38 protein-coding genes are annotated in these 45981 nt (G+C 58.1%); 24 read left to right on the top strand and 14 right to left on the bottom strand.

Annotation, left to right across the window (positions count from 1 at the left end; all coding sequences use genetic code 11):
• The 4 genes from BEN49_RS28850 to BEN49_RS11585 form a co-directional block, all read left to right on the top strand.
• Nucleotides 1-508, top strand: a 508-nt coding sequence (locus BEN49_RS28850; protein ID WP_204376095.1) for a hypothetical protein, incomplete at its 5' end; no start/stop codon positions are given.
• 91 nt (nucleotides 509-599) lie between these two features.
• The gene (gene hemB, locus BEN49_RS11595; protein ID WP_070743553.1) at nucleotides 600-1592 is read left to right on the top strand and encodes a porphobilinogen synthase; all 993 of its coding nucleotides are present in this window, start codon (nucleotides 600-602) and stop codon (nucleotides 1590-1592) included.
• Nucleotides 1593-1599: 7 nt separating this feature from the next.
• Nucleotides 1600-2109 carry a GNAT family N-acetyltransferase gene (locus BEN49_RS11590; RefSeq protein ID WP_239691913.1) on the top strand — a complete coding sequence of 170 codons (510 nt, stop codon included), beginning with the start codon at nucleotides 1600-1602 and terminating at the stop codon, nucleotides 2107-2109.
• 195 nt (nucleotides 2110-2304) lie between these two features.
• The gene (locus BEN49_RS11585) at nucleotides 2305-3027 is read left to right on the top strand and encodes a DUF92 domain-containing protein (protein WP_070743550.1); all 723 of its coding nucleotides are present in this window, start codon (nucleotides 2305-2307) and stop codon (nucleotides 3025-3027) included.
• Nucleotides 3028-3215: 188 nt separating this feature from the next.
• On the opposite strand, the gene BEN49_RS11580 is transcribed toward BEN49_RS11585, so the two are convergent.
• A complete protein-coding gene (locus BEN49_RS11580; protein WP_125916774.1) occupies nucleotides 3216-3791 on the bottom strand; it encodes a hypothetical protein in 576 nt (191 codons plus the stop codon).
• Nucleotides 3792-3829: 38 nt separating this feature from the next.
• Nucleotides 3830-5233, bottom strand: a complete 1404-nt coding sequence (locus BEN49_RS11575; protein ID WP_070743545.1) for an APC family permease — start codon at nucleotides 5231-5233, stop codon at nucleotides 3830-3832.
• Between the two features lie 171 nt (nucleotides 5234-5404).
• Between BEN49_RS11575 and BEN49_RS11570 the strand changes: the two genes are divergently transcribed.
• The 4 genes from BEN49_RS11570 to BEN49_RS11555 all read left to right on the top strand — a co-directional run bounded on the left by BEN49_RS11570 (nucleotide 5405) and on the right by BEN49_RS11555 (nucleotide 8764).
• Nucleotides 5405-6322 (top strand): cation diffusion facilitator family transporter, encoded by a 918-nt coding sequence (locus tag BEN49_RS11570; RefSeq protein WP_070743542.1) that lies wholly within the window; start codon nucleotides 5405-5407, stop codon nucleotides 6320-6322.
• Nucleotides 6323-6618: 296 nt separating this feature from the next.
• A complete protein-coding gene (locus tag BEN49_RS11565) occupies nucleotides 6619-7812 on the top strand; it encodes an amine oxidase (protein WP_070743539.1) in 1194 nt (397 codons plus the stop codon).
• Nucleotides 7813-7879: 67 nt separating this feature from the next.
• Nucleotides 7880-8380, top strand: coding sequence for a methylated-DNA--[protein]-cysteine S-methyltransferase (locus BEN49_RS11560; protein WP_070743536.1), 501 nt, complete (start codon nucleotides 7880-7882; stop codon nucleotides 8378-8380).
• A gap of 102 nt (nucleotides 8381-8482) precedes the next feature.
• Nucleotides 8483-8764: an adenine nucleotide alpha hydrolase family protein gene (locus BEN49_RS11555; RefSeq protein WP_070743533.1), complete on the top strand. Its 282-nt coding sequence runs from the start codon at nucleotides 8483-8485 to the stop codon at nucleotides 8762-8764.
• 95 nt (nucleotides 8765-8859) lie between these two features.
• Here the strand turns inward: BEN49_RS11555 and BEN49_RS11550 are convergent, their stop codons facing one another.
• Complete coding sequence (locus BEN49_RS11550) at nucleotides 8860-9726, bottom strand: alpha/beta hydrolase (protein ID WP_317040441.1); 867 nt, start codon at nucleotides 9724-9726, stop codon at nucleotides 8860-8862.
• A gap of 140 nt (nucleotides 9727-9866) precedes the next feature.
• Here BEN49_RS11550 and BEN49_RS11545 point away from each other — a divergent pair, with 140 nt between their 5' ends.
• Both BEN49_RS11545 and BEN49_RS11540 read left to right on the top strand, forming a co-directional pair.
• Nucleotides 9867-10610 carry a tetratricopeptide repeat protein gene (locus BEN49_RS11545; RefSeq protein WP_125916772.1) on the top strand — a complete coding sequence of 248 codons (744 nt, stop codon included), beginning with the start codon at nucleotides 9867-9869 and terminating at the stop codon, nucleotides 10608-10610.
• A gap of 104 nt (nucleotides 10611-10714) precedes the next feature.
• On the top strand, nucleotides 10715-11455 hold the full coding sequence (locus BEN49_RS11540; protein ID WP_070743528.1) for an outer membrane beta-barrel protein: 741 nt from the start codon (nucleotides 10715-10717) through the stop codon (nucleotides 11453-11455).
• Between the two features lie 131 nt (nucleotides 11456-11586).
• Here BEN49_RS11540 and BEN49_RS11535 read toward each other — a convergent pair whose 3' ends face one another.
• From BEN49_RS11535 to BEN49_RS11525, 4 genes are all read right to left on the bottom strand, one after another.
• Nucleotides 11587-12759, bottom strand: coding sequence for a glycosyltransferase (locus BEN49_RS11535; RefSeq protein ID WP_070743524.1), 1173 nt, complete (start codon nucleotides 12757-12759; stop codon nucleotides 11587-11589).
• Between the two features lie 625 nt (nucleotides 12760-13384).
• Complete coding sequence (locus BEN49_RS25630; protein WP_158022864.1) at nucleotides 13385-16723, bottom strand: T9SS type A sorting domain-containing protein; 3339 nt, start codon at nucleotides 16721-16723, stop codon at nucleotides 13385-13387.
• Nucleotides 16724-16919: 196 nt separating this feature from the next.
• Nucleotides 16920-17795 (bottom strand): IS3 family transposase, encoded by an 876-nt coding sequence (locus BEN49_RS11530; protein ID WP_158022862.1) that lies wholly within the window; start codon nucleotides 17793-17795, stop codon nucleotides 16920-16922.
• A gap of 161 nt (nucleotides 17796-17956) precedes the next feature.
• Nucleotides 17957-18265, bottom strand: coding sequence for a transposase (locus tag BEN49_RS11525; RefSeq protein ID WP_070743519.1), 309 nt, complete (start codon nucleotides 18263-18265; stop codon nucleotides 17957-17959).
• A 656-nt stretch (nucleotides 18266-18921) separates the two neighbouring features.
• Between BEN49_RS11525 and BEN49_RS25625 the strand changes: the two genes are divergently transcribed.
• From BEN49_RS25625 to BEN49_RS25620, 5 genes are all read left to right on the top strand, one after another.
• A complete protein-coding gene (locus BEN49_RS25625; protein WP_239691912.1) occupies nucleotides 18922-19617 on the top strand; it encodes a polysaccharide biosynthesis/export family protein in 696 nt (231 codons plus the stop codon).
• A gap of 4 nt (nucleotides 19618-19621) precedes the next feature.
• A complete protein-coding gene (locus BEN49_RS11520) occupies nucleotides 19622-21955 on the top strand; it encodes a GumC family protein (protein WP_083326008.1) in 2334 nt (777 codons plus the stop codon).
• Between the two features lie 237 nt (nucleotides 21956-22192).
• Nucleotides 22193-23572 carry a polysaccharide biosynthesis protein gene (locus BEN49_RS26830; RefSeq protein WP_125916770.1) on the top strand — a complete coding sequence of 460 codons (1380 nt, stop codon included), beginning with the start codon at nucleotides 22193-22195 and terminating at the stop codon, nucleotides 23570-23572.
• Nucleotides 23573-23658: 86 nt separating this feature from the next.
• Entirely contained in the window at nucleotides 23659-25320 is a 1662-nt protein-coding gene (locus BEN49_RS26825; RefSeq protein ID WP_125916768.1) for a hypothetical protein, read from the top strand.
• A gap of 123 nt (nucleotides 25321-25443) precedes the next feature.
• A complete protein-coding gene (locus BEN49_RS25620; protein ID WP_083326011.1) occupies nucleotides 25444-26484 on the top strand; it encodes a CgeB family protein in 1041 nt (346 codons plus the stop codon).
• 15 nt (nucleotides 26485-26499) lie between these two features.
• Here BEN49_RS25620 and BEN49_RS11515 read toward each other — a convergent pair whose 3' ends face one another.
• Complete coding sequence (locus BEN49_RS11515) at nucleotides 26500-27105, bottom strand: pentapeptide repeat-containing protein (protein WP_070743516.1); 606 nt, start codon at nucleotides 27103-27105, stop codon at nucleotides 26500-26502.
• 215 nt (nucleotides 27106-27320) lie between these two features.
• Between BEN49_RS11515 and BEN49_RS11510 the strand changes: the two genes are divergently transcribed.
• On the top strand, nucleotides 27321-27743 hold the full coding sequence (locus BEN49_RS11510) for a hypothetical protein (protein WP_070743513.1): 423 nt from the start codon (nucleotides 27321-27323) through the stop codon (nucleotides 27741-27743).
• 144 nt (nucleotides 27744-27887) lie between these two features.
• Here the strand turns inward: BEN49_RS11510 and BEN49_RS11505 are convergent, their stop codons facing one another.
• Entirely contained in the window at nucleotides 27888-28958 is a 1071-nt protein-coding gene (locus tag BEN49_RS11505) for an NADH:flavin oxidoreductase/NADH oxidase (protein ID WP_083326007.1), read from the bottom strand.
• A 243-nt stretch (nucleotides 28959-29201) separates the two neighbouring features.
• Between BEN49_RS11505 and BEN49_RS11500 the strand changes: the two genes are divergently transcribed.
• The 3 genes from BEN49_RS11500 to BEN49_RS11490 all read left to right on the top strand — a co-directional run bounded on the left by BEN49_RS11500 (nucleotide 29202) and on the right by BEN49_RS11490 (nucleotide 32468).
• Nucleotides 29202-30053 carry an endonuclease/exonuclease/phosphatase family protein gene (locus BEN49_RS11500; protein ID WP_070743507.1) on the top strand — a complete coding sequence of 284 codons (852 nt, stop codon included), beginning with the start codon at nucleotides 29202-29204 and terminating at the stop codon, nucleotides 30051-30053.
• A 107-nt stretch (nucleotides 30054-30160) separates the two neighbouring features.
• A complete protein-coding gene (locus BEN49_RS11495; protein ID WP_083326006.1) occupies nucleotides 30161-31522 on the top strand; it encodes a Gfo/Idh/MocA family protein in 1362 nt (453 codons plus the stop codon).
• An 82-nt stretch (nucleotides 31523-31604) separates the two neighbouring features.
• The gene (locus BEN49_RS11490; RefSeq protein WP_070743504.1) at nucleotides 31605-32468 is read left to right on the top strand and encodes a pirin family protein; all 864 of its coding nucleotides are present in this window, start codon (nucleotides 31605-31607) and stop codon (nucleotides 32466-32468) included.
• Nucleotides 32469-32587: 119 nt separating this feature from the next.
• On the opposite strand, the gene BEN49_RS11485 is transcribed toward BEN49_RS11490, so the two are convergent.
• A complete protein-coding gene (locus BEN49_RS11485) occupies nucleotides 32588-34552 on the bottom strand; it encodes an endo-1,4-beta-xylanase (RefSeq protein ID WP_083326005.1) in 1965 nt (654 codons plus the stop codon).
• Nucleotides 34553-34873: 321 nt separating this feature from the next.
• On the bottom strand, nucleotides 34874-36979 hold the full coding sequence (locus BEN49_RS11480) for a M13 family metallopeptidase (RefSeq protein WP_083326004.1): 2106 nt from the start codon (nucleotides 36977-36979) through the stop codon (nucleotides 34874-34876).
• 443 nt (nucleotides 36980-37422) lie between these two features.
• Between BEN49_RS11480 and BEN49_RS11475 the strand changes: the two genes are divergently transcribed.
• From BEN49_RS11475 to BEN49_RS11460, 4 genes are all read left to right on the top strand, one after another.
• The gene (locus BEN49_RS11475) at nucleotides 37423-38289 is read left to right on the top strand and encodes a prephenate dehydratase (RefSeq protein WP_070743498.1); all 867 of its coding nucleotides are present in this window, start codon (nucleotides 37423-37425) and stop codon (nucleotides 38287-38289) included.
• Between the two features lie 43 nt (nucleotides 38290-38332).
• Complete coding sequence (locus BEN49_RS11470) at nucleotides 38333-39535, top strand: pyridoxal phosphate-dependent aminotransferase (RefSeq protein WP_070743495.1); 1203 nt, start codon at nucleotides 38333-38335, stop codon at nucleotides 39533-39535.
• A 224-nt stretch (nucleotides 39536-39759) separates the two neighbouring features.
• Entirely contained in the window at nucleotides 39760-40605 is an 846-nt protein-coding gene (locus tag BEN49_RS11465) for a prephenate dehydrogenase (RefSeq protein WP_070743493.1), read from the top strand.
• Nucleotides 40606-40699: 94 nt separating this feature from the next.
• Nucleotides 40700-41770, top strand: coding sequence for a chorismate mutase (locus BEN49_RS11460; protein WP_070743491.1), 1071 nt, complete (start codon nucleotides 40700-40702; stop codon nucleotides 41768-41770).
• Between the two features lie 225 nt (nucleotides 41771-41995).
• On the opposite strand, the gene lysA is transcribed toward BEN49_RS11460, so the two are convergent.
• On the bottom strand, nucleotides 41996-43201 hold the full coding sequence (gene lysA, locus BEN49_RS11455; protein WP_070743489.1) for a diaminopimelate decarboxylase: 1206 nt from the start codon (nucleotides 43199-43201) through the stop codon (nucleotides 41996-41998).
• 108 nt (nucleotides 43202-43309) lie between these two features.
• On the opposite strand from lysA, the gene BEN49_RS11450 reads away from it, so the two are divergent.
• Nucleotides 43310-43831, top strand: coding sequence for a DinB family protein (locus BEN49_RS11450; protein ID WP_070743486.1), 522 nt, complete (start codon nucleotides 43310-43312; stop codon nucleotides 43829-43831).
• 5 nt (nucleotides 43832-43836) lie between these two features.
• Here BEN49_RS11450 and BEN49_RS11445 read toward each other — a convergent pair whose 3' ends face one another.
• Entirely contained in the window at nucleotides 43837-44403 is a 567-nt protein-coding gene (locus BEN49_RS11445) for a hypothetical protein (RefSeq protein ID WP_070743483.1), read from the bottom strand.
• Nucleotides 44404-44471: 68 nt separating this feature from the next.
• Nucleotides 44472-45981 (bottom strand): M56 family metallopeptidase (locus BEN49_RS11440; protein ID WP_158022860.1); only part of this gene is annotated, 1510 nt, incomplete at its 5' end.

The raw sequence follows: 45981 nt of genomic DNA, 5'->3' as shown, positions 1-45981 counted from the left end.
GGGGCCCTGGCGCGCCCCCCGCGCCCCGCGCCGGCCGCGCCCCACCGCAGCGCTGGCAACTACCGCAGCGCCAGCCACCACCGCCCCGGCCGCAGCGCCCGCCGTTGTCCCCGGGGCCCTGGCAGCCCCAACGGCAGTTGCAACAGGGGCCCCGGCTCGCCAGGGCTTTAGCCGGCCGGTGCGCGTACAGGCGCGGCAGCTGCTGGCCTTGAGTCCTTTAAATCGGATGGCGGCCGCGCCGGAGGTACCGGCGCAACTGCGGGCCCACCGCCGGGCCGCCGGGGCCCTGGCCCATACCCAGCGCACTGCGGAGAACGGGCTGGGGCGCGTGGCGCTGTTTTTTATCGGCGTGACGCTGGCCGTGCTGGCGGGCCTGGCAGCGCTGGTGAACTTCATTTTTGGGGTCGGGTTTTTCACCGCGCTGGGCTACACGGCGGCCGGTTTGGTGGTGCTGTACTTGCTGTACAAGCTGTTCAGCCCGAAAAAGCCAGCCAAGAAAAAGGCTTAATTCAGCGGCTTGCGCACGGCTTTGGGGCCCCGGGGGCGTAACCTCCGGGGCCCCGGCGTGGTTGTACTCCTTTGCTATTTTCTGAAGTTCTATGCCCCTTCTTCCCGTCGACCGTCCCCGCCGCAACCGTAAATCGCAGGTAATCCGCGACATGGTGCAGGAAACCCGCCTCACCGCCCACGATTTTATCTTTCCGCTCTTCCTCATCGAAGGCCACAGCCAGCGGCTGGAGGTGAAGTCCATGCCCGGCATCTACCGCTACTCGGCCGACACGGTGATTGAGGAAGTGGGGCGCTGCGTGGAGCTGGGCATTAAGTCGTTCGCACCGTTTCCGAGCATAAGTGACAGCCTAAAGGACCGGCTGGCGCGCGAATCGGCGAACATGGACGGGCTGTACTTGAAGGCGGTGGCCGACATCAAGCGGCAGTTTCCGGACGTGGTGCTGATGACCGACGTGGCGATGGACCCCTACAGCAGCGACGGCCACGACGGCGTGGTGGACGTGGACTCGGGCGAAATTCTCAACGACGCATCGCTGGAGGTGCTGGGCCAGATGGCTTTGGCCCAGGCCCGCGCCGGCGCCGACATCATCGGGCCCTCGGACATGATGGACGGCCGCGTGGCCTGGATCCGAGATGTGCTGGACAGCAACGCGTTCCAGCACGTGAGCATCATGAGCTACACGGCCAAGTACGCGTCGGCCTTCTACGGCCCCTTCCGCGACGCGCTGGATTCGGCGCCCAAAAAAGGCGACAAGAAAAGCTACCAGATGAACCCCGCCAACCGCCGCGAGGCCCTGCGCGAGCTGGCCCTCGACGAAACGGAAGGCGCGGACATGGTGATGATTAAGCCCGCCCTGAGCTACCTCGACATCATCCGGGAAGTGAAGGACCGCACTAACCTGCCCGTGACGGCCTACAACGTGAGCGGCGAGTACGCCATGATTAAAGCGGCCGCCCTGAACGGCTGGATGGACGGCGAGCGCACCATGCTGGAGGTGCTGCTAAGCATCAAGCGCGCCGGGGCCGACGCCATCCTCACCTACTTCGCCAAGGAAGCGGCCGAGGTGCTGCGCAAGGGCTAGCATGACCATGGACTTGACCATTCGCCGCGCCACGCTGGCCGACTTGCCGGCCGTGCTGGCGCTGGTGCAAGCCGTAGTGCCGCTGATGAACGCCGCTGGCAACCGGCAGTGGATCAGCGAGTACCCTAACGAAGCCGTGTTCCGGCGCGACATCGAGCGCCAGCACCTGTGGGTGGCCGAGCGCCTGGGGGCCCTAGACGGCATCGCCGCCCTCACCCAGGACCAGGACCCCGAGTACGCCGATGCTGACTGGGACGCCGCCGAGCCGGCCCTCGTTGTGCACCGCCTCGCCGTGGCCCCAGAAGCCCAGGGCCGCGGCGTGGCCGGAGCCCTGTTGGCCCAAGCCGAGCACGAGGCCCAAACCCTGGGCCTGCGCACGTTGCGCGTGGACACCAACTCGGAAAACGCCGCCACGCAGCGGCTGTTTCCCAAGCTGGGCTACCGCTTCGCGGGCGAAATCAAGCTGGCGTTTCGGCCGGGGCTGCGGTTCTTTTGCTACGAGAAGTGGTTGGGGTGAACGGCGTAACGGATAGTTCCCGAACGCCTAAAGGCTTTGTATGGAGGGTATAAGTCGGGGTGGTCCGGCGACTTTTTTTGTCGTCGCCACGCTGGCGATGCCCCGGGGCCCCTGTTTTTTAGCAAGCGTGGCCCAATGAAGCCCTTTGGGCAATTCGCCGGACCACCCCGCTTTAGACCACCGTATTTTGTTGCTATGACTGATTGGGTACGCTTGGGTATAGTGCTGCTACTGCTCGGCGCGGGGATGGGGTACAGTGCGCGGGCGGGCAAGCTGACCACGGCCGCCGTGTGGGCGGGCGGTGGGCTGGGGCTGCTCATCTACCTGGGCAGCGGCTTTACTGGGCTGGCGCTGCTGGCGCTATTCTTTGGCCTGGGCACCGCCGCGTCGGGGTGGCGTGTGGCCGACAAGCGCCGCCTCGGGCTGGCTGAGGAAAACCGGGGCCGCCGCACGGCCGGCCAGGTGGTAGCCAACGCCGGTGTGGCGGGCCTACTGGGCCTGCTGGCCTGGCAACTGCCGCCCCACGCGCCGCTGGCCCACCTGATGCTGGCTGGCAGCTTTGCCGCCGCCGCGGCCGACACGCTGGCCTCGGAACTGGGCAACGTGTACGGCCGCCGCTACTACAACATCCTCACCGGGCAGCCCGATGCGCGGGGCCGCAACGGCGTGGTGAGCCTGGAAGGCACGGCCCTGGGACTGGCGGGCAGCGCCGCGCTAGCGGCCGCGTACTGCCTGGGCTTCGGCTGGGGCCCCGCGTTTGGGTGGCTGCTGGTGGCGGGCACGGCCGGCAACCTAGCCGACTCGGTGCTGGGCGCCACCCTGGAGCGGCGCGGCTACCTCGGCAACAACGCCGTCAATTTCCTTAACACCCTGACGGGGGCCCTAGTGGCGGGCGGGTTAATGCAGTGGCTGGGATAGGGCCCCGGGACCTTGTTGGCATCTGCTACACACGAATTTGGGGCGCTGGGGCCCCCGTAGACGTTGGCTTAGGAAATACCGCTACGCAGCGGCTGTTTACCAGGCTGGGCCACCGCTTGGCGGGCTGAATAAACTGCGCTGGCGTTACAGGCGGGGTTGCGACTCTTTTACTACGATAAGCGGCTGGGCTAATCTGGTACGGCAAAGGTTGCTAACTCCGCCAGTTCGGCGGTCAATTGTTTCTCCCAGCCTGCTTGTTTGTCCAAGAACAGGCCATACTTGGTTTCGTCGGCGTATTGAATGTGTCTTTGGTTAGCGGCTTCCCAAGTAACCCGGAGCAAGTCGTTGACGTCTGGCTTTCCTATAAGAATGATGCGTTTGGCGTTAGCCCGCAATTGTTGCCGCAGCCGCCGAGCCGCAACCTCGTTAATGTCCCAAAGCGTCTGCATGTAGCGAACTTGGCACGCTGTGCTCATGCGGTCGGTCGAGTCGAGATAAGAGCCGGTTCGTTGAAACAGGTTTTGTACCGTGCGGTTAGCATTTTTACCAAATAGGTCCGCGATGCCCCTATTGATTTCAATACCCAGATTACCCACTCCTTGGTTTAAATTATTGTGCGAGCGTACCCTTAGTTGGAAGTCGCTGGCCTGTAAACGTCTGGTGGCACTCCACTGCAAATAACCTGGCGGCAGAGGCTTTTGCGATTGGGCAGAACAACAAAGTCCCGACACCAAAAGCAAACAAAATAATAAATAGCGAATCATCTTATAAACAGTTAGTTATCGCACCTACGCAACGTTAATCATTTATTCTCATACGGCCACTTGCCCTGCTGCTTGCTCCAGAGCAGGAACGCGCCCGTGCCCAGTGCCATCATGCCCACCGCGGCCACCTGGAAATACACCTTGAACGCCACGCCGCCCAGGCTGACCTCGACCGGGGCGATGCCGGCGAACACGAACAGCCACACGATGATGGCCAGGACAACAGGCAGCGGGTAGAGCGGCATTTTAAACGGCAGGGCCCCGGTGCCGCGCCGGCGGCGCAGCAGCACCAGCCCCACGGCCTGCCCCACAAATTGCACCAGAATTCGCATGGCCAGGATGGCCGAAATGACCTCGCCCAGCCGAAATAGCAGGCTGAACACGAAGCCCACCCCGCCCAACAGCAGCAGCGACACGTAGGGAAAGTGCTTGGTGGGGTGGAGCTTAGCAAACACAGGCAGGAACTCGCCGTCGGCCGCCGCCGCGTAGGGGATGCGCGAGTAGCCCAGCAGCACTGCAAACAGCGACGCAAACGCCACCAGCAGCACCATGCCCGTGGCCACGTTGGCCGCCGCGGGCCCATACAACCGCTCCATGAACACGCTGATGATGAACTGCGACTTGTCGGAGGTGCCCGCCTGCCAGCCCCGCACTTCCTCCCAGCCGATGACGGTGCCCACACTCCAGTTCAGCAGCAGGTACAGCGCCGCGATGCCCAGGATGCTCAGGAAAATGCTGCGCGGAATGACCTTCTCGGGGCCCTTGATTTCGGCGCCGAGGTGGCACACGTTGTAGTAGCCCAGGTACGAATAGATGGTTTTGACCGCCGCCTGGCCCATGGCAGCCGAAATGAGCAGGCCCGGCAGGGCCCCCACGCCGCCCGCGGGCAGGATGGCCACCGGGTGGTTGGCGTGGGTGAGGCCCCCGAAAATCAACCAAGCCATCAGGCTTAGCACGCCCACCCACAGGGCCACGCCCAGCTTGCCAATGTCCTCGATGCGGCGGTAAAGCAGCGCAATGAGCAGCAGCACCACCGTGCCGGCCACCAGCTTGGGCTGCCACCATTCGGTCATCGGTACGAGGTAGCCGAAGTATTGGGCGAAGCCGATGGCGCCCGAGGCCAGCACCAGCGGCGACTGAATGAGCGTCTGCCACACGTAGAGAAACGACATGTAGCGGCCCCACTTCTGCTCGCCGTAGGCCAGCTTGAGGAAGCGGTAGCTGCCGCCGGCCTCAGGGTAAGCCGCGCCCAGCTCGCTCCAGATTAGGCCGTCGACCGAGGCCAGGGCGGCGCCCACCAGCCAGGCCAGCAGGAAGTTGGGCCCCATGAAGCCCATCACCAGCGGCAACGTCACGAAGGGCCCGATGCCCACCATGTCAATCATGTTGAGGGCAGTGGCCTGCACAAGGCCCAGGCGGCGCTGCAAAGTAGGTTGGGACATAGGCCGCGAAAGTAGGGCCCCGGCCCTTGGCGGGCCCCGGGGCCCCGGCTGGCGGCGGGCCCGGGGCCCCAACGGTTCACCCGCATTTCACGTTCTTTGGGGCGGGGCCGGCGGTTGTTCGGGAGTTGTTCGCGAACGCAGACGTAGGGCCCCGGCTACTTTTTTCCTGGCATGTCGGCTTCCAATTCTTCCAAAATCGCCCTCTACGGGGGCATCGCCACTAACGTGGCCATCGCGCTGAGCAAGTTCGTAGCGGCGTATTTCACCGGCTCGTCGGCCATGCTCTCCGAAGGCATCCACTCATTGGTGGACACCGGCAACGGCGGGCTGCTGCTCTACGGCACGGCCCAGAGCCAGCTGCCGCCCAGCCCCGAGTACCCATTTGGCCGCAGCAAGGAGCTGTACTTCTGGTCGTTGATTGTGGCCATGCTGGTGTTTTCCGTCGGCGGCGGCATGTCGTTTTACGAAGGCATCAAGCACATCCTTCACCCCGAGCCGATGGAGGACGCGAAGTGGAACTACATCGTGCTGGGCTTCTCGGTCATATTCGAGGGCATCGCGGCGTACCTGTCCATCAAGGCCTTCATGGAAAACCATACCGACGGCTTATTCAAGGCCCTGCGCACGAGCAAAGACCCTTCGGCGTTTGCCCAGGTACTCGAAAACTCGGCCGCGCTGGTGGGCTTGATCTTCGCCGGGCTGGGCGTGTTTTTCGGGCATTGGCTGAATAACCCTTACCTCGACGGGGCGGCTTCCATCGCCATCGGGCTGCTGCTGATGGGCGTGGCCGTGTTCCTGGTGTACCGCACCAAGGGCCTGCTGGTGGGCCAGGGCGTGGACGCCGAGACGCTGGCCAGCCTTGAAGCCATTGCCCGCCGCCAGCCCCACGTCGAGACCATCCGCTCGCCCCTGACCATGTACCTGGGCCCCACCGACGTGGTGCTGGCCTTCGACGTGGACTTTGCCGATGCCCTGACGGCCGACGAAGTAGAGCAATCCATTGATGAGCTGCAAAAGCAAATCCGCGCCGAGCACCCCGAGATGAAACGCATTTTCGTGGAGGCCACGTCGCTGAAGTCTGGGGCGTAGGCTGGGTTGCCGGAACCTCACCCCCGTCCCCTCTCTGCGAGAGGGGTGCGTTTAATATGCCCGTTCAGTTTACAACGATTAGGTACTGGCACCCCTCTCCGCAGGAGAGGGGCCGGGGGTGAGGTGCCCGCTCAAGGGGCCCCAAACCAATCTATTGCCTTGTTTAGCAGCACTATAGCCAACACATCGGGGCCCTATTTTGAACCCCGGCACCGGTTTCTAGGTACAAGGAGGCCGCCCCTGCCCCGTTCGCGGTGGCTGGGGGCGGCCGTTTTCTTGTACCTACCCCTTTCGTGATGGATTTTACTACGCTTGGCGCCAGCCCGTTCCAGTCTTTTTGGTGGGGCGGCTTCGAATGCACCGACCAGCTCAACGCCTTCGGCAACCGCGTCGATTTCCTGCCCCTCACCGGCCACCTGCCGCTCATCGACGAAGATTACGCAGCCCTGGCTCCGTTCAACATTGGCACGGTGCGCGAGGGCATCCGCTGGGCCCACATTGAGAAAACGCCCTACCAGTACGATTTCAGCACGGTGCAGGCCATGCTCGACGCCGGGCAGCGCCACGGCATTCAGCAGGTGTGGGACTTGTGCCACTTCGGCTACCCCGACGACCTGACGCCGCTGCACCCCATGTTTGCGCGGCGGTTTGCGGCCCTGTGCCGGGCGTTTGTGGATTTCTACCGCCGCCAGCGGCCCACGGGCACGCTCATCGTCACGCCCATCAACGAGGTGAGCTTTATCTCGTGGCTCGGCGGCGACGCCCGCGGCACCTCGCCCTACTGCAACGGCAACGGCTGGCAGGTGAAGTACGAGCTGATGCGCGCCTACATTGAGGGGGCCAACGCCCTGCGCGAGGCCGACCCCAGCATCCGCATCCTCACCACCGAGCCGCTCATTGCCATTGCACCGCGGTTTGGGGCCTCGGCCCGCGAGGTCCGCGAGGCCCGCGAGGCGCACAACAACCAGTTCCAGGCCACCGACATCCTCTGCGGGCGCCTGTGCCCCGAGTTGGGCGGCCACCCGGCACTACTCGACATTGTGGGATTCAACTACTACTACGACAACCAGTGGCAGTTGAACCCGCACCAGATGATGGGCTGGAACGACGCCACGCCCGACCCGCGCCTGCGCCCCTTACGCCAGCTGCTGCGCGAAGCTTACCGCCGCTACGAGCGCCCCTTCGCCATCACCGAAACCAGCCACCCGGGCGTTGACCGCCCCCTCTGGCTGCGCATGATTGCCCAAGAATGCGCCGCCGTGCTCGCCGAGGGCCTGCCGCTGTGGGGCACCTGCCTCTACCCCGTGGTGGACCGCCCCGACTGGGACCACCTCGACCAATGGCACCGCTCGGGCCTATGGGACGCCGACCTGAGCCAACCGGGCCCCGCCCGCGTGCTGCACCAGCCCAGCGCCGAGTCCCTGCTCGATGCCCAGGCCTTGGTGGCCGCGGCCGCCCGGCCGCGCCGAGCCCCGGCGCTGGTTTCGTAGCCGGCCAGGGCCCTGGGCAATGCGCACCGTAGAATTTCGTTTCTTGCGGTAAATCTGCACCTTGCCTATGCCGACCGCGCCCGCTACTGCCCACCTCTACTCGCCCATCGGCCTGCTGGCCCTCACCGGCTCCGATGCGGGCCTGCACGCCGTACGCTTCCTGGAGGGTCCCGACGCGGCCGCGCCCACTGCGCTGGCCGATGTAGCCGAGTGCCTGCGCCCGGCCCACGCGCAGCTCGCCGCCTACTTTGGGGGCGAGCTACGCGCCTTCGACCTGACCTGCGCGCCCCTCGCCGGCACCGATTTCCAGCGGCAGGTGTGGGGGGCCCTGGCTGGCATCGGCCACGGCCGCACGCTCTCGTACCTCGACGTAGCCAAGCTGCTGGGTAACCCCGGGGCCGTGCGCGCCGTGGGCGCGGCCAACGGCCAGAACCCCATTTCCATCGTGTGCCCCTGCCACCGCGTCATCGGGGCCAACGGCAGCCTCACCGGCTACGCGGGCGGCCTAGTGCGCAAGCGCTGGCTCTTGGCGTTTGAGCGACCCCAGCAGGGCGGGCTGTTTGGGTAAGGGGATTTAAGAATTGAGGTTACTTAAAACGGTTAAATTGAGACGTTGATTCAGTAATGAGTAAAGTAATTTTGGGGTTCACCTTTATCCCTAGTTTCCATAATGGCTTACCAGATTCTACAAATTGCAGGTGGCGGCTCCCGCCTTATGAATATGGATAATATTGTTTCTCTCCATATTGAAGTTGTCGAATCTGTAGCCACTGGCGACCTCGAATATTTCGTTTGCTTTACTACCTCTTCACTCAAAGCTGATTGCAGAGTGAAATACGAGACTATGGAAGACGCGTTAGAATACTTGAAGGAAACGACGGGCATCGTTCAGGCTCCAGAGGTTCAGGTTTCTAGACCAGTTGTGACAGGTTTCAATACTAAGAGGCAATGAGAATGTTGACGTTTAGACATATATCTCTAAACTGGTTTCGCCCTCGCCTACGCCCCCTCACTACTCGCCCTGGGGCCCCTACGCCCCCACCAGTTTCAACAGCTCTTGGTAGATGATGTTGTGCTGCCAGTAGAGCTGCAACACCATGGGGATGTGGTGCTTGCCGGGCAGCACAGTGTAGCGCGGTGGGGCCCCACGGCCGTTAGCCGGTCGCGGAAGCGGGCCGAGCTGCTGCTGATGCTGGGGTAGGTTTTGCCCCCGATGAAGAACAGGAACGGTGGCAGGCCAGGCCGGATTTTGTAGATGGCCGAATTTTCGCGCCACACGGCGGGGTTAGTGGTAAAGGGCACGAGGTACTGCCGGTCGCCGGGGTACTCCAGCTTCTTCAGGTAGTCGCACATGTCCAGCCCGGCGGGGTCGTCGAGGATGGCACCGCGCACGGGGTTGGTGGGCAGGCCGTTGCGGGCCAGCAGGGCGTCGTCGGTGGCGAGCAGGGCAGCCAGGCCGCCGCCGGCCGAGTGGCCCATCACAAACACCCGGGCCGGGTCGCCGCCGTAGCTTTTGATGTTGGCCACCGTCCAGGCCAGGGCCCGGGCGCAGTCGGCGGCCTGCTCGGGCACGTGCACTTTCGGCGCGAGGCGGTAGCTGACGATGACGCCCACCACGCCCTGCTTGGCCAGCCGCCGCCCGATGAAGGAGTAGAAGTTCTTGTCGCCGCTGTTCCAGCTGCCGCCGTGGATGAACAGCACCACGGGGTAGCCGGCGGCGGGGCCCGCTTTTTTGGGCGCGTACACATCCAGCAGGTTGTACTTGGCGTCGAAGCCGGGCGTGGTGGCGGGCACGTAGGGCACGTCGGCGGTGCGGCGGCTGGGGCGGGCCATAGCGTATTCGGTGGCGCCCAGCACGGCGGCCAGCACCAGCAGAGCCCCCACGGGCGCCAGCAATAAACGGGAAATTCTCATGTTAGGGGTGGAAGTGAACGGCGGCGGGCACCGCCCAGCCGGCCGCGCTTACCTACGCCGGGCGGGGGTGCGCAGTTTGCCCCGGGCGGCGGCTACCTTTGCGCTTTCGGGCCCCGGCCGCATTTTATATTGGATTGGTTATGACGACAACTCGTGTGCTTACGACGGCTGGCCTCGCGCTGGTCCTGCTGGTGGGCAGCCCCCGCCTGGCCCTGGCCCAAAAGGTACGCCAGCCCACCGACGGCGGCCAGCCCGGCGCCGCCGCGGCCCCGCGCCCGGCCCGCTTGCAGCCCCTATTCGGAGGCCTGAGCCCGGCCCAGGCCACGGCCGCCTACGGGGCCCCCAAGCTGGAGGCCGTGGCCAAAAGCTTCGCCTCGAAGGAGGAAGCCAGCGCATTCTTCGCCACCAAGGGCTTCGAGTATCTATCGGAAAATCAGCCCGATACGGCCACCTCGCGCTTCAACCTGGCCTGGCTGCTCAACCCCCGCAACGCCGACCCCTACCGGGGCCTGGGCGTGGTGGCCAGCAGCCAGCCCACCCCCGATGCCTCCATTGCCCTGCTCCAGCAGGCCCTGGCCATTGCGCCTAACAATACCCTGGTGCTGAGCGACCTGGGCACGAGCCACCTCATCCGCTACGGCACCGGCAAGAAGAAAAAGGATCTCACCACCGGCATGGACCTGCTCCAGCGCGCCGTGGCCGCCGACGCCACCAACGCCAACGCCTGGCAGCAGCTGGCCCGCGGCTACTACTACCAGGAGAAGTACCCCCAGGCCTGGGAAGCCGTGCACAAGGGCCAGGCCCTGAGCACCGCCAGCCTCGACTTCAGCCTCGTGAGCGACCTGCTCGCCAAGCTGCCCGACCCGCAGGGCACGTTTAAGTAGCCCAAAAAAATTGGGCCGGGGCCCCACCGCCCGGCCGTTGCCGTCGTACGTACCGGCCGCCGCCGCTGGGCGGTCCCCGTTTTCATTTAACTTCTGCTCCCTTCATGGTTTTTTCGTTGCGCAATTGCCTGGCCGGTGGCCTCTTTGGGTTGGTTTTGCTGGCCGGGGCCCCGGCGGCCCGCGCCCAGAACGTGGCCCGCCGCCGGCACCACGACCACAACGGCCGCGCCTACTACCTGGGGCCCCTGCGGGTGAGCGCCGGTGTGGGCACGGCCTTATACAACGGCGACCTGGGCAGCAGCTTGGGCGACGATTTCCTGGGCCCCGCCCTCAACCTGGGCCTGCTCTACGGCCTGGGGCCCCACTGGCGCCTCGGCGGCGAGCTGGGCTACTTCGGCATGGGCGCCCGCGACTACCTGCCCAGCCGCGGCCTAGCCTTCTACAGCCACAACGGGCTGGGCACGGCCTTCGTGCGCTACGATTTGCTGGGCGACCCCTCGGTGTACGCCACCCCGGGCCCCACGCGGAAGGTGCAGCCCTTCGTGCAGGCCGGGCTAGGGCTACTGCTCTACAGCCCGCAGGCCTACCTCGGCACGGAGCGCCCCACCAGCAATACCGCCTACCTGCCCGCCGAGCGCAACGACTACCCCGCCCTGGCCGGCGTTGTGCCCATAGGCGCGGGCGTGGTAGTGCCCCTCACCGACCAGTTCAACCTAACGCTGGAGGGCAACTACTACTTCACCACCACCGACAACCTTGACGACATCAGCCAGCGCGGCAACCCCAACGTGAAGGACGGCTTCGGCACGCTGATGCTGAAACTAGACTACGCCATCGGCCGCTGAATCCCTTGCACTGCGCAGCAAACAAATAGGGCCCCCAGCAGTGCTGAGGGCCCTATTTGTTTGCTATTCAAAATCAACGTTTGCAGTAACCGCTCCAAATAAATTAAGATTGGCAATCAGCTAGAACTTTATTACTTAGCTCGTTGAAGCACTTTCGTGTAAATGCTTTCAATTTGATTTAAGGCATCATCAATGTCGAAGCGCAGCGCATTAGTTAAACCAGCCGAAATAGCAATATCGCGCTCGTTATCACTCATTTGAATAATCTTTTCCAAAGTAACCGCAGTTTCCACGGCCCATTTTTCTACACTAGCCGCTGGTTGATAAGGCCTGCGAGGCACTAAAAATCCGGCATTTCCCGCAACTTCCGTCATGGGGTCTTCACCAGTAGTCATTACCAGACATCCGGAAGCCATGGCTTCTGCAATGGGCCAGCCAAAGCCCTCGGCCAATGATGGAAAGAGAAAAACCGTTGCTCCGGCGTAAGCCAAATGCACAAACTTATCATCAAGCCCCCCAAATACGTGAATGTCCTTTTTGTATTTGGACTGCTTAACTGCTTCCATTGAATCTGGACTCAGGGCAGAACCAATTAATAACAAAGGAAGCGCTAGGCTGCTAATTGAACGCCACGCATCGTACAGCTCAATAACACCTAATCTATTCTTATACCATTGGTTACCACCTACATGCAGCAGATAGCCCTGCCCAATATCCAGGCCTATTTTTTCTCCTAGCTCACTTCTGGCAGCTACTGTATCGTATGGCTTAAAAAGTTTATTTAACCCATTGTACACCATTTCCGAAGTTTTCGGTGGCTTCGGCAGCAGCAGCTCAAGATCTTTCCTGGTTTTCTCCGATACGGAGATGAAATTCTCTCCCTGCGAGTACCCATTGTAAATCAGCTTTTGGTACTGGCGCCCAGTCCAGGAAGCCGGGTTCTCTGGTATTCTCCCCAACGCCGAATGTTGCGCCATGAAGTCGTGGCAGTGAATAACGTGGGGCCGACGGGCCAGCAACGGCACCCAGGGCCCCTGTGCTTGGTCAGCAAATACAAAAAGCGTATCGGCGGGTTGCAGCTTCAAGCGTTTACGTATTTGAGTGGGAAACACCAAGTATTGATCCAGGTAGCCCAGCCATTTCTGAATTTTTTTTGAGGTCGAAAAACGCAAAAAATAAGGAGTAGGTTTCCAGACTTCTGTGGTGTGCCCGTGCCGCTTCATCCCCTCCACCAGCATCTGGGTAAATTTGGGTATGCTGAGATACTCTAAGTAGGCCGGATGATCGAAAAACACAATATGCATAATCCAGAATGCGGGTTAGGGAGAAAGTCAGGGAAATCAAAAGGCAGGAATAGCCAATGCGCAAACAACAAAGCAACGGCTACTACATGAAATTGTAATAGCCGTCGCGAATAAAAAGCCCTGCTTCAAATTCAGGTGTACCGTTGCCTATTAGGCAAATATATGATCCTGAGAGCGGCCCAATCAATGCAGACGCGTACGGAGCGCCCCGATGGCAGTGGACCATAAGCCGAGGCCATTTTCAAATTTCGCTCAAATTACTGGGGCGAGCAATCGCCAGAGGCGGCCTAGCGGTAGCTGAGCCCGAAGCCCTTGCCCAAGCAAAACCCATTGCCAAGCGAACTATTCTAAATCGGCAAACCAGCCACCCGCGCGCAGTAAGGCCAACGTTAGCCATCAAATCGTTATCGAAACTTGCCGTGCCTAAAATCAGATCAGTCAGCCAATGGTAGGCCCACCAAGTGGCGTGTGGACCCGGTTTACAAGGCGAGCATGTGTTCTTCGCAAAGGAAATGCATGGGGCCCCATATCTGCTTTTAATTTATAAATAACGAAAATCGAGAACCATAGCTATCCACTTCACTTACAGTATTTCAAACTACTCAGGCTATATTTTTTATAAGCTTTATAATAGCTGCTTGGTAAAAAATTTATGAATTAGGGGCCCCTTGCTAGGCTGAATTTGAACCGAATAGGTCCCTGCCATAAGCGAGCTAATATCAATTAAAAAATCAATCGTTTCAGTATCGACCTCTAGCAAGGTTTGGCCAGTTATTGAGAAGACAGTTAGATGAGCTCCAGCTGACAGCAATTGTACGCGCAATTCGTTAACAGCAGGATTTGGATAAATCTGAATTTCTGAGCTAGAGGCAGCAAAAAGCACCGTTTTCACTGGTGAATACGTCGATGTACCGTCTGAGTCCAGTTCACGCAGCCGGTAGTAAACCGTTCCAGAAAACTTACTTCCTACCTCTTTATCAACAAATTGGTAAGAGGCGGCCGAACCTTGGCTGCGCACCGTGCCTACCTCTTTAAAAAGGGTAGCATCGACACTACGCTCGACGGCAAAATATTCACTGTTTTTCTCTGATGCTGTGCGCCAAGTAAGCAGCGCGTTTGGTTTCTGCGCTTTAACATCAAATTGCACCAATTCTACAGCCAAAGGATTGGCCACCGGAACCGTGAAGCTTGCCGCTGTGCTAACAAGACTGCGGTTGTTGGTTGCAGTGTAAGTGAATACTACATTTCCTACATAAGCAGTAGTTGGCTGAAAGCTTAACTTATTGGCTTGGTTGGCCGGAACCCAAACGTTTGGCTTAGCGAGGGTACCGTTTAAGTAAACGGTACCCTGATTGGCTAAGGGCAAAGTGCGCAGATTAAAGCCAACCACTTTCCCGCGTGGATCAGGATCAGAGCCAGTGAGAGCCATTAGCTGGGTTTCACTGACACTGCGCGGAATTATTGGGTTCGTTTTCGGGTCGGCAATGGGTGGCAAGGCACCGGTGCTCCCCGCTACTTCCGGGCAAGTAGAAGTACCCACCGAAGCATGGCTTACTCCATCAAAGCGAGTATCACCCAGCAAAATTGGCGAGTTAACCAAGTGCATATTGCACACCAATGTATTGTATGATGTTGAATTCAAATATATTGCCTTATCGCAGTTCACCGCTGTGTTATCCTGAAAGATACTACCCAGTACCCCAGGGGTTTGCTCATCAATATAATTACTAGCCCCTGGCTGAAAATGCACACCATTGATATAGCCTTCGGGGAAGTTACTATCAACCACTGCTGGCACATTGGGTTGGTGGGCCGTAAGCGTATTACGTCGGACTTCAAACCCAATTACTGAAGTACCAAAACTCCGTGGTTGCACATATTGTACGGTGTGTACACCAATGAATACGCCATTCGAGCCATCTGTATCGGCCACATTATTACCTATAACCTGTGAGTCATATACTGGCAAAAATTCCTGGGGTACTTTGCCGTCAATATTCTCCATTTGCCAGGGCGTAAAATCAATAGATCCACTATTTGTCAGAGTATTATTTACTATAGCCAAATCAGTGGTGGCGTTTTGGTATAGAGTAATACCGCGGCGGTTGCCTTCCAACGTATTGCCTTGCACCAGCCAACTGCGGGCTCCCCAGTTAAAGATAGCGTACCGGCTACCAGCCTGTGGAACAACGTCCCACGCACGATCTACTGTAAGATTATTGGCAGTACGGCTGGCAATGTATCTCCACTGCCCCATTCCGGCCCCCCGCACAATTGCCACCACTGGGTGCATAATCATAGATGGCCATCTTTTACTGTTATCCTGCATAGTAGTGGCAGTTGCACTGCTCACGGTACCAGCATCTTCGTCGATTCGCGAACCAGACCCACCCCCACCTTCAGCAATAATTGTTTCGCCATCGTTAATATTTTGCGCCGGGCCATTAATTACTTTGAATTGGTTTTGCAAGACGGCTATGTCTTGCGCAAAATTCAAAATCAAAACATGGTTCACCAGATTCAAAGAAGTCGGCCAACGGGCACTACCGTCGCGGTATACATTGTTACCTTCAAATATACCTCGGCTGGTATTATTTAAACTCAAACCATCGACGGCGTAGGTGAAACTATTATGTGACACAATAAAATCCTGACAGCCTTCTAACTGCAAAATCCCGTGATAGCCTGCTTTTGCATCTACGCCTTGCGTAAAGGTTGAGTTACTGATAATCAGCTTCGATGACTTGTGCCAAAATAGCCAAGAACCTAAGTTAAGATCAAATCGGATGCGTTGCATAAACAACTCGGTTCCCCTACCGGTCATATTATTATAGAAGTTGCCCGAATTATCTATATTTAGCAAGGTTAAATCGGCCAGACCGCCTTGTTTAATATTATCCCAAATAAGTCCCCAATGACCATCAGCACTCCAACCGGGTGCTTGCGAATTGTAGCCAAAACGAATGATTGTTAAATCTTTACCAGCCCCTTGCAACACTACCCGATTGCGCATATAAATCCCTCCTCCGGCAGTTAGAGCCAACTTATATGTCCCGGCCGGTAGAAACACTATTCCTCCACCATCGGCACTGGCTCGGTCTATTGCTGCTTGCAAGGCGGGTAGATCGTTGCCAATACCGTCCCCTACCGCCCGCTGGTTTAATCTCGCATCAGTACGCACATTATATATATTAGAATAAAAATTTAATTTGGCGGCCCATGGTACACCAAGTTTGAAATAATCAACTCCGCCCGCAATAGCCATAAGTGGTTGATCAACAAGCGTTTCACCTAGCTTCCCGCCTAAGCCATTGCTTACGAATACGTCATAGCGCTTGCCTGGTATTAAGGAAGCCGGAACTGTGAAGCGTAGTGCATACGAATCATTGACTTGCACTTGCGCTAACCCGCCACTGTTGCCACCATCTTGAGGCGACAATCTTATCTGTGGGGAACCACCCGTCAGAAGCAGGTTACGGCCAAACAAACGTCCATCGCCATTAGGTGTAATCTCCGGCGAATCGAAATGCAAGCCATGTGCTTGGTTAATGTAAACGGTAGAACTGCGCTTGCCCTGGTCCATTATCCAAACCTGATACAGATCAGGAGATAAATTTGCGGGCACCTGTGCAGTTACGTGGCCAGCGCTTTGCACAAGCACCGGAAGAATTTGGCTGGAGCTAGCTGTTCCAATAGACAAAAAGACCTGTGCAGCTGCACTAAATTGTCCTTGCAAGCTAATTGCTTCCCCAGGTTGAATGGTGCGACTTGCATGAATTATAACAGGCTGCGCTTGAGCTTTATGACTCGCATATCCCATCAACAAAAGCAGCAATCCGAAAATGTGGAAAAAATCTACACTTCTAGAAATAGTACGAATAATCATATTGTGTTTTATTAAAAATACAAACAATACGCTGTCTAGTACCTTTTTTAATAAATACAGCCAGTTGTAATCACTCAAAACTAACAACATATTTCGTTTTAACATTACCAATATCTTTTTTGTGCAAAATTTTTAGCTAAATGTAATTTTTATGTAGAAAAAATTTAAAAAACTCCCTTAATAGCGATTATAGCAATGCTTTACTTTTTGTGAACTAGATTATTTTATAACAATTTTAATAACGCAAAATAAATTTTTTATTGGCATGTTGTACTTATACAATATTGCAGATCTCATAATATATCGACTCATGGGATCTGTTGCTACGAAAGAATCCATGAGCAAATTGCTTAGGTAATGAAGTGGTCGGGTAAAAGTGGACACGGAGAAAGTTGAGGTGGTCGGGTGCTTGTGGACACGGAGCTAATGGTAGGTTAAAGCGATAGTGGAGTTCGATTTCGAGGGGTGTGCAGTAGCCCAGGGCGGAGTGTAGCCGTGGCGTATTGCAATAATGGTCCAGGTACTCGGCCAGTTCGAAGCGGGCTTCTTCCAAGTCAGCGAAGCAGGCCCCACGAGGCAGTAGCTCGGTTTTGAGCGTACTCCAGCCGCTCTCCGCCAAGGCGTTGTCGTACCGGTTACCGGGCCGGCTCAGGCGGGCAATGGCCTGGGTGCGATCGAGCAGGGTGGTAAAGGCGTCGCTGGTGTACTGGCTACCACGGTCGGCATGCACGAGTAAGCCGGGCGGGGGCTGGCAGACGGCCACGGCCCGGTTAAAAGCGGTCAGAACCAAGTCCGTATGCAGCGACTCGCTGACGTGCCAGCCTGCTACCCGCCGGGAGAAGGCATCGCGCCAGCAGGCCAGGTAGGCCCACTGCCCCGTGGCCAGGGCCATATAGGTGATGTCGCCCACCCAAATTTGGTTCGGGGCCGTGGCGGCGGGCCAGGTGGCAAGCTTGTTAGCGGCCGCCACGGCCTGCGGGTCAGCCTGGGTAGTGCGCGGCGGCCGGGTGCCGCTGCGCGTGCAGAGGGCACGTAAGCCACTGCTGCTGAGCCAACCGCGCAGCCGCTGCCGGCCCACTTCATGGCCTTCACGCCGCAACTGGGCCCGTAGGCGGCGCTGGCCATAGCGGCCGGCATGGGTGGTAAACACGCGCCGGGCCGCCACCTACCAGGCGGCAAGTGGCGACCCGGCCGCTGGGGTGGGCGCGCGCTTACACCAGGCGTAGTACCCGCTGGGACTGACGCCTAGTAGCTGGCACTGTTGCCGCACAGGCCAGCGCTGGGCACGTAAGGCACTGAAAGCAAAGCGTTTCATCGGCCCGTCGGTTGCGAAAATATCGTCAGCGCTTTTTTTAAAATATCGCGCTCCATTTCCGCGCGGGCCAGTTGCGCCCGTAACTGCTTGTTTTCCTGCTCCAATGCCTCGCTGCCCGCCGGGCGGGTGTGCTGCGCCCGCGCGGCGCGTACCCAACTGCCCAACAAGGCCTCGCTCATGCCCAGCGCCTGGGCTACCCGCGTGGCCGCCCGGCCATCCTGCGTTACCCGGCGGACCGCTTCAACCCGGAAGGCCGCATCATACTTATTTCTAGGCCGTTTGACGACTGATTTTTCTGCTTCCATGACAAAGAAAAATTACTTTCACCGTGTCCATCTCTACCCGACCACCTTGCCTTTACCCCCGTGCTCAACTACTGGGTCGTGAGCGCTCCGTCAGTTGGTTGCCATGGAACCGGCGTTTGAGCCACGACTATGAGTGTGAAATATCCGTGGCCGAAGCGTCCATTTACTTATCCAGCATTCGACACCCTATCCGTAAATTTTAACAGGCCCTCAGCAGTGGCTAGTAACCCGTCTAATTATCCAGACTTAGCGGAGTGCTGCATAGTGCCCCCTTACCCACATATCATACAGCAAATAATTAGTTATCTAAAAATACTCAGAAAGCAGTTGGTGAACACAGCCAAATTTTTTACACCGCTTCACCAATGGCTTATAACAAACCAAGATCATCATTCTGGCCATGCTTAATATGGCGTTTTTTAGCCTTTTAAACGGCTTTTCCTAAAAGAATTGCAGCCAACAGGCATAAAATCCGTTACTTTGCATCCCGGGTGAGTACACATAAGAGTTGATTTAAGCCTAATACTGCCTACATTCAAATCGTTTAAAAAAAAATACAATTCTTTATGCGCAAGACATTACAAAATTTCATCCTGTTTCTGTTACCTCTTTTCGTAGCGTGTGGGCCTACAAGAAACTTAGTCTACTTCAGCGATTTGAAGAGCAATGAAAATTACAGAACTACTACTGAAAACAATTCGGAAATTCGAGTTCAACCTAATGATTTATTGAGCATTAGGTTAACAAGCCTGAATCCTGAATCTAACGCCTTATTCAATAGAGGCATTATTCAGTCTAATGGTAATGCACTAAATGCTGACAGTGGTCCAACTGAAGGGTATTTAGTTGATAAAGACGGGTTCGTAAACTTTCCTGTTCTTGGCAAAGTGATGCTTGGAGGCTTAACCAAGGAGGAAGCAATAAACAAAATGACCAATCAAATTCAGCAATTTGTTAAGTCACCAATAGTAACCATTCAGCTCCTAAACTTTAAAATAACTGTTATTGGAGAAGTTAATAAGCCTTCCACTTTTATCGTACCAGGACAACGAATCAATATTTTAGAAGCATTAGGCTTGGCTGGCGATATGACTCCTTATGGAAAGCGAGAGAATATTTTACTAGTGAGGGAAAAGGATGGGGTCCGTAGCACAACCAGACTCAACCTAAATGATAAAGAGTTACTAAATTCTCCATATTTCTACTTACAGCAAAACGACGTAGTTTATATCGAGCCAGACAGATTGAAAGAAGTACAGGCAAGTACTAACACGCGAACAATTACTCTTGCCACAATGGCAATTTCTATTGCTGTGGCTTTAATATTTAACTTCCAAAATATTTTTAAATAAGCTGATGAATTACCCAGACAAGAATCTAGACTCCATGAATCTTGGAGAAATAGAACAGCCTAGTTATAAGCATGTATTGTCAAAATACATGCGCTATTGGTATCTGTTTTTACTGGGGCTTATCTTGAGCCTTGCTGGTGCTTTTTTATTTATAAGATACACTGCTCCCCAGTACAGCATTAGTGCGTTACTAATGATAAAAGACAAAAAGGATAATAACGCGCCTGTCAAAAACGAGCGATTCAGCGATTTCAATGATGTCAATGTTTCGAAAAATATTGATAACGAGATTATAATCTTGAAATCTACGAGCTTAATGCAGAAGGCATTATCAGAGCTATCACTCGATGCCAGCTATTATGTCAAGGGGCGGGTTCGCAATCAAGAAGTGGCCCAATCTGAATTACCATTCAAATTAATCATCAGCAACTTAGATTCAACAGCTTTTGATAAAACAATTATTATTTATCTTAAAAGCGGTAATTCTTTTGAATTAGAAGAAGATAACCAAAAGGCAACTTATCAATTTGGTCAATTAATTCATAAGAAATACGGCGCATTTACCGTAGTGGCTTCGTCGGATAAATTACCGGCACTGACTACAAAGCCAATAATTGTTAAATTTCATGATATCCGTAAGCTAGCTAATGAATATTCCAGGAAGCTAGCTGTATCAATGGTAAACAAGCAATCAAGCGTTCTATCGATGAACTTAGTTGATGCTGTACCCGAGAAAGGCAAGGATATCCTGAATAAGCTCATTGAAGTGTACGACAAGGAAGCTATGAATGATAAAAATTCTGTAGCATCCAATACCATAGCTTTTATTGACGAGAGACTTAAGTATTTGGGAGCAGAAGTTTCAAATGTTGAGAAAAAGGTTGAGGAGTTCAAACAGAAGAATCAAGTTGCTGATGTCACCTCGCAAATTAATCAATCATTAGAAGAAGCGAGCGTTTATAACAAACAAGTGTCAGAATATAGCATTCAAATTGCTATGCTAGAATCTATAGAAAGCTACATAGATCAAGCAGCTAATCAGCAACAGTTGATTCCTGGAACGCTCAACATTCAAGATGCAACGCTTTCAGGTCTCATCGCAAAATTCAACGAACTACAGTTAGACCGTGAAAGAATGTTACGTACTGCACAGGCTAGCAATCCAGTAGTGGAAAGTATGACGGAGCAGATTAATAATCTGCGGGTCAACATCGTTAAGAATATCGAAAATGTAAAAAACGGTTTGTTAGCTTCCCGAAGAAGTTCACAAGCAAAGTCAGGTCAATTCGGAGCCAAGATGCAACAGGTGCCAACCATAGAACGGGGCCTAGAGACAATTAGCAGACAGCAAGACCTCAAGAGGGCACTGTATCTGTATCTGCTACAGAAGCGTGAAGAAGCAGCTCTCTCTCTCGCCGCCACGGTTTCCAACTCACACGTTGTTGATCCTGCAACAGCAGGGGATGATCCGATTAGTCCCCAGAAACCTGCTGTTGTATTGATTGCACTCGTGCTGGGCTTGGGCTTGCCATTTGCTTTCGTTCAGATCAAGGACATGATGAACGATAAGGTGCAGTTACGCAGAGATGTTGAGTGGAATGTAAATGCTCCTATTTTGGGGGAATTGGTTCACAATAAATCTCGGGAAACTGTGGCTATCTCAAAGGATAACCGCTCACCTCTTGCGGAGATGTTCAGACTTATTAGAGCCAATTTTCAGTTTGCTACAGTTGGCAAAACGAATAAAATAATTCTGGTAACATCAAGCATGAGCGGAGAAGGCAAGTCCTTCTTTAGTCTCAATATATGTTCCAGCTTGGTATTAGCTAACAAAAAGGTGCTGCTGATCAATATGGATCTGCGCAAATTAAATAACTCTGCTTCAAACTCAATAAGCAATAAAGGAGTTACGGACTACTTAGTTTCTAATACTATTTCGGTAGACGACATAGTGCAAGAATCATTAGATGTGCCAGGCTTATACGTCATAAATTCAGGGCTCTTGCCTTCAAACCCAGCTGAACTCATGATGAGTGATAGAGTACCACAAATGCTGAACGTACTCAGAGAGAGTTTTGACCATATCATCATTGATTCGGCTCCAGTTGGGCAAGTATCTGATGTATTTGCACTAGCACCTTACATTGATGCAACGATCTACTTGGTTAGGTACGATTTCACCTACAAGTCACAACTTGATATAATTAATAAAATTGCAGCCGATAATAAGTTAAGTCGCATCATGCTTGTTCTTAATGATGCAAAAAAGAATAACTCTCAGAGTTATGGTTACGGCTACGGAGAAGTAGGAGTTAAGAACGATAAAGATTTAGCGTGATTCTCATTGACTATTTCTAAATAGTCAATGAGAATCACGCTAAATAAATATGTATTTTTAATAAGTATTTTTCTGCCTATGTCAACAACATCGCGCCTGATATCCGGGAGCGCAGCATCTTGGGCACAGATATGTGTTACGATGATATCCCAAATAGTTTTGGTGCCGTTGTACCTTTCACATTGGAGCGTAATAACGTATGGAGTCTGGTTGGCTATACAAGCGTTAGTGAGCATAATGTCAACCGTTGATTTCGGACACCAGGAATTTCTCGGTTATGAGTTTTTGCGTATTGGCCGCAACGAAAAACCAGAATTGAGTAGATATATATGGTCTGGAATAAGCGTTGGGTTGATAATCAGCTTAGTTCAAATTATTTTTATTCTTCTTTTTCTAGCTTTTGGCGTTTTGCCCACATTACTGGGTAAATCAGAAGTAACAGATACCACTCTTTTACGAGAAGCTGGATTAGTCTTACTGCTTCAAGGAGTGACTTGGCTGGTTAGTACAAGTATTACAGGCCTGCTCTTTAGGGCTCTCGCGCCATTTGGTTATTATCCTCGCATGATATGGTGGGGAATACTTGGGTACACCATCTCTTCACTAGCACCTGTCACTGTGGTCGTGTTAGGGGCTAGCCTACTCACTGCTGGTGTTGTCTCAGCCAGCGCTTCTGTGATGGTCAGCATACCCGTTTATATAGATCTGTTCCGGCTTCTCCGCAAAGAGGAGATTCATTTTAGCCGACCATCTGTTCGATTAGGTTATCAAAACTTTATTAGATCACTCGCGATATCCGGCAAGGGACTTTTAGAGAATGCTCGTCAGCAAGGGGCGCGTTTGGTTCTGTCTCCATTAGCTGGTGCTACTGGTCTCACTGCCTTCTCAACCATGAGAACGGGAGCCAATGTGTCTTTACAAGGCTTGAATACCATCATTAACCCACTGATGCCGGAGTTGATGCGTTTCCTTCACCAACGTGATCAGGCACGTAGTGAGGCTGCATTCGGCACGGTTTGGTTCGTATTGGTGGCAGTTATTGCTCCTGCCATGGTTGTATTACAGGCCATTATTCAACCGCTCTATTTGATGTGGACGCGAGGCCAGATCCCATTCGATCCTTTACTTTTTGCTACGCTCTCGCTAAGTGTTTTGGTTTATGCCGCAGCACAACCAGCTATTGCAGTTGTGAAGGGAAATAATCTATTGAAAGCTCAATTAGGATTATCGGCCTTGGCTGCAATAGTTGTAGTTGGAGGAATATTTGTTTTTGTACCTATGATGGGCATATTGGGCGGGGGAATTGCCTTACTGCTCGCTGAGGTAACCGCAATGATTGGCTACAAAGTGGCAGCCAAAAAATGGCTAATAGCAAATGGGCTATTATGGCCTCGACACCATTTCTTAATTGCTCTTACTTCGGTTGGAATTGCTACAGTAGGATTAGGTGCATTGGTCTGGATTCCCGAAGGAAAATGGTTTATTGTGATTGGGTCTCTGACACTTCTTTACATAAATCTTTGGCGCTATTGGCATGCATTACCCAAATTAGCTACACAGCATGCTCTTCGCATAATGAGCGCTTTCCCTGGACTCAGCAGTTTACGGCCGCAGTAAGGGCAGTAATTTATAATGTTCTTATATAATAGAGGCAGGTAAAATATCTTATAGAATTCACGGTATATAATTCACGTGTCAAAAACATGAGATACAAGACATATCCAAAGATTGGGGAATTTTTTAAACCTAATCCTCATGCGGAAAGTAAATTTCTTTACAGTGTAGTGCATTGGTCATGGATTGCATTAGCTGCCACCTGCACTTTTCAATGCATATTTTTCGCTTCTATCACTAATATCACTGCACTCATCAGTATTATCGTAGCATGGACGGTAGCCACAAAAATATTTTTGCGGCCTGCCATGCTTAGGAGTCATCCGTTATCTGCTTTTCTTATTATTGGCTTTATAGCAACCCAATTCTACTTTCCACTGTTATTTACTACATTAGAAGGTAAGCCAGTCATATTTAATCTAGAGTATCCATATCAAGTATTTTTTCACTCTACTGCTGCGCTTTTTATTTTATTATTGAGCCATACGATTTATAGAGCTTTAATTAATCAGCCTTTGAGCGTCCCTTCTTCTTTTCTCAATAAGATAGGGGTCTTCTCACCACCCGTTGATCTGCAACTCTGGCTGATGGGTTTTATAGGATTAGCGGCTACAACCTACGTTTACCTACTCTCTCCTAATGTGGGTTGGGAGGTATCGGGATCTGCATCTGACAAGGCAATTCAAGGGTTGATACCCTTCTCATACGCTCCATACTTTATTCCTTTTGGAGCGCTATACGGCAATTACAAGACTCCGACCAAGCGTCTAATACCATTCTTACTAATCTTTACGATATTACTTTTTATAGTTAGTATCGGCCGCAATAGCCGTGGTGCATTCATGCTGGGATTCACTTCTGTAGGATTTGCCTACGCATTGGGTCTGTTGCTTGGTGTTTTTCAAACACAGCTGTTTACAATAAAGAACCTAATCATTGGATTAGTTGCCTTCCTTATCGTTACTGGCCCAATTGCAGATCTAGGTACGGCAATGGTTATCATTAGAGGACAGCGCAATAAAATATCAAACTCAGAACTTATCGATTTAACGCTGCAAGCGTTCAACGATAAGCAGGCTATTAAAGCCCGCCGACTAGAAGATAATCTAGATCAAGGAGATTGGGATGAGCGTTACTTAGATAATATATTTACTGCCCGATTTTCGAATTTGAAATTTAATGATGCCAGCCTTGCTCAAGCTAATAAAATAAGTGATCAAGATGACGGCATGCTGCAGTATTCTATCAAGTACGTTTTGGGTGCACTACCTGGGCCCGTGCTGACTGCGCTGGGTGTAGATGCCGATAAAGATGCGGTTTATGGCGTGTCATTTGGTGACTATCTTTATTCTGAGGCGGGCGGACCAGTGGAAGCGCTCGGCGGTTTTCGCACAGGGCACTTTGCTGGAACTGGGATGGCTTCTTTCGGCTGGTGGTATCTCCTGATTCTGGGAGTTGGAATGTTTCCAGTCTATTGGTTATTCGATAAGCTTATTATGGTAGTGAATTCGCGCGATTCAAATCCGACACCTCCAGCGTCTACATTGAATATCAGATTCAGCCTCTGTGGAATGTTAGCCTTAACGTCGATATTTCAGTTCTTGCCAGCAGAATCAGTGACTATAACCGCAACCTTTTTGTTTCGTCACTGGATTCAAATGGTGGTTTTATATGCTGCAATTTTTTATATCACGAATTTGATAGCTAAGCTTTTTAAATCTCCGCAAAGGCGTTTAAATCGTGCGCGTTAGCACTTTGGTGCGTTAATGATACACACCGTAGATAGAGCATGCTTACCAACTCTTCTACTTCGCAATAATTAGCAGTTACATAACCCAGCAAATTTTTCTCAAATTTCATTGCACGTCACTATCATGGCAAATGTTTTATATATCGGTGATAGCAACCTGGGTTCCACATCGGGGCACCGTGCGAATGCGCTAAAGCGCCTTCAGCACAATGTAAATATTCAGGACCCTTACCAAATATTTGCGAATCAGTTGAATTCCCGATTGATGAGCCCGATTCATTATCGGACTGGTTACCGATTGCTGCAAAGGTCAATGGTGCAATGGATAATTGACTTAGTGAGCGCAACGCCGAAGCCTGACGTAATATGGGTAGATAGCGGCGAATTATTGGGGCTAGCTTGTCTAAAAGAACTTCGGAAATTTGGCTGCCCTATCATCCTCTACAACGTAGATGATCCAACGGGCAAGCGCGACGGCCGACGTTTTGACTCACTCATCAACTCTATTCAAGAGTATGATTGCGTAGTAGTAGTGCGCCGGGAAACAGAAGAAGAATGCAAAAAACTAGGGGCTAAACAAGTAATAAGAGTGTTGCGCAGCTACGACGAAGTAGAGCACAAGCCTTTTGCGAATTTGAGTGATATTCCGGCTAAGTATATTTCGGAAGTTGTTTTTATTGGCACTTGGATGCGGCATGAGAAACGTGATGAGTTTCTACTAGAACTGCTAAACCAAGGGGTACCAATCAGCATTTGGGGAGGCCGCTGGCAGAAATCCCCCAATTGGGCGGCGCTTGAATCGGTTTACTGCGGTGGGGCCCTGAGCGGCCGTGATTACGTAGCTGCAATTCAGGGCTCTAAGCTTTGCCTTGGTTTGCTTTCGAAAGGAAATAGGGACTTACACACTCAGCGGTCTCTCGAAGTACCGTTTGCTGGCGGATTGCTGTGTGCTGAGCGCACTACTGAGCACCAGGAAATCTACCAAGAAGGAAAAGAGGCGGTATTTTGGTCGGACGCCTCGGAGTGTGCTGAAGTATGTAAAAAGCTATTGCTAAATGACGCGCTACGGGAACAAATTCGATTAGCTGGCACGGCGAAAGTAAAATCGCTGAAAGTAGGCAATGAGGATATTTGCCGTCGTATTTTGGCTGCTGTACTCCAATAGCTAATAGACTTCCCCCTACTCCACCACCAGCCCGTACTTTTCCAACAACCCCGGCAGGCTGGCCAGGACGAAGCGGGCCCCCAGGAGGTTGTTGGCTTCGGGGTCGAGGGTGAGGGCGGTGGCGGTGCGGAAATCGGCCCCGGCCAGCTGGGTGTCGTGGAAGACGGTGCCGGCTAGCGAGCAGTCGGCAAACAGGGCCCCGGTGAGGTCGGCGTTGGTGAAATCGGCCTCGTCGAGGGTGCAGTGGGCGAAGCGGGTGGCCGGCATTTTGCGGCCCCCGAAGGTGGCGTAGCGCAGCTGGCAGTGGTCGAAGTGCACACCAAACAGCATATCGCGGCAGGCGCCGAAGGGCACGCCCAGCAGCTTGCAGCCGTCGAAGGCCACGTTTTGCAAAGCGGTTTGGGTGAGCTGCGCCGCGGCCAGGTTGCAGCGCTCGAAGCGGCAGTCGAGGAAGCGCAGGCGGCTGAGGTCGGCCCCGCCAAAGTCGCCGCCGATGAAGTGGAACTGCTCGAACTCGGGGCCCTCGGCCAACAGGCGGCGGGCGTCCCAGCGCTCCACCACCTGGTCGGAAGGGAAGCGGGTGGGCGGGCGCAGCACAACGGGTTTACGGGACGGTTTCATGGGCGCGGGCGGCGAGCGGTGGGGCCCCAAAGTAGGGCCGCCGGCCGGCGCGCTTCATGCGGCGTACCGGCAAGGGCGCGTTCTTTGCGGCCACTTGTGCCATTACGCCCGCTCGCTGCCGCCTGTTTCCGCCCGGCGGCGGGCCCGGCACAACCCCAGGCGGCCTTTCGCAGTTTAGCGCGAACGGGCCGCCGCGCTCATCTTCATTTCTGCTAATGGCTGCTCGCTCTGTCTACTTTGAAAATGCCGCGGGGCGCGTTTGGGAAGAACCTCAGCACTACCTCCGGCTCGATTATTACGCCGGCCCGCGCGAGGAAGTGGCCTTCCGGGCCCTGCTCACGCACGCGCTGCGAGCCATGACGCGGCGGGGCTGGGGCAAACTGCTCATCGACCAGCGCAAAATGGCACCCTACTCCGACGCCGAGCGCGCCTGGATGGTAGAAGAGTGGCTGCCGCGCGCCATCCGCGAGGGCGGCTACCGCTACGGGGCCGTGGTGCTGGCCGAAAATGCCTTCGCCCGCGTCAGCATGACGCGCCTGGCCATGGCTTCGCGCGAGCTGGGCAACACTTACAAAACCTTCGATACCGAGGACGAAGCCATGGGCTGGCTCACGCAAGTTGGCGTGGCCGCGCGGTAGCGCACAGCCGTTTTTAGGCGGGTTGGATGAGTTGGGTTAATTTATTTAGGACGTCGGGCAGAACGATTTGCTCGGTCTGCTCACAAAAAAACAGGGCCCCGGCGCGCAACGCACGGGGCCCTGTTTTTTGCTAATTCCCATCCACTAGTGCCGCGGCTTGGCGCGCTCGTACTGCACGGGCCAGGCCACGTCGGCCCCCAGCTCGTGGGCGGCGTGCAGCGGGAAGTAGGGGTCGCGCAGCTCCTCGCGGGCCAGCAGCACGAGGTCAGCCTGGCCGCTGGCCACAATTTCTTCGGCCTGGGCCGCGGTGGTGATGAGGCCCACAGCCCCGGTGGCCACGCCGGCCTTGCGGCGAATGCGCTCGGAGAACTCGACCTGGTAGCCGGGCGTGCTCGGGATGGTGGCGTGCGGCACGTTGCCGCCCGTGGACGTATCGATGAGGTCGGCGCCTTCGGCTTTCAGCACTTTGGCCAACTCCACCGAGTCCTCGATGGTCCAGCCGCCTTCCGTCCAGTCGGTGGCTGAAATGCGGACCAGCAGCGGCAAGTGGTTGGGCAGCAGGGCCCCCACGGCGCGCACCACTTCCACCGTCAGGCGGATGCGGTTTTCGAACGAGCCGCCGTATTCGTCGGTGCGCTGGTTGCTAAGGGGCGAGTAGAATTCGTGCAGCAGGTAGCCGTGGGCGGCGTGGATTTCAATAATCTGGAAGCCCGCCGCCAGGGCCCGCACCGTGGCCGCCCGGAAATCGGCAATGACCTTCTGAATGCCGGCCGCGTCCAGGGCCGCCGGGCGCGGGTAGTCGTCGTTGAACGGGGCATCGCTGGGGCCCACCACCTGCCAGCCGCCGGACGTCATCGGCACAGCGCCGCTGCCCTTCCAGCTGGTGTAGGTGCTGGCCTTGCGGCCGGCGTGGGCCAGTTGGATGCCGGGCACGCTGCCCTGGGCCGTTACGAAATCGTTGATGCGCTTGAGGAACGGGATGTGCTCGTCTTTCCAGATGCCCAGGTCGTCGGGGGTGATGCGGCCCTCGGGCGACACGGCGGCGGCCTCGCTGATGATCAGGCCGGCGCCGCCCACCGCCCGGCTGCCCAGGTGCACGAGGTGCCAGTCGTTGGCGAAGCCGTCGACACTGCTGTACTCGCACATGGGCGACACGACAAGGCGGTTCTTAAGAGTAACGCCGCGCAGGGCGAAGGAATCGAAAAGGGAGGGCATGGGCAAGAGGGGTAAGGACCAACAACCCGGGGCCCCGGCCGATGGTTTGGGGCCCCGCGGCCCGGGGTGGCCGGGGCGGGTGTTCCCGGGTTTACCCCGATTGCGCCGCGGCGGTTGCACTGGGGCACCGGGCCGCGGGCCGTCGCAGCCCTACTCAACGGCAGCGGCGGCGGGCAATACCTTTGCCCAGCCCGTTGGGGGCCCTGTTCACCGGGGACTTGCCACCTCCTTTCTCACTTGCCCATGTTTAAAAAGGTTTTTCTGGCTGTGCTCCTGCTGAGCGCGTTGGCCGGCCCGCTGACGGCCCAAACCCTGAAGCTGGCCACCTACAACATCCGCTACGACAACAAGCAGGACACCGCCAACGCCTGGCTCCGGCGGCTGCCGCATCTGGCGGGGCTCATCAAATTCCAGGACTTTGACTTGCTGGGCACCCAGGAAGTGCTGCGCAACCAACTGCTGGACCTGGCCGGGGCCCTGCCCGGCTACGCCCACGTGGGCGTGGGCCGCGACGACGGCAAAGAGGCCGGCGAATACGCGCCCATCTTCTACAAGAAAGCCAAGTTTGAGCTGCTCAAGCAGGGCACGTTCTGGCTTTCGCCCACCCCCGCCGTGCCCAGCAAGGGCTGGGACGCCGCGCTGCCCCGCATTTGCACCTGGGGCCAGTTCCGCGACCGGAGCACGGGCTTCGTGTTCTACTTTTTCAACACCCACTTCGACCACATCGGCGTGGTGGCCCGCCGCGAGAGTGCCAAGCTGATTCTGGCCAAGGTGCAAGCCCTGGCCGGCACCGGGGCCGCCGTGCTGAGCGGCGACTTCAACGTGGACCAGCGCAACGAGAGCTACGACCTGGTGAATGCCTCGGGCCGGCTGAAGGACGCCTACGCCACGGCCGCGCTGGTGTACGCGCCCAGCGGCACCTTCAACGACTTCGATACCAAAACCAAATCCGACGCCCGCATCGACCACATTTTCCTGAGTCCAGCATTCACGGTGGCCCGCTACGGCATTTTGACGGACACCTACGGCGGCGGCAAAACGCCCTCCGACCACTACCCCGTGGCCATTGAGGTGCGCTACGCCCGGCCCAAATAGGGGCCCCAGCGGAAAGATGAGGCCCTAGCAAGCGCGGCCGTAGCAACGCAACCCCCGGCCCGGCACGTACAGCCAAGCCACTGTTCGTTTTATCATCTTTTCGCGTTATGTTCCAAGATTCCTCCGCTCCAGCCTTTGGGCCCGGGGCCGATACCCCCGCTACGGGTGCCACCGACGCCTCGCGCCGCCAGTTCATCAACCACGCCGGCCGCGGCCTGCTGGCCACCGCCGTGGCGGGGGCCCTGCCCCTGGCCGCCGCTGAAGCCGCCGACCTAAGCGGCTTCGGCACCCAGGCCCAAACGCCCAGCGGCGACCTCGACATCAAGCTGCCGCCGCTGGAGGCCCCCACCGACCCCAAGCCCGGCCCCTTCCCCAACCCCGACGCGCCCGACCAGCGCGTGGGCTTTGCCATTGTGGGCCTGGGCCACCTCACGCTGGCCGAAATTCTGCCGGCTTTTGGGCATGCCAAGCACTGCAAGCCGGTGGCCTTGGTGAGCGGCGACGCCGACAAAATGGCCAAGGCTGCCAAGCAGTACGGCATCAAGGCCAGCAGCTGCTACTCGTACCAGACCTACGACCAGCTCAAGGACAACCCCGAAGTGCAGGTGATTTACATCGTGCTGCCCAACTCGCAGCACCACGAGTTCACGCTGCGCGGGGCCAAGGCCGGCAAGCACATTCTGTGCGAGAAGCCGATGGCTAACTCGGTGAAGGAGTGCGAGGAAATGATTGCCGCCTGCAACAAGGCCGGCAAGAAGCTGATGATTGCCTACCGCATTCAGTACGAGCCCCTGAACCGGGCCGCCATGAAGCTGGTGCGCGACAAGACCTATGGCAAAACCAAGCTCATCCAGATGATGAATTGCCAGAACCAGGCCCACGACCAGCAGTGGCGCCACAAAAAAGCCCTGGCTGGCGGCGGCTCTTTGCCCGACGTGGGCCTGTACTGCCTCAACACCACGCGCTTTTTGCTGGGCGAGGAGCCCAACGAGGTTTCGGCCCAGATTTACAGCACACCCGGCGACGACCGTTTTAAGGAAATCGAAGAGAACGTGAGCTTTACGCTGCGTTTCCCCAGCGGCGTTATTTCGCAGTGCATGACGGGCTACGGCTCGTTCAACGCCAAGAGCTACGCCGTGCACGCCGAAACCGGCACCATCAAAATGGACCCGGCCTTCCCCTACAAGGGCCTGAAGCAGGAGCTGGTGCACGCCCCCAACGGCAAGCAGGTGACGGAAATCCCGAGCAACCCCGCCAAGCAGCAGTTTGCCCTCGAAATGGACCACATGGCCGAGTGCGTGCGCAATAACAAAACGCCCTACACGCCCGGCGAAGAAGGCCTCCAGGACCAGCGAATCATGGAAGCCATCTACCAATCGGCGAAGGAAAACCGGCCCGTGAAGCTAACCGCCGGCGTGGGCAAAACTGATGCTTTCCGGGGCCCCGCCCCTACTGAGGAGCTGGCGTAGCTTTGCCCTGCTTTCCCTCACTCTGCGGCAACGGCGCGGGCCCCCCGGGGCCCCGCGCCGTTGCCTTTGCTACTACCCAGCTATGATTCCCTCCCTTCGCACCGTCCGGCAGCAGCACCGGGCTGTCAATGCCCCCATTGCCGACCTGCTGACTTACCGGGCCCTGCCCACCGATTCCGTCGATTACGTCGACCCCTTTCTGTTTCTCAACCACCACGGGCCCCAGGTGTACCGGCCTCACAACCAGGGCCTGCCCTTTGGGCCGCACCCGCACCGCGGGTTCGAAACAGTAACGTTTATCCTGAACGGCGACATCCTGCACAAGGACAGCAGCGGCCACGAGAGCGTGATTGCGGCTGGCGGCATCCAATGGATGACGGCCGGCGCCGGGCTGATTCACGCCGAAGTGTCGTCCGATGAGTTCAAGGCAACCGGGGGGCCCCTAGAGATTTTGCAGCTCTGGGTGAACCTGCCGGCCGCCCACAAGATGACCGAACCGCGCTACACCGGCCTGCAAGCCAGCGACATTCCGCTGGTGGCGGCGGCCGATGGCGTCGTCATCCACGCCGTGTCGGGCGAGTGGGCCGGCACCACGGGGCCCATCGCGTCGCTGGCCGATGTGCAGCTGGCCTGGCTCGAATTGGCGGCGGGGGCCCGGGTAGCGCTGCCCATTGCGGCGGCGCGCACCATTTTCTTCTACACCGTGGCCGGCCAGCTGCGCGCCAACGGCACCGACACCCAGGAACGCCAGCTGGTGGAATTCAACCACGACGGCGACAAGCTCACCGTTGAGGCCCTCACCGACAGCGTGTTGCTCCTCGGCCACGCCCTACCCCTTAAGGAGCCCAAAATAGCCTACGGCCCCTTTGTGATGAACACCGAAGCCGAAATCCAGGAAGCCTACCAAGACTACCAGCTCGGCAAATTCGGCACCTGGAACGGGTAGCAGCCGCTTGACAAACAGGATTTTACCAGAAACGACTACGGGGGAGCCGGCAATGCGCCGCTCCCGTAGTCGTTTCTATTAGCGGGCGTTTTGAGTCACCCACCGGCCCGCCAGCGTGGTTATTGCACAAACAAGTGCTGGCTAAACGCGCCAGTGGCCGTTTGTACGCGCACGGTGTAGGGCCCCGGGGCCACGCCGGGCAGCAGCAGCGCGCGCACCGTGCCGCCGGCCGCGGCGGGCAGCGCCGTGCGCAGCACGGCCCGGCCCAGGGCGTCAATTACCGATACGTCCACGGTTTGCTGGGCCAGGGCGGCGGGCAAGCTGAGCGACACGCGCCCGGCCGTGGCAGGGTTAGGGTAGGCAAAAATGCCGGCGCTGGCCGCGCCCGTGGCCTTGGCGGCCAGCACCGTGCCTTGCACGTAGGTGCGCAGCCAGGCCAGGGCCGGGCGCTCGGTGTTGTCGGCGTTCACGAGGTTGTCGCCCTGGGCAGTGCGCCAGTGGCCCACGCGGAAGCCCCATAGCGTGATGCCCTTTACGGCCGGGTACTCCCAAAACAGCGGAAACACGCGCTGGTACTCGGCCAGCTGGGCCGCGTCGGTGAGGCCGTCCGAGTCGTACTCTGTGATGTAGAGCGGCACGCCGGGGGCGGCCACGGTGTTCAGGTTGGCGGTCATGGTGGCCACCGAAGCGGACCCCGTGGAGAAGGCGTGGCCCTGGAGGCCCACCCCGTCGATGAGGTTGCGCGTTTTCAGCAAATTAATCATCGTCACGTACTTAGCTGCCGAATTGCCGTCGTTCACGATGCTGTACTCGTTGAGTACCAACTTGGCCGCGGGGAAATACTGGCGGGCCAGCTGAAAGGAAGTGATGATCCAGTCGTAGCCCGTGGTGCCGGTACCGCCCAGCGCGTTGATGTAGCCCCCCCCGGTTGGGTCAACGGTGCCGGCCATGCCGCCAAAGGTTACAAAGCCCGTCGGGGGCGTGTGGATGGGCTCGTTTACCACGTCGATGAAGTCAATTTTCTTGCCTGCAAAGTGGGTGGCCAGGGCCCCAAACCAGGCATTGATGGCCGCCAGCTGGTCGGCGGCCGGGAGGGCTACCAACCACGCGGGCTGCTGGGCCCCCCAGATCAGGGTGTGCAGCCGGAAGACGCCGCCGATTTTGGCTGCCCGGTTGTAAGCGCTATCCAGGTCGGCCCAGTTGTAGGTGCCGCGGGTACCTTCCACACTGCCCCACTTGCCACCGTTTTCGGGCGTCACTGCGTTCCAGTACTTATCGAAATACAGCGATTGGGCCGTGCTGTAGGCGCTGCCCAGGTACTTGGCCTTGCCCGTGGCCAGGGCCGGGCCGCTGGGCACGAAGGCCACCGGGGCCGTGGCCGCGCCCTGGGTGCCCGCGTCGAGGTTGGCTACCGTGAAAAACCGTCCCGTTTGCCCAAACACGAACTTATCAATGTCCAGCCCGTCTTCGCGGGCTCCGATCTGGAAGGTCTGGGTGAGGGCCCCGGCGGCCACCGTGAAGGCCGTGGCCGCGCTGCCGTTCACCGTAAACTTCGACATATTCACCCACTTCCATACCCCCGTGCCGCCACTGCCGCCGCCGTCCACGGGCAAAGTAGCGCCGGCCACGTAGCCCACGTTGAAGAGCCCGTTGGCCGTCACCCAATCGGCCACCGTGGTCGAGCTTTTCGTCCCAAACGTGTTGGCGTAGAAGTAGCTGTCGTCGTTGCCAGCCCCCGCCCCCGTCCGGATGCGGGCGTACAAATCGTAGCTGCCCGCCCCCGGAAACGTAATAGCGTAGGTGAGCACCCGGGCGTCGGTGGCCGGGGCCCCGCCGCCCACGCCGCCGTTGGTATTGTAGGCCGATGCGTCGGTCAGCGCGGTTACGTAGGTAATGGCCGGGGCGGTGCCCGCGGCGGCCACGGTGCGGCTGGCCCAGTCGCCAGCGGTAGTGCCGGTTACGGTGGATGGCACCGATGTGCCAGCTTCGGCCTCCACCACCACCGGGGCGTTCTGAGCCCAGGCAGTGCAATGGATACCAAACGCCGTTGCCAGCGCCAGTAAAATGCGTTGAGGTATTCTCATCAGAAAGGAAATTATGTGGAAAAAGCGGGTTGGAGTGCGGGCCACGAAGCCCCAGTTATAGGATTCCTAATGGGAAGCAAGGGACTTTTGTTACACGCCAACCAGGCATTTTATCTAAATAATCTCTTCATAATCAAGCAAAACCGTTTCCGATAGTTACCCTAAACGTTTGTGATAGCCAGGGCTTACTAAAGAAATATTTGGCGCCGCCGTTCCACTTATGCAATCGGTTGCACACTCTGGGCCATCCGCCAAAAAAGTAGGGGCCCCCAGCTTGCGCCGGGGGCCCCTACTTTTTTGGCGGTGCGGCGGCGTTGCCCGTTACCAGATTACGGCCCGGTCGGCCACGGCGCGGGTCATCTTGCTGCCCTCCTGGCAGCCAAACGCGGCCTGGAACTGCGGCATGTTCATGATGGGCCCGATGGTGCGGTACTGGTCGGGCGAGTGCGGGTCGGTGAGGATTTGCTGGCGCAGGGCCTCGGGCCGGATGTTGGAGCGCCGCAGCTGGGCCCAGCTCAGGAAAAAGCGCTGCTCGGGCGTGAAGCCGTCAAAGTTGGGCCGGGGCCCCGCGCCGTAGCGCTGCTGCAATTGCTTCTCCAGGGCCCCGTACACCACGGTGAGGCCGGCAAAATCGGCCAGGTTCTCGCCCATCGTCAGCTTGCCGTTTACGTGCACCGAATCGAGGGGCGAAAACTCGTCGTACTGGCGCCCCACAATGGCGGCTCGCTTCGTGAACTCGGCCGCGTCGGCCGGCGTCCACCAGTCACGCAGGTTGCCCTGGGCATCGTACTGGCGGCCCTGGTCGTCGAAGCCATGGGTCATTTCGTGGCCCATCACCCCGCCGATGGCGCCGTAGTTCACCGCGTCGTCGGCCTTAGGGTCGAAGAACGGCGGCTGCAAGTAGCCGGCCGGAAACACGATTTCGTTCAACGGCGGGTTGTAGTACGCGTTAATGGTGGAGGGCGTCATGCCCCACTCGTTGCGGTCGATGGGGCCCCCAAATTTGGCCAGTTCCTGGCGGCTGTCCCATGCGCGGGCGGCCAGCAGGTTCTGCACGTACGAGGCGCGGGTGACGGTGAGCTGGGAATAGTCCTTCCACACGTCAGGGTAGCCGATTTTTACGTGCAGGGCCCCCAGTTTTTTCAGGGCCTCGGCCTTGGTGGGCGCGCTCATCCAGGTGTTGGTTTGGATGTGCTCGGCCATGCTGGCCTTCACGTTATTCACCATTTCCAAGGCCTTTTGCTTCGCCGCGGGGCTAAAGGCTTGGTCTACGTACAGCTGCCCGAAGGCTTCGCCCAGGTTCTGGTCGGTGGCGGTTTGCACGCGCTTCCAGCGGGCGGGTTGCTGCTTGGCGCCGGTCAGCACCTGGCTGTAGGCGAAGGCCGCGTCGGCGTAGGCCGCGGGCAGCGCCGGGGCCACCGAGCGCACCAAGTGCCAGCGCATGTAGGCTTTGAGGTCGGCCAGCGGCTCGGTCTTTAGTACCGCGTTCAGCGCGTCAAAAAACGCCGGCTGGCCCACAATTACCTCCTGCGCTTTGCCCAGTTGCTGGGCCGCCAGCAGGCGCGCGGGGTCGAGGGCCGGGTAGCGCTTTTGGGCCGCGGCCAGCGCCATTTGGTTGTAATTGGCCTGCGGGTCGCGCAGCTCCACGCGGGTGCGCGAAGCCTTGGCCAAGCGGGTTTCAATGCGCTCCACGGCCGCGGCGTCGCGGGTAGCTTCGGCGGGCTTATCGCCCAGCAGGCCAAATACCTGCATCATGTACGCGCGGTACGCGGCCTTCACCTTGGCCGTGCGCGCATCGTCTTTGAAGTAGTAGTCGCGGTCGGGCAGGGTGAGGCCGCCCTGGTCCATTTGCACCACGTAGCGGGTCGTGTTTTTCTCGTCCACCTGCACCCCACCCCGGAAAAACACGCCCGTTTGCAGCTCGTGCTCGTGGGCGATGAGCGCGGGCAGCTGCGCCCGGTCGCGCAGGGCCCCAATGCGGGCCAGCTCGGGCCGCAGGGGCCCCAGGCCGGCCCGCTCGATGGCCGCCGTGTCCATGGCCGCGGCGTAGAAGTCGCCCACTTTCTGGGCGTTCGAGTCGGGGGCCGCGCTGCGGTTGGCGGCCGCGTCTTCCAAGATTTGTCGCAGCAGCTTCTGGGTGCGCTCGCCGAGCAGGTTGCGGGGGCCCCAGCGCGAGGCGTAGTCGGGCAGCGGATTATTCTTCAGCCAGTTGCCGCCCGAAAACTGGTAGAAGTTGTCGCACGCGTCCACCGTCCGGTCGAGGTCGGCCACGTCGAGGCCTACGCCTTTCGGGTCGGGCGCGGCAGGAGGCGTGGTGGGGCTAGCTGCTGGTGGGGCCACCGCCGTGGTGGCCGTGGTGCTGCCGGCGCAGCTGGCCAGGGCCAGGGCCGCGGCCGCCAGGTTTGCGCAAAGGGGTGCATTTATCATGCTGTGAAAGTAGAATCTTTGGCGGAAAAAGCTGTACTAACGCCAGTTAGTTAGGGACCCTAGGGGCAATCTTTTTTCTTCACTTGCTAGGATATTCCGTTATCTGCCCGCAACTTGCCGCCGCAAACACCCCACCACATGCCCCGCACCAGCTACTTTTTTGGCTTTTATTACTTCTGCGCTGCCGCGTAGAACGAGCCGCTTCGTAGCCCACCGCTAGCGCCGCTCGTTCATCGGGAGGCGCTTTTTTAATGTTTATTTCTCAATACTTCGATGCTCGCTGCCCCCGCTTTTTATTATTTCGGCTACCGCAATTTCTTCTTTTTTAAGAAGAACCGGGCCTGCCGTTGCGGGTGCTAATTGACCAGCACACCTCCCCAACCAAGCAAGGCCCCCGGACTTCCGGCGGCCTTTTTTATTGTCGTTTTTTTGCCTCCACTGCCATGCGCGTTGCCATCCAGGGTTTCCAGGGAAGTTTCCACCAAGTAGCCGCCCACCAATACTTTGGGTCGAACGCGGCGTTGAACTTCTGCGCCACCTTCGGTGAAGTAGTGGCCCAAGTAGCCGACGGCCGCGCCGACGCCGCCCTCATGGCGATGGAAAACTCGCTGGCAGGCAGCATCTTGCCTAATTATTTACTGTTAGAGCGCGCTGATCTCACCATCAGCGGCGAGGTGTACCTGCCCATTCACCAGCACCTGCTGGCGCTGCCCGGCACCACGCTGGCCGACGTACTCGCGGTGCACTCGCACCCCATGGCCCTGCGCCAGTGCGGCGATTTCCTGGCCCAGCACCCCCACTGGCAACTCGTTGAAACCGAAGACACCGGCCTCAGCGCCCAGCTACTGGCCGAGCGCCAAACCCCAGGCGTAGCGGTGGTGGCGGGGGCCCAAGCGGCGACGGCGTTCGGCCTGCAATTGCTGGCCCCCGCCATCCACGACGACCCCCACAATTACACCCGGTTCCTGGTATTGGAGCGGGCCCCGGAAGCTCAGCCCGTGGCCGCACCTGATAAAGCGTCGCTGTATTTCTACACGTCGCACGCGCCAGGCTGCCTGGCTCAGGTGCTCACGCTGGTCGCCGCCCACGGCCTCAACTTGAGCAAGTTGCAGTCGTGCCCGCGCCCCAGCCAGCCCTGGCACTACGGCTTCCACGCCGACGTAGAGTTCGACAACCCCGCCCAATTAGCCACGCTGCTGCAAGAGCTGCCCCGCGTGACGGAGGAGCTGCGCGTGCTGGGCGTGTACCAGCGCGGCAGCATGGAATTTGAGGAATTGGTGACGGAAACTAAAGGGCAAGTGGGTAATTGATAATTCTATTATCAATTACCGATTAATAATCAATTGAATTAAGATGAACGTCTCCGTAGCCAGCCGCCTTAGCCACACCGGCGAATATTATTTCTCGCGCAAACTGCGCGAATTGGCGGCCCTCAACGCGGCGGGCGCCAACATCATCAGCCTGGGCATCGGCAGCCCCGATTTGCCGCCCCACCCCAGCGTGACGGCGGCGCTGGCGGCCACGGCGGCGCTGCCCACCGCCCACGGCTACCAGAGCTACCAGGGCACGCCCGCCCTGCGCAGGGCCCTGGCCGAGTTCTACCAGCGCCACTACGGCGTGGCCCTCGACCCAGCCACCGAAATTCTCCCGCTGCTGGGCTCTAAAGAAGGGCTGATGCACATCGGAATGACGTTTCTGGAAGCTGGCGACGCGGTGCTCATCCCCAACCCCGGCTATCCGACCTACCGCGCCGTGGCCGAAATCTGCGGGGCCGAGGTGCGCGAATACGACCTGACCGCCGCCACCGGCTGGCTGCCCGACCTGGGGGCCCTGGCGGCCACCGACTTGTCGCGAGTAAAAATGATGCTGGTGAACTACCCGCACATGCCCACCGGCACACCCGCCGGCCGGCCGTTTCTCGCGGAGCTGGTGGAATTTGCCCGGGCCCACAACATCCTGCTGGTGCACGACAACCCCTACGGCTTCGTCCTGAACGAGACGCCGCCTACGAGCTTATTATCCATACCCGGCGCCAAGGATGTGGCCCTGGAGCTGAATTCGCTGAGCAAGTCGCACAACTTGGCCGGCTGGCGCGTGGGGGCCCTGGTGGGCCGCGCCGACTTGCTGGCCGACGTGCTCCGCTTCAAAAGCAACATGGATTCGGGCATGTTCCTGCCCGTGCAGCAGGCCGCCGTGGCCGCTTTGGCGCTGGGCGACGACTGGTTTCGGGAGCTAAATGCCACCTACCGCGCCCGCCGAACCTTGGTAATCGAGCTGCTGCAAGCGCTGGGCTGCGCGCCCGCGCCGGGCCAGGTGGGCTTATTCATTTGGGCCCCCGTACCGGCCCATTGTGCCGACGGCTACGCCCTGAGCGACGCCGTACTGGCCGACGCCCGGGTATTTTTGACGCCCGGCGGCATCTTCGGTAGCAACGGGCTCGGCTACATCCGCGCCAGCCTGTGCCAGCCAGAAGCCTTGCTGCGCGAGGCCCTGGCTCGGGTTGTGGCAATGCAAAAAAGCCAACGCAGCGAAGCCGCTTTTCCACTGGCTAATTAATTAAATACTCATACCAAATTAATTAAATAATTAGGCCGTCATGCTCATCTAGTGTCCGCTTGTCGAAGTATCTCTCCCGCTGGCTGACTAAATCATTATTACTGCCGCAGTAGAGATGCTTCGGCTACGCTCAGCATGACCGCCTGATTGCAACCGGATTACCCCCACCCCCGCCTACCTACACTCACCCCTTCCTCCACTAATCCACCCTGCTACCTTAAATCATGACCGTCACCATCATCGGCTTGGGACTCATCGGCGGCTCGCTGGCACTTAGCCTGCGGCAGCACGGGCTGGCGGCGCACCTCATCGGGGTGGAGCTGAGCGCGGAGCACGCCCGCCGGGCCTTGGAACTGGGCTTGGTGGACGAAGTAGAAACCGACTTGGCCGCCGCCGTGCGCCGCGCCGACCTTGTGGTGGTGGCCGTGCCCATGGACGCTATGCTGACCGTGCTGCCCCGCGTGCTCGACGCCACGGGGCCCCACCAAACGGTGATTGACGTGGGCTCGACCAAGGTGACACTGCTGGCGGCCGTGGCCGGGCACCCGCGCCGCGGCCGCTTCGTGGCCACGCACCCCATGGCCGGCACCGAGTATTCGGGCCCCGAAGCCGCCGTGCTGGGCCTGTACGAAGGCAAAACGGTAGTGCTTTGCGACACCGACCACAGCGACGCCGACGCCTTGCAGCTGGTCGAAAAGCTATTCAGGGCCCTGCCCATGCGCCTGCTTTACCTCGACGCGCAGGCCCACGACTTGCACACGGCCTACGTGTCGCACATCTCGCACATCACCTCGTTTGCCCTGGCCCTCACCGTGTTGGAGAAAGAAAAGGAGGAACAGCGCATCTTCGATTTGGCCGGCGGCGGCTTTGCTTCCACCGTGCGGCTGGCCAAAAGCTCGGCGGCCATGTGGGTGCCCATCTTCCGCCAAAACCGGCCCAACGTGCTCGATGTGCTCGACGAGCACCTGCACCAGCTCCAGCACCTGCGCGACTTGCTGGCGCGGGAAGACTACGAGGGGCTAACCGACCAGATTCATCAAGCCAACCACATCCGCAAGACCATTCCCTAAGATTCAGTAATAAAAAGTACAACCCGGCACAAACGGCGTCAGAATACGCGCATTGCGCCGCTCACTCAGCAAATTCAATAATTTCCCCAACCCCATGTTCGACAAACTCTTCAACCGCCAACCCAACGACAAGCCGTTCCTCATCTCGGGGCCCTGCTCGGCCGAAACCGAAGACCAGGTACTGGAAACTTGCCAGCGCCTGGCCGCCACCGGCAAAGTGCAGGCCCTGCGCGCCGGCATCTGGAAGCCCCGCACCAAGCCCGGCGGCTTCGAGGGCGTGGGCGCCAAAGGCCTGCCCTGGCTGAAAAAAGCCAGCGAGCTGACCGGCCTGCCCGTGGCCGTGGAAGTAGCCACCGCCAAGCACGTGGAAGACTGCCTGGCCTTCGGTGTGGACCTAGTGTGGGTGGGCGCGCGCACCACCGGCAACCCGTTCTCGGTGCAGGAAATTGCCAACGCCCTGCGCGGGGTGGACATTCCGGTATTGGTAAAAAACCCCATTCACCCCGAGCTGGAGCTGTGGGTGGGCGCTATTGAGCGCCTGCAAAAGGCCGGTTTGAAGCAAGTGGGCATGATTCACCGCGGTTTTTCGAGCTACGGCAACACCGATTTCCGCAACGCGCCGATGTGGCACCTGCCCATCGAAATGAAGCGCCGCATGCCCGAGCTGCCCATCCTCAACGACCCCAGCCACATCTGCGGCCGGCGCGACACGCTGTTTGCCGTGGCCCAGCAGGCCCTGGATTTGGACTTTGACGGGACGATGATTGAGAGCCACATCGACCCCGACAACGCCTGGAGCGACGCCAAGCAGCAAATCACGCCCGAGGTGCTCGGCCAGCTCATCACCGACCTGGTGTGGCGCCACGAGACTACCGACAAGGCGGAGTTTCTGACGGCGCTGGCCGGCCTGCGCGAGCAAATCAACAACCTCGACGCTGAGGTGATGCAGCTGCTGGGTCGCCGCATGGCCGTAGCTGAAAAAATCGGTCAGTACAAGAAGGACAACGACATCACCATCCTCCAGACCGCCCGCCTCAACGAAATCATGGAGCGCAGCAAGCGCCAGGGAGCCCAAGTAGGCCTCACCGAAGACTTCGTGGAACGCTACATGGAAGCCGTTCACCTGGAATCAGTTACTCACCAGGAAAAGGTAATGAACAGCTAATTAGCACGGTATTTACTAGGCGATAGTTGATTGGTAATTATCGCACTAAAAGGCCGTCGTGCTTATCTGGCGTCCACGAAGTGAAGCATCTCTACTGCGTAAGCAACTAATTACTGCTGCGGGAAAGATGCTTCACTTCGTGGACATCAGATAAGCACGACGGCCTTTTAGCGTGCGGGGCATCCTACTTTAATTAATTACCGAATTAATTAATTCGGTAATTAATTATTCTTGTCCGGCTAATAGATCCTCGAAGGTTTGGCGGCGGCGGATTTGGCGCAACTTCCCGTTTTCGAGCAGCACTTCGGCGGGGCGCACGCGGGAGTTGAAGCTGCTGCTCATTTCGAAGCCGTAGGCGCCGGCGTTGTGGAAGGCCAGCAGGTCGCCCTCGTGCACTTCGGGCAGGCGGCGGTCCCAGGCAAAGGTATCCGTTTCGCAGATGTTGCCCACCACGGTGTACACCCGCTCGGGGCCCTCGGGGTGGCTCAAGTTACTGATGGTGTGGTAGCTATCGTAGAACATGGGCCGGATGAGGTGGTTGAATCCCGAGTCGACGCCGGCGAATACCGTGGCGGGCGTTTGCTTCACCACGGCCACGCGCACCAGCAGGAAACCGGCTTCGCTGACGAGGTACTTGCCCGGCTCAAACCAGGCTTGCAGCGGCCGGCCGTATTCCTGCTCGAATTCGGCGAAGGCGGCCGTAACGCGGCGGCCCAGTTCCACCATGTCGGTGGCCACGTCGCCGGGCTTGTAGGGCACCTTGAAGCCCGAGCCCAAGTCTAAGAATTCCAAGTCGGGGAAGCGGCGGGCGGCCTCAAACAGCACGTCCAGGGCCTGGAGGAACACGTCCACGTCCTTTATTTCGGAACCCGTGTGCATGTGCAGGCCCTTCACGTTCAGGCCGGTGCCCTTTACCACGCGCTCCAGGTGGCGCATTTGGTGGATGCTGATGCCGAACTTGCTGTCGATGTGGCCGGTGGAAATCTTGTAGTTGCCGCCCGCCTCGATGTGCGGGTTCAGCCGGATGCACACCGGGTAGCTGCCGCCGAAGGTGGTGCCGAAGCGCTCCAGCATCGAAATGTTGTCGATGTTGAGGTGCACGCCCAGGTCCTTGGCGGCCACGATTTCCTCAAACGTGACGCTGTTGGGCGTGAAAAGAATGTTTTCGGGCGCAAAGCCGGCATGTAGGCCCAGCTTCACCTCGTTGAGGCTCACGCAGTCGAGGCCCGCGCCCAGGCCCCGGAGGTGGCGCAGAATGGCCTGGTTACTCAGGGCCTTGCAGGCGTAGAAGAACCGCGTGGGGTGGCCCGTGAAGGCCGTTTCCAACTGGTGAAACTGCCGGGCGATGGTTTCGGCCTGGTAAACGTAAAGCGGGGTGCCAAACTGCTCGGCAGCAGCCAACAGGCTTTCGGCGGGGATGGTAGCGGACATAGACCGTAAAAGTACGGCTACCCCACCCGCCAAACGGTTTAAAAATCTGTTTCTGGGGTCACAAAGCCGCTTCTTTTGCCGTAAACTTCCCCCATTCTTTCTTATTTCATGCCCAATTCCCTGCCCGAAGTGTGGCTCCGGGGGCCCCTGCCCGCCGTGCCACCGCTGCTCCAGCCCGTGGCCCACGCCCTGCTGCAAGCCCAGGCCGACGTGGCCGCGGCCCTCGCGCCTTTTCCCGCCGCGCAGCTGTGGGCGCGCCCGGCCGGCGTGGCCTCGGTGGGCTTCCACCTCCAGCACCTGGCCGGCGTGCTCGACCGCATGCTCACCTACGCCCGAAACCAGCCCCTCAGCCCCACCCAGCTCGCCTACCTCGCCGCCGAAGGCCACCCCGCGCCCGACGCTGGGGGCCCTGACAGCCAAGTAGCAACGCTGCAAAAAGCCTTCGGGGATAAAGTGCAGCAGGCCCTGGCCCAGCTGCACCTCACCCCCGAAAACACGCTGACCGAGTACCGCCCGGTGGGCCGCGCTGGGTTGCCGTCCACCGTGATTGGCCTGCTGGTGCACGCCGCCGAGCACACCCAACGCCACGTGGGCCAGCTGCTCGTCACGGCCCGCATCCTAGCCGGCTAGGGGCCCTATTCGGCCACCGGTTGGCCCTGGGCGTCGAAGTGCAGCTCTTTGGTCTGGCCGCCCTCAGTGAAACGCGCTACGTAGTAGCCGGCCTTTTTCTTGTCTTCGTACACTGATTGCACCTTGGCGTTGGGATACGTTTTCTTGATATAGGCCTGGGCAGCAGCCATAGCAGCGGTTTTTTCGGGCGAGGGGGAGGACAGCACCACGTTGTGCTGCTTATTGAAGGCCAGCACTTCCGGCGAATTCTCATGCCCTTTGGTGGTCACCAAAATCACGCCGCTGCCCGTGGCCTTGCCGGTCAGCGCCTCGGCTTGCTTACCCTTCAGCACGTTGATGTTACCAATGTCATTCGGGTTCATGGCGCTGAGAACGTCGGGGGCGGCTAACTGGCCATCCACGTAGTACACCACGTCGGTGGGCAGCGGCTTCGGGGCTTCGGAAGCCACCACCTTGGGCATTACGGTTTGGGCCTGGACACTGGTGGCGCCCAGGGCCAGCGCCACGGCCAGGGGCCCCAGCAGGGCACGGCGTAGGCTTAATAAACGGGTGGAAATGGGTTGGTTTTGCATGGGAGTGAAGGGGTTGGAAAATGTGGAAAGGAGGAAAGGGAAAACGAAATGGCCGCTGGGGGCCCCAATTATTCAGTTACTGGTTGGCCCAGCGCATCGAACACTGCGTACTGCGGCCGGCGGCCTTGCGTCACTTCCACCCGGTAGTTCAGCTGCCCGGTTTTGGCGTTTTTCAACTCCGTTACGCCCGTAATCCGGCTGTCGGGATAATTCTTGGTGATGTAAGCCAGCGCCGGAGCGGCCACGTAGCTTACGGGCACGGCGCGGCCGGCAGGCGGAACGGTTTGCGCAGCCGGAGCAACGGGGGCAATGGATGCATGGGCTGGCATTTGGCGCTGCACTTTGGCATTGAAAGCTGCTACCTCTGGCAAATGCTCACCAGCTTTAGTAGTGATAAGAATTACGCCATCCGCCCCATCGTTATTGCCCAGGAAGTCGTTAGCCTGCGCCCCCTTCAGCACGTCGATACTGGCAATATCCGCTGGCTTCACGGCATCATTGTACCCACCGCTAACCAGCTTGCCATCAACGTAGTAAAGTGGTTGCTTAGCCACCGTGGGCTTCGCTCGCAATCGCGCAGCGAGGCGCGCTTCAGGGGCCCCATCGCGCGTCAGCGTGGCCTCGCCCCGGCCGATGATTCCCATGCGGTTTGGGGCCACGCGCCGCACTTTCTCGTTGAAGGCCCCCACCGCGGGCGCCGCCTTTTTGGCTTCGGTAGTGATGCCGTAGGTGGCTTGGTCCGTACCCAGCAGCGGGCGGGCCTGCCCGGCGGGCACCACGCGCACGCTGGCCACAGCGGCGGGGTCTACCTTGGCCAAATTAGTGTAGCTGCTTGGCTGGCCGTCAACGTAGTATGCAGCTGGGCCGGCTAGCTTCATGACGGTGGTGCCAGCTTTGTTGGTGATGGCGAACGACTCATCGGCTGGCGTGGCCGGGTTGGCCACAGGCTGCGCGTGGGCGGCGGAGTAGGCCAGCGCAACGGCCACCACCAGGGGCCCCGCCAGGGCGTAGCGCAGCAGTTGCAAACGATTGGAAACGGGCTGGTTCATCATCAGAATGCGGTTTTTGAGGGTGGAAAGCGAGAAGGGTGAGACGAGGGCGGGGCTGCCCATTGCAGGCCCTAGCCGGAGTAGACTGTACTGGTAGGCGCGGCGGTCGAGGCCGGTGCGCAGGGTGGCCGCGTCGGCCAGGAATTCGAGGTTATCGAGCAGGGCGCGGCGTAGCAGCCACGCCGCCGGGTTCAGCCAGAATACGGCCGTGGCCACGTGCGCCAGCAGCACGTCGAGGGTGTGGGCCTGGCGCACGTGGGCCTGCTCGTGGGCCAGCACCGCGGCCAGCTCGGCGGGGGCCGGGTGCTGCGCGGGGTCGAGGTAGATAGTGCGGCCGAAGGAAAACGGGCCATTCCCGCCGGCCAGCTGCCGGTACGCCACGCCGCCGGGGCCCCGGCGGGCCGGGCCGCCCGGTGCAGCCGCGCCAGCGAGAGCAACTGCACCAGCAGGCGGCCCAGCAGCAGCGCCGCACCGGCCGCGTAGGCCGCCAGCAGCCACGCCGGCCAGTGGGGCCCCCGGGATGGGCAGC

This window comes from Hymenobacter coccineus, from assembly GCF_001816125.1.
Classification (GTDB): Bacteria; Bacteroidota; Bacteroidia; order Cytophagales; family Hymenobacteraceae; genus Hymenobacter; species Hymenobacter coccineus.
The sequence above is the reverse complement of the archived record's forward strand: the minus strand, read 5'-3'. Positions and strand labels throughout refer to the sequence as shown.

Bases quoted from the DNA above. Each gene is read 5' to 3' on its own strand.
- hemB (WP_070743553.1), top strand. From the start codon at position 600: ATGCCCCTTCTTCCCGTCGACCGTCCCCGCCGCAACCGTAAATCGCAG.
- BEN49_RS11590 (WP_239691913.1), top strand. From the start codon at position 1,600: ATGGACTTGACCATTCGCCGCGCCACGCTGGCCGACTTGCCGGCCGTG.
- BEN49_RS11585 (WP_070743550.1), top strand. From the start codon at position 2,305: ATGACTGATTGGGTACGCTTGGGTATAGTGCTGCTACTGCTCGGCGCG.
- BEN49_RS11580 (WP_125916774.1), bottom strand. From the start codon at position 3,791: ATGATTCGCTATTTATTATTTTGTTTGCTTTTGGTGTCGGGACTTTGT.
- BEN49_RS11575 (WP_070743545.1), bottom strand. From the start codon at position 5,233: ATGTCCCAACCTACTTTGCAGCGCCGCCTGGGCCTTGTGCAGGCCACT.
- BEN49_RS11570 (WP_070743542.1), top strand. From the start codon at position 5,405: ATGTCGGCTTCCAATTCTTCCAAAATCGCCCTCTACGGGGGCATCGCC.
- BEN49_RS11565 (WP_070743539.1), top strand. From the start codon at position 6,619: ATGGATTTTACTACGCTTGGCGCCAGCCCGTTCCAGTCTTTTTGGTGG.
- BEN49_RS11560 (WP_070743536.1), top strand. From the start codon at position 7,880: ATGCCGACCGCGCCCGCTACTGCCCACCTCTACTCGCCCATCGGCCTG.
- BEN49_RS11555 (WP_070743533.1), top strand. From the start codon at position 8,483: ATGGCTTACCAGATTCTACAAATTGCAGGTGGCGGCTCCCGCCTTATG.
- BEN49_RS11550 (WP_317040441.1), bottom strand. From the start codon at position 9,726: ATGAGAATTTCCCGTTTATTGCTGGCGCCCGTGGGGGCTCTGCTGGTG.
- BEN49_RS11545 (WP_125916772.1), top strand. From the start codon at position 9,867: ATGACGACAACTCGTGTGCTTACGACGGCTGGCCTCGCGCTGGTCCTG.
- BEN49_RS11540 (WP_070743528.1), top strand. From the start codon at position 10,715: ATGGTTTTTTCGTTGCGCAATTGCCTGGCCGGTGGCCTCTTTGGGTTG.
- BEN49_RS11535 (WP_070743524.1), bottom strand. From the start codon at position 12,759: ATGCATATTGTGTTTTTCGATCATCCGGCCTACTTAGAGTATCTCAGC.
- BEN49_RS11525 (WP_070743519.1), bottom strand. From the start codon at position 18,265: ATGGAAGCAGAAAAATCAGTCGTCAAACGGCCTAGAAATAAGTATGAT.
- BEN49_RS11520 (WP_083326008.1), top strand. From the start codon at position 19,622: ATGAATTACCCAGACAAGAATCTAGACTCCATGAATCTTGGAGAAATA.
- BEN49_RS26830 (WP_125916770.1), top strand. From the start codon at position 22,193: ATGTCAACCGTTGATTTCGGACACCAGGAATTTCTCGGTTATGAGTTT.
- BEN49_RS26825 (WP_125916768.1), top strand. From the start codon at position 23,659: ATGAGATACAAGACATATCCAAAGATTGGGGAATTTTTTAAACCTAAT.
- BEN49_RS25620 (WP_083326011.1), top strand. From the start codon at position 25,444: ATGGCAAATGTTTTATATATCGGTGATAGCAACCTGGGTTCCACATCG.
- BEN49_RS11515 (WP_070743516.1), bottom strand. From the start codon at position 27,105: ATGAAACCGTCCCGTAAACCCGTTGTGCTGCGCCCGCCCACCCGCTTC.
- BEN49_RS11510 (WP_070743513.1), top strand. From the start codon at position 27,321: ATGGCTGCTCGCTCTGTCTACTTTGAAAATGCCGCGGGGCGCGTTTGG.
- BEN49_RS11505 (WP_083326007.1), bottom strand. From the start codon at position 28,958: ATGCCCTCCCTTTTCGATTCCTTCGCCCTGCGCGGCGTTACTCTTAAG.
- BEN49_RS11500 (WP_070743507.1), top strand. From the start codon at position 29,202: ATGTTTAAAAAGGTTTTTCTGGCTGTGCTCCTGCTGAGCGCGTTGGCC.
- BEN49_RS11495 (WP_083326006.1), top strand. From the start codon at position 30,161: ATGTTCCAAGATTCCTCCGCTCCAGCCTTTGGGCCCGGGGCCGATACC.
- BEN49_RS11490 (WP_070743504.1), top strand. From the start codon at position 31,605: ATGATTCCCTCCCTTCGCACCGTCCGGCAGCAGCACCGGGCTGTCAAT.
- BEN49_RS11485 (WP_083326005.1), bottom strand. From the start codon at position 34,552: ATGAGAATACCTCAACGCATTTTACTGGCGCTGGCAACGGCGTTTGGT.
- BEN49_RS11480 (WP_083326004.1), bottom strand. From the start codon at position 36,979: ATGATAAATGCACCCCTTTGCGCAAACCTGGCGGCCGCGGCCCTGGCC.
- BEN49_RS11475 (WP_070743498.1), top strand. From the start codon at position 37,423: ATGCGCGTTGCCATCCAGGGTTTCCAGGGAAGTTTCCACCAAGTAGCC.
- BEN49_RS11470 (WP_070743495.1), top strand. From the start codon at position 38,333: ATGAACGTCTCCGTAGCCAGCCGCCTTAGCCACACCGGCGAATATTAT.
- BEN49_RS11465 (WP_070743493.1), top strand. From the start codon at position 39,760: ATGACCGTCACCATCATCGGCTTGGGACTCATCGGCGGCTCGCTGGCA.
- BEN49_RS11460 (WP_070743491.1), top strand. From the start codon at position 40,700: ATGTTCGACAAACTCTTCAACCGCCAACCCAACGACAAGCCGTTCCTC.
- lysA (WP_070743489.1), bottom strand. From the start codon at position 43,201: ATGTCCGCTACCATCCCCGCCGAAAGCCTGTTGGCTGCTGCCGAGCAG.
- BEN49_RS11450 (WP_070743486.1), top strand. From the start codon at position 43,310: ATGCCCAATTCCCTGCCCGAAGTGTGGCTCCGGGGGCCCCTGCCCGCC.
- BEN49_RS11445 (WP_070743483.1), bottom strand. From the start codon at position 44,403: ATGCAAAACCAACCCATTTCCACCCGTTTATTAAGCCTACGCCGTGCC.